We start from the raw sequence: 57,671 nt of genomic DNA on the forward strand, positions 1-57,671 counted from the left end.
GAGCATTCATGGAGGGTGCCATTAATAGTAAAAGGTCCTGGTATTAAGGCAAATCAGCGTGTTAAGGGTAATATATATCTGACAGATATTTTGCCTACCCTGTGCGATTTAGCCGAAATAGAAATACCGGAAACGGTACAAGGGAAAAGTTTTAAGCCTATTCTTATGGGAGAGCGAGAAAGCCTTAGAGATGTCATGTACGGCGTATATGCTGGCGGTTCAAAACCAGGTATGCGTACCGTAAAAAAAGGAGATTGGAAATTAATTAAATATGATGTTTTGGACGGTAAGGTTCGTGAGACACAATTGTTCAATCTTGCGGAAAATCCTAATGAATATATAGCAGAACATAGTACATCTATAGAAATGCAAAATGACTTGGCAGAAAACCCAAAATATGCAGCTAAGTTGGCAGAAATGGAAAAATTACTTTTAGAGGAAATGGAAAATTACGGAGATCCATTCAGGTTATGGGATCAAGAAACTAAATAACGATACATGATGATTTTAAAAAACGCACGTAATATTACAATTTTAACGCTACTATTTTTTAGCGTATTAATGAGTTGGGCGCAACAAGCTAAAACAACGGAACAGCCTAATATCATTATTTTTCTTTGTGATGACCTAGGGTATGGAGATCTATCATCTTATGGGCATCCTTTCATAAAAACTCCGAATATTGATAAGTTGGCGGCAACGGGCATTAGAATGACAAATTACTATGCTGCAGCACCGGTTTGTTCTCCTTCCCGTGTAGGGTTGTTAACGGGGCGTAGTCCCAATAGGGCAGGGGTGTACGATTTTATACCGGGTCCTAAGAAAAGTGAGGATTTAAGGGATAAGGTCCACTTGCAAGAAGGAGAGGAAACCATACCGGCAATGTTAAAAACCGTAGGTTATGAAACTGCTTTGGTTGGCAAATGGCACTGTAGTTCTTTATTTAATAATCCTGCACAACCACAACCAGATTATTTCGGGTTCGACCATTGGTACGCCACCCATAACAATGCATCGCCAAGTCATAAAAATCCAAAGAATTTTGTTAGAAACGGAGAGAAGGTTGGTCAGCAAGAAGGGTTCAGTTGTCAGTTGGTGGTAGATGAAGCTATGAGCTGGTTGGACAATAGAAAAGGAGATCATCCATTTTATTTACAGGTAACGTTTCATGAACCTCATGAACCGGTAGCTTCACCAGAAGATCTAGTGCAGGAATACTTGCCATATTCCAATGGTCTTGCTGAAGCCGAGTTTTTTGCAAATGTTGCCAATGTAGATAAGGCTGTGGGCAGGTTATTGGCATATTTGGAAGAAAAAGGAACAGAAAACACCTTGGTCATTTTTACTTCTGATAACGGACCGGAAACATTTACTCGTTACCCTGGCGCAAAAAGAACCTTTGGTCAAACTGGTGGTTTAAAAGGGAGAAAATTATGGACCACAGAGGCCGGTATTCGTGTTCCTGGTATTGTGAATTGGATAGGAAAACCTATGTATACTGGTACTACGGATGCTGTTGTATCCGCATTGGATTTTCTGCCTACATTATCCGAGCTTACCGGAGCCAAATTACCAAATAAAGAGTTGGATGGTGAATCCTTTTTATCCTTGATTAAAACAGGGAAATTTGAAAGAAAGAAACCATTGGTTTGGGGTTTTTACAATGCCTTAAACCAACATAAAATTGCTATGAGATATGGTGATTATAAAATATTGGCACGTTTAAAAAACAACGGTGAATATCTTCCACAGATAATGAATGTATACGATGGTAATGAAGCTTTGATCAAAGAAAGTGAACTAACCGATTATGAGTTATACAATTTAATTGAGGATAAAATGGAGTCCGCAAATCTGGTAGAAACAGAGCCCGAAAAATTTACGGAAATGAAAAAATTACTTCATGCGGAGTACGGTAAGTTGCTGGAAGGTAGTCATATATGGAGAAATGAAGTAGACTAAATAGTATTGGGTGTAATATTAATGTTTTATGTAAATGTGTTTTATGAAAAAGGTGATAGCTTTTGTTTTTATACTTTTTATGAGCTTACATCTCATGGCCCAACAAAAAAACGTGCTTGTTATCTGTATAGATGATTTAAGACCGGAATTAAAATCTTTTGGTGCAGCATATATACATTCCCCTAACATAGACAGCTTAGTAGATAAGGGTAGGGCGTTTACACGGCATTATGTAAATGCCCCAAGTTGCGGCCCATCGCGTTATGCGTTTTTAACAGGACGATATGGATTGCAGTATAGGGGTGATGCTAATCAATCTTTATTTAAAAGGGCAGAAGAACTATCTGAAGATTCCAATGCTATTTCTCCAAGTATGCCAGAATGGTTCCGCAAAAATGGGTATACCACGGTATCGGTAGGTAAAGTTTCTCATCATCCCGGTGGTAGAGGAGGTACACTTTGGAATGATGATCAAGTACCTGAAATATCTAATGCTTGGGATAAGCATATTATGCCCGTTGCGGAATGGGAAACACCTAAAGGAGCAATGCATGGCTTGGCGTATGGTAAAGTGCGTACACCCAATGATAGAGATATCATTGAAACGGTAAATGGTGATGATAAAAGTTATCCGGACGGTCATATTGCAGAAGAAGGTTTGCGGCAGCTTGATCTATTGTCTAAAAATGATAAACCTTTCTTTTTGGCAATAGGGCTTATAAAACCGCATCTTCCTTTTGGGGTTCCTGAGCACTATTTAAAGTATTATGATGATGTTGAAATTCCTGCTTCTCCACATACCTATAAACCAAAAGGGAAAACCACATGGCACGGCTCGGCAGAGTTCATGAATTATAATAGATGGGACAAGGATCCTAATATTGATAAGGAATTCGCTTTACGGCTTAAAAGGTATTACGCCGCATGCGTTAGTTATGCCGATAAGCATGTGGGTGATATCATTAAAAAGTTAAGGCAAACGGGTGCGGATAAAAATACGATAGTGGTATTATGGGGCGATCATGGTTGGCATTTGGGAGAACATGCAATCTGGGGCAAACATAGCTTATTTGAAGAATCTTTAAGATCACCGTTAATAATTTATGACCCTTCCATGACTGGGAAAGGTCAAAAAAGTGATGCCATTGTAGAATCGGTCGATGTCTTTCCAACATTATGCGAATTAACGGATTTGCCCGTTCCTAATTTTACCAAAGGAACATCTTTAATGCCCATTTTAAAAGATGCCAAGGCAAGTGGTCATGAAGCTGTGGCCATTAAGGCACATGCCACTACCATACGAACAGATCAATACAGATTGGTTCAGCATAAAAGCGGTGAAATAGAATTGTATGACCATAATACACCGGAGGGTGAAGTGCTCAATATCGCAGAGGATCATCCAGAGACCGTACGGCGTTTAAAAAAATTGATTACTGCCAAAATGGGAATAAAAGCTTTTGTTTTCGCTGATTGACTCATAGCCCATTGGTAAGTAAGTGTATAGCTAAAGGTTATCATCACTTTGCAATATAATTTATATACATGGAGCATAGATTTATAGCCTTATAAGTTCAAAGAATTGATATTAGTGGACAATTATCAATACAGAAAAAATGGTAGGTATTTTGTCTTTAATAGCTGTTGAACAAAAAATGGCATTATGCTGTAAAATGTTACGGCGAAATATATGGTTACCTATTATTTTGTTTGGTTTGGTTTTGGTAGCACAGGTTAAGGTGTATCCTGCACCAAATGGAATACAATTAGCTAAAACATATAAGGTAGCGGTTAATGGCTTGGATGTTCCTGTTTACTCTACTAAAATACCACCGTCTAAGCCCATACCAAGGTTGAACCCTTTACGGGGTGAATTCGGTAAAGCATCTATTGCTTCTTTTGATATGAAGGGGAGTGCATCAATTTCTATTGCCTATCATGAAAAAGTGGAATCGGTAAAGATTTTGCCTTTGTCGTATAACATAAAACCGAATTTTAAAGGAAATATCGTTGATTTTCAATTAGATGAACCCGATCATGTAACTATTGAAATTAACGGAGAGTGGCATGAGTCTTTACATATTCTAGCGAATCCTTTTGAAGAAAATATACCAGATCCCAATGACCCTAATGTCATTTATTTTGGACCGGGAATTCATAATGTATCACAAATAACAGTTACTGATGGGCAGACCTTGTATGTTGCAGGTGGAGCCTATATAAATTGTGTAGTTCCGGAAATAGAGGAAGAAATTGAAATTAGAGGGCAATTAAGAAAAAAACCAACATTTATTTTAGAAGGAAAAAATGTAAGTATAAGGGGTCGTGGCATAATTGATCAAAGTGGTATTCCAAAAAAAGAAAGACGATACACTATTTTGGCGCTTAAAGCAGAAAACGTAAAGATAGAAGGTGTAACAATCTTTGACCCCAGTCATTGGACCATTCCTATTCAAAGTAGTGATAATATTCATGTTGATAATATAAAAATCATAGGTTGGCGTGGTAATGCAGATGGTGTTGATATTACCAGTAGTAGAGATGTTTTGGTAGAGAATTGCTTTATGAGAACGTTTGATGATGCTGTAGTGATAAAGTCCTTTGGCGGATATGGAGAGGTAAAAAACGTTCACACAAGAAAGTGTGTGGTTTGGAATGAGCTAGCCCATGCTTTTAGCATTGGGGCAGAAGTTCATGAAAATATCAGTAACGTACTTTTTGAAGATAGTGATGTTATACATGACGTTGGTAGGGAGACAGCGTTAAGGGTATATCATTGTGATAATGCGGTAATAAGTGATGTCACTTTTGATAATATCAGAATTGAGGAAGCCCGAAGGTTGATTTCCTGTTGGATAGGCAAAACACGCTGGACGGAAACCATGGAACGCGGACATATTAAAAATGTAACCTTCAAAAATATTACGGCAACTTCCGCGCCAATAGATACCACGTTAACAGGGTTTCAAGATGGACCAGATTGGAAACCTTATAGCATTAAAGATCATGCAAGTATGGAATTGATCGGTTATGATAAAGATCACATTGTTGAAGGGGTAGTTTTTGACAATGTAATTATAGACGGTAAAAAAATTGAAGTTGAAAATGTAATCATCAATGACTTTGTTAAAGATGTTGAGGTCAAGAAATAAATAAGCAACAATCCAGATAAAGCTAACAATCATTCTTAGGAAAATAGAGCAATTTTAAGGTGTAAGAAAAAAGAATATATGAAACAGATAAAGCCATTTGGCAATCATTTATGCGTAATTGCGGTACTAATGATGTTCTTCTCGTGTGCTGAGAATAAAGAAGAAGCACCAAGAAAACGACCAAATATTTTGTTCATCATGTCAGATGATCACGCGTACCAAGCTATAAGTGCGTATGACAGTAAATTGATACAAACACCAAATATAGATCGGTTGGCAAAAGAAGGTATGTTGTTTACCAATGCCAGTGTTACCAATTCAATTTGTGCACCATCAAGGGCAACAATATTAACAGGAAAGCATACCCATATCAATGGTAAAATAGATAATTTAATGCCTTTTGATACTACACAGGTTACTTTTCCTCAGATTTTTCAAGAAAACGGGTATGAAACTGCCATGTTTGGAAAGTTACATTTTGGGAATAATCCAAAAGGTGTAGACGAGTCTATGATATTACCAGATCAGGGATTTTATCTGAATCCGGATTTTATAGATACCAAAGGGGATACTACGACCATTACTGGTTATGTTACGGATATCATTACCGATTTAACATTGGGTTGGTTGCAAGAAAAGCGTAACAAAGAAAAGCCGTTTATGATGATGTACATGCATAAGGCGCCACATAGACCTTGGTGGCCAAGTCCGGAAAAATTTGCGGAGTTTACGAATAAGGAATTTCCAGAACCTGAAACCCTTTTTGATGATTATAAGAATAGGGGCACCGCTGCAAAAACGGCGGAAATGAATCTATTGACCCATATGATGTATAGTCATGATAGTAAAATTAGACCAGAACTTCTTCATGAAATGGGTGATAAGGTATCACCAAAAGTTGAGGAATTCGAGAATGGTTTTTATGGTCCTTATGGCAGGGCAAATGCAGCTCAAAAAACGAAATACGATGTGGTTTTAGACAAAATAAATGCTGATTTTAAAGCAAATTGGCCAAACATGACCGAGCAGGAAAAAATGCGATGGAAGTATCAACGCTACATGCAAGATTATTTAGCTTGTATTTCATCTGTAGATGATAATGTTGGTCGTGTTTTGGATTATTTGGATGAAAGCGGATTGGCAGAAAATACAATAGTTATTTATACTTCTGACCAAGGGTTTTATTTAGGTGAGCATGGCTGGTTCGATAAAAGATTTATTTATGATGAGTCTTTTAAGACACCGTTATTGGTTCGTTGGCCCAATAAAATTACCCCTGGTAGTAAAGAAAATGAAATGGTACAAAACCTGGATTTTGCACCCACCTTACTTGAAGCCGCCAATATTCCTGTACCAACGGATATGCAAGGGGAGAACTTAATGCCCTTACTAACGGGAGAAAAGGAAAAATGGGATAGAGATGCGGTGTATTACCAGTATTATGAATACCCTAGTGTACATATGGTAAAACGTCACTATGGTATTGTGACCAAAGAATATAAGTTGATCCATTTTTATTATGATGTTGATGAATGGGAATTGTATGATAGATTAAAAGATTCTCAAGAGCTCAACAACGTTTTTAATGATCCTGCGTATGCAGCAGTAGTCAAAGAAATGAAAACAAAGTTAGATGAACTTCGGGTAAAATATGGAGATTCATCTGAATTGGATCAGAAGTATATAGAGATTTATAAAAACATGAAAACAGAAAAGGAAAATGATTTTTGGTAAAAAAATAAATAAAAGTATTGTAATAAAAACCTTAGTTGTTGTTCATTTTTTGATTTGTAGTACGTCTTTATCTGCGCAAACCGAAGTTGCTTCATTGGCAGCTTTGGTACCCTATTTAGCGCAAGATAGTGTCAATGTAGTTGTAAAGAAAGGTGTATATAATATCACGGTAAAAGATATAGAAAATGGCACATTTAAGTCTCACACAAATATAGATGATCATAATGCATTGGTGCTATTGTTGTTTAGTGGCAATAATAGTACTTATGATTTTACGGATGTGATTATAAATGTAGAAACAAAGGTTCTTACGGCATTTAAGAACTATCGTGAATTTTATGAACTTCAAATAACGGGTAATAACAATGTTATAAAGAACTTAACCCTGGCAGATGTAGGATCTGTGCATGACCATCCAACTAGAAGGGCTTGTAATGTGGTTATGGATGGAGCTAGCAACAGAATAGAAGGGCTACATTTAAGTACCAAAGGATCTTACCCGTATGGTTATGGAGAAACGTTTGGAAAAGGAGGCAAAAATGTAATCCCTCATTTTAAGCATTCTGCCTTTTTGGTTCGGGGTTATAAGAATCATGTGAAAAATTGTACAATAATTCACCGATCTTATGGACATGCCTTGTTTATGCAGGCGGCAGATGAACCGTTAATTGAAGGTTGTTATATAGAAGGTACCATGCGATCAACAGATGATATGCTTGCCGAAACCGGAACGGGTACAGATGGAGATAAAGCAGGGTTCATGACATATTTTGGGTATAAGTTGCCACCAGGTTATATGATGAGCCTGGGCGAAGGAGGTATAAGAGCATATAATGGAGGGGAAACTATAATTAATGGTGTGGAGTATAACCGTGGGACTTCTAACCCAACGATCATTAATTGCACGGTAAAGAATATGAGGGCAGGTGTAACGCTGACCCATGCAACAGGTAAAAAGTATGTGTCGGGAACTACAACTATTGGTTGTGAAAGAGGTTTTTGCATTGGCACGGGAGATATTGTAGATTGTTATGCAGATACCCAATATGGTCCAGCGCTTGGGGTAGATTATATTACAGACAGTGGTACAAATGCAGATATAACCTTGCTACCGTATGAAGGGGAGTCCTATAACGGTAGTGGTCATGCAGCCATCATTATAGGAAGCAATCATAAAATTACCCTTAGGAGTGCTATCCCTGATCCTGATCAGAATTTAAAAATTCAAATTGGTGGTGATAACAAAACGATAGGCCTACTAAAATCGGATGAAAATTATACCGCATCGCATATTTTACTTCATAATTTAACAGCGTATCCGGTTGTTCTCGATGAAGATAGCAATGGTATTAAGGGAGTGTCTGCGGGTAAGGTTATAGATGAAGGGCAAAATAATCACCTTTCTTATAAATCAATTTTTCAAGATTAGAATACAATTAACGCACAAGAATTATAATATATCTATGTTTTTAAAATCAAATCTATCGGTATTCAAGTTTCATAAAATATCCTTAGTCCTTTTTGGGGCTATGACCATACTATGCACATCTTGTGAAGAGGAGAAAGATTCGGTCTCCACCGTTGAAAAAAAGCCTAATGTAATATTGATATTGGTAGATGATCAAGGTTATGGTGATATCGCGGCTTTGGGTAACCCATATATAAAAACGCCTAATATAGATAAGCTGCACGCTACAAGTGCCAGATTTACGGATTATCATGTAAATCCTACATGTGCGCCAACAAGGGCAGCACTTTTAACAGGGCATAATGCAAATAGAACGGGAGTTTGGCATACCATTAACGGTAGGTCTTTATTATTGGAACGAGAAACGACCATGGCCGAAATATTTAAGGAGAACGGCTATTCCACTTCAATTTTTGGTAAATGGCATTTAGGGGATAACTATCCGTTTAGGCCAGAGGATAATGGTTTTGATGAGGTATTGTCTCACGGCGGTGGCGGTATGGAACAAACTATGGATTATTGGGATAACGATTATTTTGATGACATGTACATACATAATGGGGAATTAAAAAGATTTGAAGGGTACAGTACGGATATTTGGTTCAATGAGGCAATTAAGCATATTGAAAAAAATAAGGATAAACCTTTCTTTTGTTACCTACCTACCAATACTGCGCATTCACCATATTTTGTGGCTGATAAGTATATAGTACCATATAAGGATAATGACGCCATTCCGTTACCAGCTTTTTATGGTATGATTGCCAATATAGATGAAAATATAGGTAAGTTGGTTGACTATCTGGAAACCTCAGAATTGATGGATAATACCATACTTATCTTCACCACCGATAACGGTACCGCACAAGGAGCCAAAACAGATGGACACCGATTAGACGGCTTTATTAAGAAAGGTTTCAATGCAGGTATGCGTGGGGTGAAAGCAAGTAAATACGAGGGTGGTCACCGTGTGCCACTATTTATCCATTGGAAGAATGGAGGAATTACTGTTGGCAAGGATATTAACGAATTGACCGCTCATTTTGATGTATTGCCAACTTTGGTAGAAATGTGTGGTTTAGAGGTGGATGATGATATTTCTTTTGATGGAAAGAGTTTGCTGCCCTTGATCAAAGGGGAAAGCAATGATTTTAAAGAACGTATTGTAATTACCAATTCTCAGCGTACCGAGAATCCTGAGCCATGGCGTAGAACATCCTTAATGCAAGGTAAGTGGCGATTGGTAGATAGTACTGAGCTTTATAATTTAGAAACTGATCCAGAACAGCGAGAGAATATAGCCTCTATGCATCCTGAAAAAATGAAACAATTTAAGGATGCATATGATCAATGGTGGCAAGATTTGCTTCCAACGTATAATGATCTTCCAAGAATTTATGTTGGCAATGAAAAGGAAAATCCTACCAAATTGTATTGTCATGATTGGCATACAGAAGGAGATAGTCCTTGGCACCAAAGGCATATAAGAACGGGTTATAGGGATAATGGTTATTGGGCAATACATGTAGACCAGCCAGGTACATATTCGGTAAAACTGCGTAGATGGCCAGAAGAAACACAGTTGGCCTTAAATGCAGAGGCACCTATTAGACCAGCAAAAGAAGGGACCAGTGTTTCTGCAAGTAAACCCGGTAAATCTTTACCAATTACCAAAGCGAGGTTAAAAGTGCAGCATTTGGATAGTGAAATTAAAGTGGATCCTACTCAGGAATATGCAGAATTTAAGGTGGATTTAACAGAAGGGGAAACTGAACTGCAAACATGGTTTACATTGGATAACAATGAAACACTTGGTGCTTATTTTGTAAGCCTAGAAAAAATTGAATAGGTTAATTGATTGATTTTTAAGGGTTAACTATATTGTGATTCATAATTTATCGATAATGAATCATGAGTTATAAGTATATGGGGATTATTTTTTCATATTGCATAAGGTCATTAGGCAACTTAAACAGGTTATGAGTAAACACAATCAAAATTTTAATTTCGCAGCATTGGTGTTAATGACCTTTCTGTTTAATTATGGCTGTGCCCAAACGGCTAAAGTAATGGTCTTGAATGATTCTTTAGAAGTGCGATCTACACTTTTATATGAGGAAAATTTTAATGAAGACCTAAGTTCTTGGCAGGTAGAACAGATGCCTGGGGGAATAGCTAAAATCAAAGATGAAAAGCTTGAAATTGATGATGTCGCAGGTTGTACAATTTGGTTTAAAAAAGAACTATCCGGACCAATAATGATTGAATACGATGCCTATATCATATCTGACGGAGGTGAAAACGACCGGGTTTCTGATATGAACTGTTTTTGGATGGCGAAAGATGTAGAACATCCTGATAACTTATTTGAAAATTCAGCCAAAAGACACGGTAAGTTTACAAATTATGATAGTCTACGGCTGTATTATATGGGCGTAGGTGGTCATGACAATACCAAAACCAGATTTAGAAGATATGTAGGTAATGGAGAAAGACCGTTATTGGCGGCACATGATTTTTCTAAACAGGAGTTTTTGTTAGAGCCCAATACCACGTATCATATTAAAATCATTGCGTATGACAATGTTATTCAATATTACAGAAATGGAGTCAAAATGATCGATCTAAATGATGATGACCCTTATACCAGTGGATATTTTGGGTTCAGAACGGTGAACAATCATATGACAATTGATAACTTTAAAGTATACAGATTAAAACAATAATAAATATATAATTAAATGTCTACAACCTATAATACAAGATACGCTTCTAGCCCAGAGGCAGTTAAGAAATATGACACAACCGCTTTAAGGGCCGAGTTTTTGATCAATGACCTTATGAAAGAGGGCGAGATCAATTTAACCTACACCCATTACGATCGCTATATTGCTGGTTCTGCAGTGCCAAAATCTAATTTGAAACTAGAAACTATTGATCCTTTAAAGGCAGCGTTTTTCTTGGAGAGAAGAGAAATGGGTATCATCAATGTAGGTGATTCAGGAGCCGTTGAAGTAGACGGTGAAAATTATAGTCTTGGTCATAAAGACGCGCTCTATATTGGCATGGGTGCAAAAGATGTCATTTTTAAAAGTGATGACCCTGAAAAACCGGCTAAGTTTTATATCAATTCAGCACCGGCACATACCAATTTTCCAACTAAAAAAGTAAGCTTGGAAGAGGCGAATAAATTGGAGCTGGGGTCTTTGGAAACTGCAAACCATAGAACGGTTAGTCAAATGATCATTGGTGGAGTGGTAACTACATGTCAGTTGCAAATGGGTATGACCAAGTTAAAGACCGGTAGTGTTTGGAACACTATGCCGGCACACGTCCACGATCGTAGAATGGAGGTATATTTTTATCTAGATGTGCCAGAAGGTCAAGCAGTTTGTCATTTTATGGGCCAACCACAAGAAACAAGACATATATGGATGCATAACCATCAAGCGGTAATTTCACCACCATGGTCTATACATTGTGGGTCAGGAACTTCAAATTACACCTTTATCTGGGGTATGGCAGGTGAGAATTTAGATTACAGTGATATGGATGTTGCTGCAATAACAGAATTAAAGTAAAATTATGTCTACAGAATTATTTAGTTTAAAAGGAAAAGTGGCATTGGTAACCGGTAGCACCCATGGTCTAGGTATGGCAATGGCAAAAGGATTGGGACTTGCAGGTGCAAAGTTGATCGTTAACGGTAATTCATCGCAAACTAAGATTGATGATGCCATTGCATTTTATAAATCATTGGGTATAGATGCATACGGATTCAAGTTTAACGTAACCGATGAAAAAGCGGTTAAAAAAGCTATTAACGATATTCAAGCTTCAGTTGGCACCATTGATATTCTTGTGAATAATGCAGGGATCATTAAAAGAACACCTCTAGAAGAAATGGAAGTTGAGGACTTTAAAGAAGTTATCAATGTTGATTTAGTGAGTCCGTTTATAGTGTCCAAACATGTGGTGAAAACCATGATAGCCAGAAAGCAAGGTAAGATTATTAATATTTGCTCAATGATGAGTGAATTGGGTAGAAATACCGTAGGGGCTTACGCGGCCGCAAAAGGCGGATTAAAAATGTTGACCCAAAATATGGCTACAGAATGGGCTAAGCATAACATACAGGTCAATGGTATAGGACCAGGGTATTTTGCAACCAGTCAAACCGCGCCTATACGTGTAGATGGTCACCCTTTCAATGAATTTATTGTAAATAGGACACCGGCAGCAAAATGGGGAGACCCAGATGATTTGGCAGGTGCAGCGGTATTTTTATCGTCTAAGGCGAGCGATTTCGTAAACGGACATATTTTGTATGTAGATGGTGGTATTTTGGCAACCATTGGTAAACCAAGTAATGAAAACTAAAATTATGATTAACCAGATCCATTTAAAGTATTGTGCAGTAGTAGTTACCTTATTTTTAATAGGCTGTACAGGTGAAAAACCGTTAGAAATTGAAGTTGTAAATCATTTGAATATTGATCGTTCATTGGAAACCGTTGAAATTGATTTGGCACTTTTACAATCTGACGAATCTTTAAAATTGGTCACGGGAAAATCTTACAAGGTCAGTGAAGTAGATAGTGGAACTGAATTAGTTTCGCAACTAAGTGATGTTGATGGAGATGGCTCGGCAGATGTTCTTTTGATTCAACCGGAAATAGCGGCAAATTCAAGTAAAACTTTTAATATCACACTTAAGGAGGCTGTAGCAGGGTCAGAAGATGTTCCAACATGTTATTCAAGATTTGTTCCGGAGCGAACCGATGATTATGCTTGGGAAAATGATAGGGTAGCATTTAGAACCTATGGTCCTGTGGCGCAAAAAATGATAGAGGACAGTATACCCGGTGGAACATTATCCAGTGGTATGGATGCGTGGTTAAAAAGGGTGGATTATCCAATAATCAATAAATGGTACAAGAAAGAATTGGAAACTGAAGGCACTTACCATGAAGATGACGGTGAGGGTTTAGATAATTTTCATGTTGGCACCAGCAGAGGAGTAGGTGGTATTGCTGTCAAGGTGGACACCACATATCAATTTTCAAGAAATTTTACAGATTATAAAACTATTGAAACCGGACCGCTCAGAACTAGTTTTTGGATTACGTACGCACCATGGAAGGCAGGAGATAAAACCATAGCGGAAAAGAAGTTTATTTCTTTGGATCGTGGAAGTAACCTGTCTAAATACAGAGTTGAAGTCAACGGCTCGGAAACCATTTCCGTTGGTCTTACACTTCATGAAAAAGATGGGGAAATTGCTGCTGAGGTAGAACAAGGTTGGGTCAGTTATTGGGAACCATATTTTGGCTCTGAATTAGGAACAGGTGTTGTAGTTCCTGCCAACGCTATGCTGGGATATGATAAATATATGACCAATGCCAAAGATCTAAGTAATTTGTATGCACAAGTTAAAGTGATAAATGGCGAAGCGGTTTATTATACCGGATTTGGATGGAAAAAAAGCAAACAATTTAATACCAAAGAAGAGTGGAACGCTTATTTAAAGGAATTTGCACAAAAGGTGAATGCACCATTAGAAGTTAAAGTGAAGTAGTTGGTTACTTATACGGATGATTGTTTTGCACCATAGTTGAGTTATATGAACTCATAGCAAAACAATCATCCATTTTATATTAGTTGATTTTCTTGATCAAATGATTTGGAAAATCTTTTGTGTTTTCACAGCATACTTGCTCCATTACCTGTTGTAATTCGGTCTTTAATAATGAAATCGTATGATTTCCTCCTTCATTTCCCAATGCCGCTACACCGTACATAAAAGAACGACCTAAAAAGGTGAATTCAGCACCAGAAGCCATTGTTCTGGCAATATCCGGACCAGAGCGTAAGCCGCTATCCATCATAACATTTATTTGGTCGCTATATTTTTCTGCAATTCTAGTCAACGGTCTTATAGTAGATTCCCCTGCATCTAATTGTCTACCACCGTGGTTAGAAACAATAATACCATCAATACCCAGTCGTATGGCTTTTTCGGTATCCATTTCAGAAGCCACGCCTTTGAGTACCAATTTACCTTTCCAAATATCGCGGATAGGTTTAATTTTTTCCTCGTTTAATCTACCGGTAAAAGTTTGGTCCATGAATTTTCCTAGTTGTTTTAAATCTAGGTTTTTGGGCATATAAGGCTTAAGCGTTTCAAAGTTGGGCTGACCATGAATTAGGGTTTTCATTGCCCATTCTGGTTTTCCTAAAATTTGTAGAATGTTCTTTACGCTCATTTTTGGTGGCATAGCCAATCCATTTCTAATATCCCTTGGTCTAAATCCAAAAGTTGGTACATCTGATAAAATGACTAGAACCGGGCATTCTGCCTGTGCAGCTCGGTTGATCATATCATCACGTAATCTATTTTCGGTCGGATGATATAATTGAAACCATGCCTGACCTTCGGTAATTTCAGAAATTCTTTCAATACTACTTGTAGAAACCGTACTTAAAACAAAGGGTACATTGTGTTCAAAAGCCGCCTTAGCTAGAATTTCCGGAGCATTGGGCCACATGAGCCCCTGGAGACCAACTGGTGCTATACCAAAAGGAGCATCGTATGTATGCCCAAAAAGTTCGGTTTTCATATCTGATCCCGTATGCTTACTTAAATAGCTGGGCGATAATTCCACTTTTCTGATATCGCTCGTATTTTTAATGAGGTTCACATCTTCATTACAACCACCATCCAAATATTCAAAAGCAAATTTTGGAATTTTTTTCTTCGCCTTGTTTCTTAAATCGGTAACTGAAGGGTATTTGTTGTTAATGGCAATTTTTGCTTTACTCATAATTCAAATATTTTGTTCATTAGTCGCCATTTTTCTCCTGGTTTTGAGTTTGGTATAGCTTGTTGATACTTCCACATTAAAGTTTCCCATTCTTGCACTTTGACATTTCTTTCATCAGCTTGTTGCTTTTTGTCAAATGAGAATAAGGGGTTGGTTTCCATAATCATGAAAAGCCTGTTTTCTACTAGATAAATATCTAAATTTTCAATGTGAGAACCATTGATACTTTCAATAATTTCTGGCCACACATTTTTATGGTGCTCAATATATTCGTTGATCAACGTTTCATCGTTCTTCAAATCTAACGCAAAACAATGTTTTTGATTCTTCATGCTAATTCTGATAATATTTATGGGTCATTTGTCCGTAGAAAGCAATAACCACAAAACAGATTAATGGTAATATAAAAGAAAAGTTGACCTCGGATAACCCTAGTATTTCCGTGTCATTGACACCAAATCCGCCAACATCTATTATTTTACCCTGTAGACCAGGCATTAAGGCACCACCAACGATAGCCATAACAAGACCTGCAGCACCAATTTTAGATTCCTCTTCTTCTAAATTTTCTAAGGCAATACCATAAATTGTAGGGAACATTACGGACATGCATAATGATAGTGCTACCAAACAATAAAGCCCTATGGTACCTACTAAGAACATGGTTCCCAAAGATGCCATAATAGCAGCAATGGCATATAATAACAGTAATTTTCCAGAGGATATAAACCTTAGAAGATACGTGCCAATTACCCTGCCTACTAAAAAGAGGATAAAGGCGATAATTTGATAATTTGCGGCGGTTTCACTTTCCATACCAATAGCCTCTGCATATTGGTAAATATAGGTCCAACACATAATCTGTGCTCCAACATAGAATATTTGGGACACTACACCAAAGACATATTTTTTATTCTTTTTCAATGAATTAAATGTATGGGACAGGCTAGGTATGTTGCCATCACCTTTTGATTGTGGCATTTTACTAACGGCGATCAATACCAAAATTGCCAAAATAACCAAGCCTAAGACTACATAGGGATCTCTGATCACCATTAAATCTGAAGTTCTTATGAGAGATTTTTTTGCTTCGGATAAGGCACTATAATTTTCAACATCGTCAGATTGTAAATTTTTAAGTACAAATTGCTGGGCCACTAAAAGTCCCAATAACAGACCAATAGGGTTAAAGGCTTGTGCCAAGTTTAATCTTTGGGTCGCGGTTTTAGGGTCGCCCATTGCCAATATGTAAGGGTTGGCGGTTGTTTCTAAAAAGGCAAGACCAAATGTTAGAATATATAGACCTAAGCAGAAGAACCAAAACTGTTCTGTTATGGCCGCAGGATAAAAAAGTAATGCGCCTACGGCATATAAGGCCAAACCAATGATAACACCTACTTTATAGGAATAATTGCGAACAAATAACGCTGCCGGTAAGGCCATACAAAAATAACCACCATAAAAAGCCATTTGTACCCATGCAGCTTGAGAATTAGATAGTTCCAATACCTTTTTAAAGGCTTGTACCATAGGATCCGTAACGGCATTTGCAAAACCCCAAAGAGCGAATAAAGAAGTTATTAAAATAAAGGGTAACAAAGTTTTTCTTGATACAATAGGTGTTTTATCTGTCTTTGACATGGGTGGTGAGTTTTGTTGTTAAGTTGAAAGGTTAGAAAGCAAAGTCAGCGTTATAGGGCGCGGTCCAAATGGCTGTAGCCACCATCTACAAATATGAGTTGACCTGTTGTATGACTGGATTTTTCAGAAAGTAAGAAAGCGACCATATCTGCAATTTCTTCTGCTGTGGTCATTCTATTTTCTAAAGGAATTTTTTCGGTAATCTTACCAAGTCTTTCTTCTGGGTTTGGAAATGATTTTATCCAACGATCGTACAACGGTGTATAGCATTCGGCAACAATTACGGCATTTACACGAATGGAATAGGGTAGTAGCTCAACCGCCCATTCTCTTGTAAGTGCATTTCTGCCTCCGTTTGCTGCGGCATAACCAGAAGTGCCACCTTGACCGGTTACCGAGGTTTTAGAACCGATATTTACTATTGCTCCCTTGTTTCTTTTAAGTTCAGGAAGCGCATAGTGTGCCATCATGTAATAATGGGTAAGATTTCTAGAAATGGAACGCATAAAATCTTCATGATTACCATCTTCTAACCCTACCGAATCATTTACTCCGGCATTATTGACCAAGCCGTCAATTCTACCAAAACGTGCTATACAGCTATCTACGGCCTCTTTACATTTTTGAGGGTCCGTAAGCTCAGCAAAAGCATATCCTGCTTGTCCGCCTTCTTTTTCTATCTCAGAAATTACCGATACAATATTCGCTTTATTTCTACCTAGAATATATGGTATGGCACCTTCTTTTGCTAGGCAAATACTTATACCTCTACCAATTCCAGATGAACCTCCAGATACTATGATAACTTTATTTTTCAGATTTAAATCCATCGTTGGTAATTTTAATATGTTTAATTGATTATGCGTTTAAGTTGTAAAAATCCATAGCGTTCAATCCCATAATTTGTGCTTGCTCTGTAAGCGATAGTTGCTTAATGTAAGACGTGATAATGTCTTTGTTTTTGGAATAACTACCCGCCAATAGGCAAACAGGCCAATCTGACCCGAACATTAAACGGTCTGTGCCAAATGCCTCAAATACAACATCGATATACGGAGTGAAATCGGAAATGTTCCAACTGCTCCAATTTGCTTCAGTAGTTAGTCCCGATAGTTTACAATATACATTTGGGTTTTTGGCAAGTGCTGTAATAGCAGCTTTCCAATCATTTATTTCACCTGATTTTATAGGTGGTTTGGCAATATGGTCAAGAACAAATTTTTGATTTGAAAATTTTGACACCAATTGAGTGCTGTTCTTTAATTGATTAGGGAACACCAAAAGATCGTAGGTTAGATTTAAGGCCGCTAATTCACTAATGCCGTTCATAAAGGCTTGATTTAAAATGAAGTCTTCCTTTTCAGCTTGTAGAATATGGCGCACACCTTTAAAAAGTTTGTTTTGGGCAAAATATTCCAAACGCTTTTTCACGTTGTTATCGCATAAATCTACCCAGCCTACGACTCCCTTTATAAAATTATTATGGGTAGCTAAGTTTAATAAAAAGGTCGTCTCGGTTTCAGACTGATCTGCTTGTACGGCAATACAACCATCAACATTGTTTTCAGTAAGTATTGGTTTTAAATCACTAGGTAAAAAATCGCGCTGAATAATTTTCATTGCACCATTGATCCAACTATCTCTAACCGGGTCATACTTCCAAAAATGTTGATGGCTGTCTATGATCATTTTGTATATGCCTTGGCAACTTGTTTAGAACTACCTAGTTTTTCAATACCTAATTCAACCACATCACCTGGGTTTAAATATCTTGGAGGATTAAAACCTAAACCTACACCAAAAGGAGTACCTGTAGATATGATATCACCCGGTAATAGGGTCATGTATTGGCTAATATAACTAACCAATTCTGGAACATTGAAAACTAAATCTTCGGTATTACTGTTCTGTAATAGTTCTCCATTGACCTTTAACCACAAGTCTAAATTATGTGGATCGCTAACTTCTTCTTTGGTAGCTAAAAACGGACCTATAGGTGCAAAGGTGTCACAACTTTTACCTTTTACCCATTGCCCTTCTTTTTCTAATTGAAATTCCCTTTCACTATAATCATTATGCAATGTGTAACCCGCTACATAGTCCATGGCGTCGGCTTCTTCCACATAGCTTGCTTTTTTACCAATAACGACGGCAAGCTCTACCTCCCAGTCGGTCTTCTTACTATTCTTTGGGATGATAACATCATCATTGGGTCCTACGATAGCAGAGGTTGCCTTAAAGAACAATACAGGTTCGGTAGGTACTTTCATGCCACTTTCTGCTGCATGTTTGGCATAGTTCAACCCAACGCAAACAATTTTAGAAGGTTTTTTTAGGGGAGGTCCCAACCTAGTACTCTTATCTATTTTAGGTAAATCATTAGCTTTTTCATCTACCCAAGACTTAAGTCGTGCTAAACCGTCGTTCTCAAAAAACAGTTCATCATAGTCTTCACCAAAACCTGAAGTATCTATCCAATCGCCATTATCAAGAATTACTCCCGGTTTCTCATTTTCAGGTGTTCCAAATCGTATTAATTTCATTGTATATAATTTATCCGTTAAGTTTTATGAATCCCCCGTCAATAGGGAAATCCGTTCCAGTTATAAAAGAAGCTTCGTCTGAACAAAGGTAAAGGGCTAGGTCAGCAACTTCTTGAGGTTTGCCCATTCTGCCAATTGGCTGTGTGGCAGAAAGGTTTTTGAACATTTCTTCTTCCTGTCCCGGGTAATTTGCTTTTATAAATCCGTCAACAAAAGGAGTGTGTATTCTAGCCGGTGAAATACAATTGCAACGAATGCCCTCTTTAATATAATCTTTGGCTATGGAATAGGTCATGGTCAATATGGCTCCTTTGCTCATAGAATAGGCAAAACGGTCATTTAAACCTACGCTAGAAGCTATAGATGCCATATTAATGATGACTCCCCCATGTTTCTTCATAGTGGGAATAAGAGCATACATGCAGTTATACGGACCTTTAACATTGACATCATAAACGCGATCTAAATCTGTTTCGGCAGTTTTTTCAATATTACCTACATGGGCTATACCTGCATTATTAATTAAAATATGAATATCATGTTTTGAAGCAATTTCATTGATTACCTCAACTACCTGCTTTTGATCCACAACATTGCAGTTATATGCTGTAGCTGATCCACCTTGTTCTTTAATTAAGTTTACAGTGTTTTGGGCATGGTCTGCATTTAATTCCAAAATATGAACGTTGGCTCCTTGCGCAGCAAAAGTTGTAGAAATTGCTTGACCAATACCACTACCACCACCGGTTATTATAGCGTTTTTACCTTTTAGGTTAAACTTCATGTTTCTATCGTTTATTTGTTCTGTAATTCTTCTTTCCAAAATGCCCCATCAGGAAAAGTATAGGTGTCCAATGACTCTTCTTTCATGGTAATACTATAGCCTGGTAGTTTTGGGGGCATGTATGCTCCGTCCTTAATAACCACAGGGTCATAAAAATGTTCGTGCAAATGATCAACAAATTCTATAATTCTATTTTCCATACTACCGCTTATAGCTATAAAGTCTATCATGGATAGGTGTTGAACGTACTCACAAAGCCCTACACCACCTGCATGCGGGCAAACAGGGATGTTGAATTTAGCGGCCATTAACAATATGGCCAAAATTTCGTTTACGCCACCAACCCTACAGCTATCAATTTGGCAAATGCCAATGGCACCGGCCTGCATTAGTTGCTTAAAGATTACCCTATTTTGACAATGTTCACCTGTTGCAACTTCAATGGGTTTAACTGCTTTGGCAATTTTAGCATGACCTAAAATATCATCGGGACTAGTTGGTTCTTCAATCCACCACGGGTTGAATTTTTTAAGCGATTCCATGTTGGTGATCGCTTCGTCAACATCCCATTTTTGATTGGCATCCATCATGAGTTTTAAATCGTCTCCAATTTCTTCACGAATAATTGCGGCACGTCTCATATCATCCTTTAAGTCAGAACCAACTTTGATTTTCATATGCTTAAAGCCACTCTCTTTAGCTTCTTTGCAAAGACGTCTCATTTTATCATCGGAATACCCTAACCAACCTGCCGATGTAGTATATGCAGGGTAACCTTTATCCTTCAGATAAGCAATACGTTCTTGTTTGGTAGCTTCATTTTTATTTAAAAGTTCAAGAGCTTCTTTAGGAGTAATGGCATCTGTAATGTAAGTGAAATCTATACATGAGACCAATTCAGCGGGAGTCATATCTGCCAATAATTTCCAAAGCGGTTTCTGCTCTACCTTGGCATATAGATCCCAAACGGCATTTACAATAGCGCCAGTGGCTAAGTGAATAACCCCTTTTTCAGGACCCAACCATCTCAATTGGCTGTCACCGGTAATCATTTTCCAAAAAGCGCCCATATTCGAGGTAAAGCTTTCCAAAGATTTACCAATGACTAAATGAGAAAGAGATGTTATGGCCTGGGTGCAAAGTTCATTACCTCTACCTATAGTAAAGGTTAATCCGTGACCTTCATGGCCATCAGGTGCATTAGTCTTTAATATAACGTATGCAGCACTATAATCTGGATCAGGATTCATGGCATCTGATCCGTCTAAAGACTTACTTGTAGGAAAGCGAATGTCCCTAGAGATGACGTCAGTAATTATAATTGAATTTGACATTGATTTTGTTTTATTCAAAAATAGGAGAGTAGATGACCTAAAACCACCACATAAAATACCAAATCTGATACTTTTTTTGCATTCAGCTTAAAAATGTTTTCGATGTTGACTTAAAAATGAAGAAGGAGATTCGTCTTTTATGATTTTGAACTGACGATTAAAATTAGAAATGTTTCCAAATCCACACGCATATGCAATTGATGTAATGCTCTCTTTGTTTTCAAGTAGCATTTTGCAAGCAAAGCCAATTCTAATTTCATTCAAGAATCTGGTAAACGGTTTTCTGTGAATTGTCTTAAAAAATCTACTGAAGGATGATGCGTTCATATTAACCAGCAGAGCTACGTCTTTAGAGCTTATTTGGGTATGAAAATTTTGATATACATATTCATAAATAATATTCAACCTTTTATTTTCTGATTTATGAAATGTATTTATAAAACCATTACTTGATAATAGCGTATAGTTTTGTTGTTGCTCTAATTTGCATAATAATTCAATTATTCTCGTAATTTTAAGTGCAGGTTCAAGACTATGTAGATTTATTAATTCATTTTTTATGTTATCCTTAATATGGTTGAATTTTATTCCCTGTGTCGCTTTCTTCAATAATTGAGCAACAGGTTGCATTTCTGGCAGGGATAAAAATTCTTGACCAACGAAGTTATCTTTAAAATGAACGGAAACTGCTTGTGCGGTAAGTGTGGAGTTTTTTTCAAAATATACCTCGTCATTTAACCACATATGCGGAACGTTCTTACCTATTAAAACAACCTCACCGGCTTCAAATTTTTCTATGCTATCTCCAACAAATCTAGTACCGGTACTTTTAATAATATAAACCAATTCTAGCTCTTCATGAAAATGCCACACCTTCAAAAAGTTCTTGTAATTATTTTGAGATACGGTAATGGAGGTATTGGCAACACTAGAACGATCTAGCAGATGAAGTTTCATATCATGTAATTTATTACAAAATACGAACTATTTTAAGATGTATAAAAAATATATGTTTTGTAGTGGTTATATTATATAGTGGAATAGGCTTTTATTGAATTTTGAAGAGGAAAAAGACAAATAAAACCATATCTTCTACATATGAAATCATTTCGTTCATGGTATTATACTAAACTTTATCACTTTTATTGTTCATGAATATTCTCCCGAAAATAGCTTTTTATAAACATACATTTATGCTTAAGGTCTGTAGAAAAATATGTTTGAAACAAGTAAGAATAACAAAGCCACTTTTGGTGATTTTTGGGTTGTTCTTTTCTTTTACAGTAGAGGCACAGGAAAACTTCTATTTTGATCATATTGGTACAGATGATGGTCTTTCGCAAAGTGATGTGAATTGTATATATCAAGATTCCTATGGCTTCATGTGGTTTGGTACGCACGATGGATTAAATAGATATGATGGATATTCTTTCTCCGTTTTTAAACCTGATCAAAAAAGCACGAACATAAATAGTAACCTTATTTACGCCATGACTGGTGATGATAATGGAAATCTGTGGATTGGTAGTACCGGTGATGGTCTATTTTATTATGATAAAAAGAAAGAAACTTTTAGGCAGTTTAAATATAATAAAGAAGACGACCATAGTATTTCTAATAATTACATAACACGTTTATATATTGATAGCAAAAATAGACTGTGGATAGCCACTAAGGAAGATGTCAACATGGTTGACCTCTCGGTATCTATGGATAGTATAAAGTTTGAAAAGTTCAAGTTTGTTATCAAAGATACCGATGAGCGACAAGATGGTAGTGTAATCAATTCTGTATATGAAAATTCTGATGGCGAATTACTTTTAGGCGGTCATTTAGGTATATATCAGCTAAAACTTGATGCTGGCGGTAAATCTTATTTTAAACTAATTAGTGATGACATCGGTTTTGGTACTGAATCGGTCGGTGTAATAGCACAAGACAGATATAACAAATATATTGTTGGTACAGGGCAGGGGTTGTTTGTACAAAATAATGATAAGGACCAAAAATTTATAAAAATCAGAGAAGGAAACTTTACGTCTTTGGCTTTTGATGATATGAACCACATTTGGGCCGGAACTGATAATGGGCTGTTATACTTTGATAATTCTTCTAGCTTAAAGCAACCCCGGTTAATAAAAACCTTCAGCTATAAACCAGAAGATAAAAATAGCATTAGTAAAAATATTATTACTTCTTTGTTCATAGATAGAACAGGTATTTTATGGGTAGGTACCAATGGTGGCGGAGTAAACAAGTTTGATCCTAACAGAAAAAAGTTTAAACATGTAAAACGCAATTTAAAAGAGAACAGCCTAAGCTATGACAAAATAAGATCGATCTTTGAAGATAGTAATGGTACATTTTGGGTAGGTACAGAGGGTGGTGGTTTAAATAAAGGTAATTCGGGTAAAGAGAAATACGCCGCCTTTACTTCAACTAATGAATTAAGAAAAGTTTTTGCCCTTGAAGAGATTTCCATAAAAAATAGAAAATTTCTTTTGGAGGGCGGTCAAAATCATCCGTACCTATTTAAAATAGATATTACTAATCCTAGAGATAAAACTCCTAAAATTACAAGACTAGAAGGTATTCACAGAAGTGTATTCAGTCTTTTGAACGATTCGCAAGATAATTTATGGATAGGTACCTATTCAGGCGGTTTGTACCGATGGATTAAAGACGTGGATGGAAATTTTTCAAAGCAGAATTTTAAGGAAAATACCAATGATGTTAACTCCTTGGCCAACAATATTGTAAGAAATATTTATGAAGATAGTAAGGGGAATATATGGATCGCAACGGGCGATGGACTTAGTCAGCTAACAATTACCGAAAAATATAAAGAGGATCCAAAATTCAAGAATTACAAAAAGGATGAAGATGATCCAAACTCATTAAGCCACAATTATATTTTATCACTTTTTGAAAATAGAAAAGGAGAGCTTTGGATAGGTACTTTTGGTGGTGGATTGAATAAACTTATACCAGGGGAAAATGGTAAAGAAGCGACGTTCAAAAACTATAGTATTGCCCAAGGTCTGCCTAATAATGTAATTAAGGCAATTTTAGAAGATGAACAAGGTCATTTATGGGTTTCTACCAATAAAGGACTGTCCATGTTTGATACTGATCAAGAAATCTTTAAGAATTTTGATGTCTCGGACGGCTTGCAGGATAGTGAGTTTCAAGAATTAGCCTCTTTAAAAAGAAAGGATGGTGAATTGGTTTTTGGCGGGATCAACGGTTTTAACGCATTTTATCCAAGGGAAATAAATGATAATAAAACAGCACCGGAAACGGTAGTTACCAAACTATCTATTTTCAACGAAGAAATTGCAGTAGGCGAAGAAATAAACGGTAGGGTTTTATTAGAAGAAAATATATCCGAGGTAAAGGATATTACTTTAGATTATAGCGAGAATAGCTTTTCATTTGAATTTTCTTCCTTACATTTTTCTGCACCAAAAAAGAACCAATACGCATATAAGTTAGAAGGTTTTGATAATGATTGGGTATATGCAAGTTCGGACAAAAGGTTTGCTACTTATACTAACATTGAACCTGGTAATTATACCTTAAAGGTAAAATCATCCAATAACGATGGTCTTTGGGATAATACACCGTACACCTTACAATTAACTGTTAGACCGCCTATTTACAGAACTACGGTGGCATATATTATTTATGGCCTTTTACTATTGCTTCTTTTGGCCGGTTTATGGAGGTTTACCATAATTAGTAATACCAAAAAACATCAACTGGAACTGGAACACTTGGAGAAAGAGAAAAACGATGAACTGCAAACTTTAAAGCTTGATTTTTTCACCAATATTTCGCACGAGTTCAAGACCCCGCTTACTTTGATCAAAGCTCCTTTGGAGTATTTGTTAAGCAGTAAGGAAGAAATTGGGGCGTCTAATCTGAAAGAGCAATATCAATTAATGCATAAGAACACCAATTACCTTTTAAGGTTGGTGAACCAATTGTTAGATTTTAGAAAGATCAACCAAGGTAAAATGTCACTTGTTGTTAGGCATACGGATATTGTATTTTTTATAAAGGAAGTAGCGGAGCCCTTTCAGTTATTGGCATTTAAAAAATCGGTCAAGTTCAACATTGTCTCAAGTCAAGAACATTTTAAAACTTGGTTCGATCATAATGCATTGGAAAAGGTGATAAACAATCTTCTGTCCAACGCCTTCAAATTTACTCCTGAGGGTGGTGAGATTATAGTAGAAATCGATGTTGACAAAAATGGACCTACAGAAAAAGAAAATGTTATCATTAAAGTAAAGGATAACGGATTGGGTATTTCAGATGTTAAGAAGAATATCATTTTTGAGAAGTATTATACGGAGAAAGAGAACGAAAAAGTAAACTCCAAAGGTGTAGGTATAGGCCTTGCGTTTACCAAAAGTTTGGTAGAGTTGCACTTAGGCAGTATTTCCGTTGAAAATAATGAAGGTGGAGGGTCTTGTTTTACAGTGACCCTACCAACGGATAAACAAGCATACGAAAATGCGGAAGATATCAGCTGTAAAGAAATAACCGATAATGATTATTTGGTAAGATCTTCTGAGGCCGAGTCCTTGGCAATAGATTTGAATGATGAACTAGAAGATTATAATTTATCTAAGGTTAGATCTAAAAACCCCGTATTGCTTATTGTAGATGATAATCCAGATATCATACAGTTCATAAAACAGGTTATGGGTAAAACCTACACCGTCTTTGAAGCCAATAATGGTGAACGTGGTATGGAGATAGCTAAAAAAGTGTTGCCCAATATTATAATCACGGATGTAGTTATGCCGGTTATGGGCGGTATTGAATTCTGTGAAATGATAAAAACAACCAATATCACCAGTCATATTCCGGTAATAATGTTGACTGCCAAGACTTCGCAAGAGAGTGAGATAGAAGGTTTGTCACACGGAGCAGATGCTTATTTAAAGAAGCCGTTTAATGTACAGGTATTAGAGCTTAAAGTAGCCAATATTCTTAAAGATAGGGAAGAGTTGCGTAAAAGATTCAAGAAAGAAATTACGTTACAGCCTAAAGAAGTTACCGTAACCTCATTAGATGAAAAGTTTTTGCAGCAAGCGGTTGAAACGGTAGAGAAACATATGATGAATACTGATTTTAATGTAGAGATGTTGGTAAAGGAAATGGGGCATAGTAGAAGTAATCTATACCTAAAGTTCAAGGAGCTTACCGGTTTGTCTTCAAGTGAGTTCATAAGGAATATTCGATTAAAACGAGCCATTCAACTTCTGGACAATAGTGATTTTTCCGTAAAGGAAATTATGTTCAGAACGGGGTTCAATACAGCCTCCTATTTTTCTAAATGTTTTAAAAAAGAATTTGGTGTAGTACCTAGTGAATACATTAAGAAAACAAAAGTGGAACAAGATTAATTCGCCTTTAACCAAATATGAAACTCGGTAACAACCTATTTTTTAAGTTTTTTGTTCTGGTATTGATATTCAGTTCCTGTAAGGATAGGAATACCATTGAGAAGAAAAAAGCGAACGATTTTGAACGACCCAATGTTATTTTTATAATTACTGATGATCAAGGCTATGGTGACGTAGGTTTTCATGGTAATACTATTATAAAAACGCCCAATATTGATGCTTTAGCGGCGAAGTCTACTGAGTTGACCAACTTTCATGTAGGTACTACCTGTGCGCCCTCTAGGGCGGGATTAATGACAGGTAGAAATAGTAATAGAAACAATGCTTGGCATACCATTGGAGGCTGCTCTATTTTAAATGAAGAGGAGCAAACCATGTCAGAGGTTTTTCAAGAAAATGGGTATGCAACGGCAATGTTCGGCAAATGGCATTTAGGGGATAATTACCCGTTTAGACCGCATGATCGAGGTTTTGATAACGCATTATATCACGGCGGCGGTGGTGTAGGGCAAACGCCGGATTATTGGAATAATGATTATTTTGATGATACTTATTTTAGAAACGGTATTCCAGAAAAGTTTGAAGGCTATTGTACAGATGTTTGGTTCAATGAAACTATAAAATATATTGAAGATCAAGCGGATAAGCCTTTTTTTGCATATTTAGCTTTAAATGCGCCTCATGGTCCATTTAACGTACCGCCAGAGTATTTAGATATGTATGCAGATGCAAATCTTACCGATACCCAAAAACGGTTTTATGGTATGATCAGTAATGTGGATGATAACATAGGTAAGCTTTTAAAATATCTAGAAACATCTGGAAAGCTGGAAAATACAATTTTAGTATTTACGACGGATAATGGCACTGCTGCCGGCATTGGTAAAAAAAATGGATTGACTACGGGGTATAATGCAAACCTCAGAGGAACCAAAAGTAGCCCGTATGAGGGTGGGCATAGGGTACCTTTTTTAATACATTGGCCAAAGGGAAATATAACTTCAAAGAACCAAAAGAATAGTAATGATTTGGTGGCACATGTAGATATCTTGCCCACTTTTGCCGCGTTATGCAAATTAGCATATACACCTAAGTACTATTTAGATGGAATGGATGTCTCCCAAGTATTCCAATCAAATACAAAATTGGAAGATCGTATGTTGGTGGTAGATACCCAACGATTGCAATGGCCTAAAAAAGATAGAAATAGTTGTGTCATGCAAGGGGAGTGGCGCTTGGTAAATGGAGATGAGCTCTATAATATAGAAACTGATATAAGTCAAACAGAGAACCTTAGTGATAAGTTTCCTAAGCGGGTGAATAATATGCAGGCATTTTATGATGAATGGTGGAAAAGTACGGAGGCGGATATGCATTATGCAAGCATTCCTTTAAACACGCCAAACAACGAAAACGTGTTGCTTACCATTCATGATTTACATTCAGAGGATCCAATACCGTGGAATCAAGATTTGATAAGAAAAGGGGAGTTGTCACCTAAGGGGTATTATTTAATAAAAATTACAGAACCGGGAAACTATCAATTCGATTTGTACCGATATCCACCAGAATCTAACTTCGCTATAAACAATACTGTAAAAGAAATAGCCTCTAAACCCAATTGGAATGGACTAGCAAAAGGTATAGGGATAAAGGTAGTTGGTGGTCAAATTAAATTAAATGACCTTGTTTTTAAGCAAAACGGAAATGCATCGGAAAGTCATGTCTCCGTTACCGGTAGGTTAGAGAACGGAACGTATAGGTTGGCTGCCAGTTTTATTACTCCAGATACATCAGAATTCCCAGCATTTTATGTAAAAATCACCAAAATATGAAAAAGCGTTTTCTTATATTATTAGGGGTCATAAGTTGTTTTATTGCATGTAAAGAACAAGAGAAAACACAGAAGAAAGAAAAACCGAATTTCATATTCTTATTTGCTGATGATTACACGTATGACGCTATACACGCTTTGGGCAATGCAGAAATAAAAACGCCTAATTTGAATCGTTTGGTCACAACGGGAACCACGTTTACACATGCTTACAATATGGGCGCGTGGAATGGTGCTGTATGTGTAGCTTCAAGATCAATGATAATATCTGGCTTAAGTGTTTGGGATGCACAAAAGAAGTATGAAGCCTGGAAGAAAGACCAAGACTTGGAACATACTTGGGGGCAATATATGAAAGCTGCGGGTTACGAAACCTATATGGGAGGCAAGTGGCATGTTACCGCCAAGACTCAGAAAGTATTTGATCATGTAAAAAATGAAAGACCAGGTATGCCCAGGGATCGTTGGGACCATGCTGCTATGGTAAAAACTTTTGCAGAGTTACCTAAAGATATCAATCCGGCAACGGTAATGCCTTTGGGTTACAATAGACCAAAGGATGAAAAGGATACCTTGTGGAATCCTGCAGACCCAAAACATGGTGGTTATTGGGAGGGCGGTATACATTGGAGCGAGGTTGTTAAAAACGATGCAGTTGCGTTTTTAGATGAGATCAAAGACCGAGAGAAGCCTGTTTTTATGTATTTGGCTTTTAATGCGCCACACGACCCTAGGCAAGCACCTCAAGAATTTTTGGACATGTATCCTTTAGAGCACATTTCCCTTCCAAAAAATTGGCAAGAAGTCTACCCAGATAGAATAGGTATAGATAATGATTATCAATTGAGAGATGAGGCTTTGGCCCCATTTCCAAGAACAGCCTATGCCACCAAAAAACACATTCAAGAATATTATGCATTAATTACGCATTTAGACCAACAACTTGGGGGAATTTGGAATAAAGTAGAAGAAACTTTAGATCCGAAGAATACCTATATAGTTTTTACTGCCGATCACGGTTTGGCCATAGGCGATCATGGACTAATAGGCAAGCAAAGTTTGTTCGATCATAGTATACGTGCACCTTTTATTATTTACGGACCTGATATTCCTAAAAACAAAAAAGTAAATACCGACATCTATATTCAAGATGCTATGGCCACTGCGCTAGATTTAGCAGGGGCGCCAGCAAAAGAAAAGGTGTTCTTTAATAGCATATTACCACTAGTTAAGGGCACACAGAAAAGTAGTAATTACCCGTCAATTTATGGGTCATATGTTAATTCGCAGCGAATGATCAGAAAAGATGGTTTTAAATTATTGGTTTACCCAAAGTTGAATAAACTATTACTTTTTAGCATGGAAGAAGACCCAAATGAAATGAAGGATTTAGCGACCAAAGCAGAATATAAAGCAAAGGTGGAAGAGCTTTTTGGAGAATTGCAACAGTTACAAATGAAGATGGGAGATTCGTTAGATTTATCAGCCACTTACGCCACGTTTAAATCAAAAATATAACGCTAGATGTTGAAGTTTAATTGGAGATATGGATGCATAGTTCTACTGGCAGTATTATTATTGGCTTGTAAAGAAAAGGTAGAGGAGAAACGATTTACGTTGATATCTGAAAAGCAATCTAATATAGATTTCAATAATAAGATTTGGGAGACAGAAGAAATGCATTATTTCTCATTTCCTTATTTATACATTGGTGCAGGTGTTGGGGTAGGAGATTTTAATAATGATGGCTTGGAAGATATTTTTTTTTCGGGTAACCTAGTACCCTCCAAGCTCTATTTGAATAAAGGGGGCTTTATTTTTGAAGATATTACAGAAGTGGCCGGGATTACTGGTGATTCGTGGGACAATGGAGTTTCTATTGTTGACATTAATCAAGATGGATGGTTAGATATTTATGTTTCCGTTGGTGGATTCACCACTGAAAACAAAAGAAAAAACAAGCTGTATGTTAACAATGGGGATGCTACCTTTACTGAGCAAGCAACTGATTATGGCATTGCCGACAGTGGTTTTTCTACGCAAGCGGCCTTTTTAGATTATGATAAGGATGGTGACTTGGATCTGTACTTGTTAACACATGCCAAGGAGAATACAGATCAAGTAGAAAAGCTTTATACCTTAAAAGATGGGTCGGGTCCCAGTACTGATAAATTATATAGAAATAACGGTATTGGTCCAGACGGTCATCCCGTTTTTAAAAATGTATCGGCAAGTGCAGGTATTCTAACAGAAGGATATGGTCTTGGAGTAGCCGTTGCCGACATCAATAAAGATGGATGGCCCGATATTTATGTAGCCAACGATTTTTTAGCTAGTGATCTATTGTACATCAACAATCAAGATGGTACGTTTTCAGATCAATTGTCATCTTATTTTAGTCATACCGCCCGTAATAGTATGGGAATAGAAATGGCTGATTTTACGAATAATGGACTGCTTGATATTTTTGTATTAGATATGCTTCCCGAGTCAAATGAGCGCCAAAAGACCATGACGGCAAACATGAATCCACAACACTTTAAAGAAACTATAAAAAAAGGATTTCAGCCACAGTTTATTCGTAATGTGTTGCAATTGAACAGAGGTGAAGGTATTGATGGTAAGCCAATATATAGTGAAGTTGGCCGTTTGGCAGATTTGCATGAAACCGATTGGAGTTGGGCTCCTTTAGCGGCGGATTTTGATAATGATGGATCTAAAGATTTATATATTACGAATGGTTTCAGAAGAAATATAACCGACCATGATTTTCAAGATTATTCTAGTCAGCAACATATTTTTCAAAAGGGAACGGGTAAAATGCGCGAAGCGAAGGTTGTGAAGCGAATTTTAGACTTAGATAGTATATACTTGCCCAACTACATGTTTAAAAATGAGGGCGAATTAAAATTTGAAAATAAAGTGAAAGATTGGGGCTTTGACAAGGCTTCTTTAAGTAACGGTGCAGCCTATGCCGATTTTGACAATGATGGTGATTTGGATTTGGTGGTTAATAACATCAATGCCCCTGCATTTTTATATCGTAACAATTTAAATAATAACCATTACCTACAATTAGACGTAATAGGTAAAGAAAATAATAAGAATGCATATGGTGCACAGGTAGGATTGCATTTTAAAGATGGTACAGTGGCGTATCAAGAAAAAAATCCGGTTAAGGGATACATGTCTAGTTCTCAGCAAAAATTACATTTTGGCTTGTCAAAGAATAAAGAGTTGCAAAAAGTATCTATTACATGGCCAGATGGAATTTCAGGTGAATTTTCTCCGGAACGTTTAGATACTATTTATCGCATTGATTCATCAACAATAGAATTGGTTAACGCAAAAGAAAAAAATATGGGTTCTACCTTATTGACATCTTTCATGTTAAACCACACCCACGTAGAAAACAGGGGAAACGATTTTATCCATGAGCCCCTACTTTTACATCAGTTCGATTATAATGGCCCTTCAACTGCCGTTGCGGATTGTAACGGAGACGGTTTAGACGATATTTTTATTGGTGGTAGCCGGGATAATTCAGGACAATTATTGTTTCAACAAAATGATGGTACTTTCATCGCTAAGCCTTTAGCCGAACAGCCTATTTATGAAGATGGAGGAGCATTGTTCTTTGATGCCGATACAGATGGCGACATGGATCTTTATATAGTAAGTGGAGGCAGTGCGGTAAAATACTTTGATAAAGGTCATTATCAAGACAGATTATACTTAAATGATGGAAAGGGCAATTTTAAATATAACCCCGATGCATTACCACCAATCTTGGCAAGTGGTTCTTGTGCAGTGGCCACTGATTTTGATAGGGATGGTGATTTGGATTTGTTTGTAGGTGGTAGGGTTACTCCAGGGAGTTTTCCAATTGCCCCAAAAAGTTATTTACTACGTAATGATGCGGGTACATTTACAGATGTAACCTTACAATGGGCGCCAGAACTATCGGAAATCGGTATGGTTACCTCAGCAATTTTTACTGATGTAGATAATGATGCTGAAATGGATTTGTTAGTGGTAGGTGAGTTTATGTCTATTACATTTTTTAAAAAGAAAGATGGAAAATTAATAAAAACTCCAATTTCACCTTCCATTGATTCAGCAAAAGGTTGGTGGAATAGTATCGTTGGGGGCGATTTCGATAATGATGGCGATACCGACTATGTCGTAGGTAATCTGGGCGGCAACCATGCTTACAAAGTCACCAAGGAAAAACCGCTACGTATTTATGCGAATGATTTTGATAGTAATGGCAGTGTTGATGCCATAGCTACAAGATTTATCCGTGATAAGGAAGTAAGTATAGCTCCTAGAAATTTATTGGCTACCCAATTAAATAGTGTAAAAGGAATGTTTAGAAGTTATAAGGAATTTGCAGAATCTAGTACTCAAGATTTATTGCGGGTGCTAGACACTACTTCTATGCAAATTTTGGAAGCCAATGAATTTGCTTCATTGTATCTGGAAAATACAGGAAATGGAAAGTTAGAACCAATTCTACTGCCGTTGGTTGCTCAATTTTCTGTAGTACAGGGTATGCAAGTTGCCGATGTTAATTTTGATGGAAATTTAGATTTGTTAGCGGTAGGTAATCTATATCATACAGAGGTGATTTCTGGGTATATAGATGGTGGTAATGGATTGGTTCTGTTAGGTGATGGCAAAGGAGGTTTTAGGGAATTAGCTTATAGGGAAAGTGGTTTTTACGCGCCCGGTGACACCAAAAGTTTAGTTCAGTATCAAAATAGTGATCAGCAACCCCAATTTGTGGTTACGGTAAATAATGGAGGAACTAAAGGATTTAAATATCAGAAAGCTAAGATAGATTCAATAATTTCTTGGCCAAAAGGCACTACTAAGGCTGTCTTAGAGTTGCAGAATGGAAAAATTAGAAAAGTAGAAAGATATTGGGGTAGTGGCTACCTGTCCCAACCAGCACAGTATATTTTAAAATCAGATGCAATTCACACTGTTGAATTTAAATAATAGTGAATACACCATAAGTAAAGTAAACAGCTACTCAATATTTAGAAATGTCTAATAACCTGTTTTTAGAGTGTATGGTTGACATGCTTTCAGACTCACATTGAAAGATATTCAGAAAACGATTGGTCTTGCAAAGAAGACGTATTTAATGATGAATGGTAATATTGTTATATAATGATTTATTAGAGAATTAAGTGCTACAAAACAATTTGAAAAGTAAGTATTAGATAGTGGTCAATTAAAATACAATTGCCCTACCTTTTTTTAATTGGTCCCGTTGAATTATCATTTTTATAACCTCAAATAGATCGTAATTCCACTTAACGTAAGAAAGGTTTCAAAAGGTTACTGTATATCAGTCTTAAAACGAGTTGTTTAATCATTTGTTTCATTGATAAAAACAATTGTTGCATTATCCTTAAAGACTTGGGAATACATTTGATGATATAAAATAATAAAGAATACAAAATTATGGGATTAACAAAAGCAATGAAATTATTCGACAGCTGGGTGCCATTGATCTTAGTGGTCATTGGTTTTTTAATGTCGAGTAATCAATATGTCCTGGCTCAAGATGGAACAGTTTCAGGAACAGTAATCGATGGTTCGGGTATGCCACTTGCTGGAGCATCGGTTTTGGAAAAGGGTACTACAAATGGTACACAAACCGACTTTGATGGTAACTATTCCATTGGGAATGTAAATGATGGAATTTTAGTATTTAGTTACATTGGTTTTAAATCTAAGGAAGTCGCTATTTCTGGGCAATCCATTATTGATGTAGTGCTGGAGGAGGATGCAAGTCAATTGGATGAGGTGGTTGTAATTGGATACGGAACACAAAAGAAAAGTGACCTTACAGGAGCTGTTTCACAAGTGGCATCCAAAGATATTGATAAATACACCTATAGCGATGCCTCTCAGGCATTACAGGGTCGTATGGCGGGGGTCAGTGTTCAAACCCAAGGTGGTTCCCCTGGGGCAAGTGCAGTTATAGCCATTAGAGGTACGGGTACGATGTCAGATGCAGGACCGTTATATGTAATCGACGGTATGTTGACCGGAGGGATGGAGTCGCTTAACCCATCGGATATTGAATCGATATCGGTTCTTAAAGATGCTTCTGCAAGTGCCATTTACGGTTCAAGGGCCGCTAACGGTGTTGTAATCATCACAACTAAAAAAGGTAAACGAGGCGGACTTTCCGTAGATTTTGATACAAGTTATGGATTTCAAAGTGTAATCAATACTCTTGATTGGGCCGATGCAAGTCAATATGCCGAAATATCAAATAGGTCAGACGACAATGACGGTTCAGCAAGAAAGCCTGCTAACGATACTGAATTTGACCCCTCATATTCAAGTGACCTGTATAAGGAATCGCTGAGGTCCGCAGCCGTTCAAAATACCAATATAAGATTGGCAGGCGGTGGGGAGAATACGCTGTTCAGCTTTTCGATGAACTATTTTGACCAAGATGGTATTGTTAAATATTCCGATTTTAAAAGATATACGGCAAGGGCTAATGGAAGTTTTACCAAAAACAAGTTTAAATTAGAAACAACCTTAGGACTAACACGAACCGTAAACAATCCTAACCCTTATTTTAACAAAGAGCGAAATATTTTGCCCACTATAAGATTGAAGGATTCGAATGGTGACTGGAGCTCATCGGATCTGGAGGAAAGAGGAATTGATGCTTCTCCTGGTTCGTTCTATGGCCAATCGTCAATCTATAATGAGTTGGGGATGGCCGCTTTGGAAGATCGTACGGTTACCAGAAATACTTTTTTAGGAAACCTGTCTCCTTCTTATGAGATTATCGATGGCCTTACTTACAAGTTGAATTTAGGTCTGGAATACTACAACAACAATAATTACACCTTTACCCCAAACCATCCCGTTTTTTTAGCAACAGGGGTGTCAAGTGGTATGGCTGAATTGAATGAAACCAACGTAACGTACCAATCATGGTTATTGGAAAATACCTTGAACTACCAAAAAGTATTTGGAAATCATTCTATCAATCTACTTGGTGGGTACACCGAGCAGGAGACCAATTCAAGGTCTTTAGGGGTAATTGCTAGAGGCTTTCCTTCCAATGATATTAGGGTGGCGTCCGCTGCTTTGGAAATCCAGAATGTACCTTCTGAGGATATCACTTCCACCATTCAATCATATTTTGCTAGGTTAAACTATGTGTTCGATGACCGTTACCTTCTTACGGCCACGGTTCGTAGAGATGGGTCCTCTTTGTTTACTGATGATTTGCGATGGGGAACTTTTCCTTCTATGGCCTTGGGCTGGAACGTAAGCAACGAGAAATTTATGGAAGACAATTCCTTGATCTCCGATTTAAAGTTACGGGTCAGTTATGGAGAAATAGGTTCAAACAATGTTTCTGCCTACGCGATCGATCCATCATTGAACTTATTTAGCGAGTACATTTTGGGTGAAGCGCAGACCAGGGTTACGGGTTATTCCATCACGCAAGGGGTAAATCAAAACATTACCTGGGAAACCACAAAGACCACTGATATTGGTGCCGAACTTGGTATTTTGGACAATAGGTTGAGGTTTACAATGGACTATTTTATTAAAAAATCTGAAGATGTATTGGTGGGCCTTAGACTACCCTTATACACCGGGTTTGGTAATGAGGTTCCCTTTAATACAGCCAGTGTAGAGAATAAGGGTTTTGAATTTTTAGCCGACTATAAAGAGCAGTTGTCCGACGATTTTGTATTAGGGGTTTCTGCCAATTTTTCATTGCTTGATAATGAGGTTACCGCGTTGGGCGATGCTTCCCCGATCATTCAAGGGTCGTTTACATCAAATACAATTAACAGTACCAGAACCGACGTTGGTCAACCTATATCTTCTTTTTATGGCTATATCGTGGACGGAATCTACCAAACGGATGCCGAGGCTACCGCTGCCAACGATCAAGTTGGTAATCCCAGCGCCGGAGATTTTAAGTTTAAAGATTTGGATGGCGATGGTGATATAGACGATGATGATCGTACCTATATAGGAAACCCTACGCCAGACCTTGAATATGGATTTAACCTAACGGCGGAATACAAAAAGTTTGACCTTAACCTCTTTTTCAACGGTGTTGCGGGCAATGAAATTCTAAACGGAACAAAGTATAGAGGCTATTTTGACTTGGAAGGTAACTATTTTGCAGACGCCTTAAATGCTTGGTCACCAACTAATACTTCTACTAATATCCCTAAAAATACCAGAGCAGATTTAGGGTTTAATAGAAGGATGTCTACTTTTTACCTAGAGCCTGGTGATTACTTCAGGCTTCGTAATGCCCAGTTGGGTTATTCGTTCAGCGATGCGTTACTTGAAAAAATGAAAATCAAAAAAATGAGATTGTATGTATCGGCAACTAATCTGTTTACCATTACCAATTATACTGGTTATTATCCAGAGGTGGGAAGAAACAGTAGGGGTGCTACAGGAAACAACAGTATTTTCAATTCTGGGGTAGATGAAGGTACATATCCAACACCGAGGGAGTTTAGATTAGGGTTACAAGTATCATTTTAAACAAAAAAAAGTTAAGCTATGTACACAATAAAAATATCAAAAAGGGTATTGATCGTCTTTATCGGGATGTTGTTCTACACGATTAGCTGTAGTGATGACATTCTTGATCAGACCAACCCGAATGTAATTACCCCAAATTCATTTTGGAATACCGAGGAGGATGCAGAAAAGGGAATCATCGGTGCATATAGTCCATTTACCAATATTTGGTACTATACTAGATTTGAGATTTTCACATCAGATTATAGAGATGATGTCGTAAACGGGTTCAATACTTCAGAACGTACCGCTGTAGGTTATTTCAGTGGTACATCAGAAAGTAATGCCACATTTTGGGTGTGGAGTGCTATGTATCAATGCGTTACTAGGGCAAACGAGGTGTTGTTCAATGTTCCGAACATAGAAATGGATGCCGATTACAAAGACAATATTTTAGGTGAAGCCTATTTTATTAGGGCATTCAACTATTTCAATTTGGTCAATAACTGGTTAAATGTTCCATTGATTACAACGCCAATTTCTGAAATTGAGCAACCTAATCTTATAGAGCAGGCAGACCCTGCAGAAGTTTGGGCCTTAATTGAATCTGATTTGAAGAATGCGCAAGCGTTATTGCCAGATTCTTGGTCAGCTGACGATGTTGGAAGGGTAACGAGTGGTGCGGCAACAGGAATGTTGGGAAAAGTTTTCTTGTATCAAGAGAAATACGCCGAGGCAAAGGCAGAATTTGAAAAGGTTATGGATGGACGCTACCAATTGGCAGAGGATTATACGCATAACTTTACCGAGGCTTATGAGAATAATGTTGAATCCTTATTCGAAATTCAGTTGATTTCTGATGGAAATTCCGGGTGGGGCGCTGATGCTCCGGGAGTTGGGAAAGGAGCTGCTTTCCAACCCGATTTGGCTCCTAAAGGTTTTACCAATCAAGATGGAATGCGAATCAACGAATGGGTTTTAGATTTGTACAATGATGAAACTACGGTCAACGGAGAAATGGATCCTAGGGCTTTCGCGACCTTGTTTTTTAACTCAAATGATTCAACAGAATATAGAGGTAGGTATTTAAAATCAAGAACTTATGGTAATAAAACCTACGCCGAAGCCTTATCTGAAGATGGTACCGATATTTTTGCCAATAAATATTTGGATTGGGAATATAACGGTTTTACAGAATCTCAACAGCTAGGCTGGTACGGATCGGGAAACAATGTTAGAATTCTAAGATATGCAGATATTCTACTCATGTTCGCAGAGGCAGAGTTTATGCTCAACGGTTCTTCTCAAGCCGCGTTAGATGCCATAAACCAAGTTAGGGAAAGGGCTGATATGCCCCCGCATGCAAGTATTACCATGCAAGATATTGAAGATGAAAGGGTAAAAGAATTGTCTCTTGAACGTACTCGATATTTTGACCTTTTACGCTGGGACAGAGTTGTTGAACGAATCGTAAATAATCCTGAGTTAAAATCGGAAAGTGCTGGTACTAGTGCCTATAAAGCAGGTAGAGAGTATATTGCAATCCCACAAAATGAGATTGACGGTAACCCAAATTTTAAACAAAATCCGGGGTATTAAAGAGAGTTTAGAAATGGCGGCCAAGGGTCGCCATTTCTATTATTAACCTTAAAGTTCCCGTTTATTATATATTTATCATTAAAAAATAAAAGCTCAATACATATCAGAATGAAAAAAGTCTTTAAAATTTTAATGTTTGCATTGGTGCTTTCATCTTTGGCTTGTAACGAAAAATCGACAGATGCTATAGAAGAAAAAAAACAGCCAAATATCATTTTTATTATGGCAGATGACCATACTACCCAAGGTTTGGGCGTTTATGGTAGTAGGTTGGCATCATTGAACCCAACGCCAACATTGGATAAATTGGCAAATGAGGGCATGTTGATGGAAAATGTGTTTGTAAACAATTCTATTTGCGTACCAAGTAGGGCGGCCATTATATCAGGACAAAGAGCACAGACCAACGGTGTGCTAGATTTGGAAGGTGCCTTGCCACCAGCGAAGCAATACCTGCCAAAAGAGATGAAAAAATTAGGTTACCAAACGGCAATTATAGGTAAGTGGCATTTGCATGATGAACCTGCGGAATTTGACTATTACAAGGTACTTCCGGTACAAGGCAAATATTTTAATCCTGATTTTAGAGTTCGTGGAGAGCAAGAATGGCCAAACAATGTAGTACAGACAGAAGGGCATTCTACAGACGTTATTACGGACAATACTATTGAATGGTTAGATAAAGGAAGAGATAAAACTAAACCTTTCTTTTTAATGCATCATTACAAAGCACCACATGACGATTTTGAAAATGCCCCACGTTATAATGATTATCTGGCAGATACCTTTATTCCGGAACCAGAGAGTTTATATGATAATAAGAACAATGGTTCGGTAGCTACTAGGGGATCGAACGATTCCCTATCGCGCATTATTGGTTCATCGGTCTCTAGACGTAATTTAATTCGTAATCAGGCAATGAATATTTATACAGATAGCTCTATTTATAAACAATATAGAGATCAAAATACTATTGGGATAGATGAGCATAAAAAATGGCAGTTGACACCAGAGGAAAAAGAAATCACCTCAAAGGTGTATCAAGATTACTTAAAGCGCTATTTGCGTTGCGTAAAGGGTGTAGATGATAATGTAAAAAGACTGATTCATTATTTGGAGGAAAATAATCTGTTAGAGAATACAATTATTGTGTACACCGGTGATCAAGGTTTTATGTTGGGCGAACATGATTATATAGACAAAAGATGGATGTACGATGAATCTATGCGTATGCCTTTCTTTATTCGTTATCCTGAAAAAATTAAAGCTGGTTCGCGCTCAAATGCTATGGTAAATAATACTGATTTTGCTCCTACTCTTATTGAAATGGCAGGTGGGTCTGCGCCAGATTACATGCAAGGGAGAAGTTTTAAATCAATATTGGAAACAGGGGAAGAACCGGCAGATTGGCCGCAATCTACTTATTATCGTTATTGGATGCATTTGGCACACAGACACCAGAATCCGGCACATTTTGGGCTTAGGACTAAAGATTATAAGTTGATATTTTTTTACGGAAGGTATTGGGTAGATACGGACGACCCCAACGCTGAATATAATAAAGCTAGCTGGGGTAATGATTTTAGCAATAAAACACCGGTAGCGTGGGAGTTCTATGATTTAAAGAACGACCCAAAGGAAATGAACAATGCTTATAATGACCAAAACTATACAGAGGTTATTGCTGAATTAAAAGAAGAGTTGATAAAGGTTAGGGAAGAATTAAATGAAACCGATAAAAATTACCCACATATACAAAAGGTAATTGATGCCCATTGGAATGATTGATGACCATAGTTTTATAAATAGAAAAAGCCAACTTGTTAAAGTTGGCTTTTTTATTAAAGCTATGACAGACTACCAATTAGTTGATTGATAGGTTTTAATATGGTTTTAGATAGCGTGTATTACTTTTCTAATTGAAATATTTGTTCTAAGGCTATCCACTTTTCACCTTTCTTTGCCCATGGAAGTTCTTGTTGAAATCCCCACATCAGTTCTTCCCATTCTTGAACCTTTGGGTTTTCCGCATCCATTTTAGACTTCTTATCGGGATCAAAAGAAGCATCGACTTCCATAATCATGAACATTCTATTACCTGTAAGGTAGATTTGCATATCTATGATACCGGCATCTTTAATGCTCTTTGTAATTTCTGGCCATGCATTGCCTTCTGCATGGTACTTTTTGTACTCCACAATTAATTCTGGGTTATCTTTTAAATCGCAAGCAAAACAAAGACGTTTATTGAAACTCATAAAATGGATTAATTAGTTGGTATGATATTTTTTATAAACAGTTCTTCCGTAAAAGGCAACTACACCAAGACAAATAAGTGATAGTACAAATGAAAATCTCATTTCTGTAACTCCAAAAATAGTAATGTCCTCATATCCAACACCACCTAAATCTAGCATATAACCCTGTAAAAAGGGGAGTAGTGCTCCCCCAACAATAGCCATGACCAAAAATGCAGCTCCAAATTTGGCATCTTCACCTTGGCCTTCTAAAGCAATACCGTAAATGGTGGGGAACATAATGGACATGAACAATGAGGTTGCCACTAATGAATATATACCTAACATACCGGGTAAAAATATTGCGCCCAGCAGGTTTAGCATTCCACCTAATCCAAAAAGCATTAATAATTTTCCAGAGTCTATTTTGGCCATGAGGGCAGTACCTATGGTTCTACCTACTAGAAAAACAATGTAGCCGGCTAAACCGTACCAAACAGCAGATTTTGAGTCAATGGCAAGTGTTTCGGCGTATTGGTACACATAGGTCCAACACATAATCTGGGCACCTACATAAAATGCCTGCGTAACCACCCCAAAAGCAAATTTTGGTTGTTTCCATAATCGTTTTACGGAGTCTTTAAAAACCACCTTTGCCTCTTGATGTTTGTTTTGTGGCATCTTAACCACGCTGATCAATACAAAAAATATCAAAACTACAAGTCCTAAGAGTACATATGGATTTCTAATAATTTCCAGGTCAGATGTTCTAATGACGGCTTTGGCACTTTCGTTCAATGTGTCAAAAATAGGAACACCATCTACTGTTGTGTCATCGGATTGTAATGCGCCCAATACAAAGTTTTGAGCAACCAATAGTCCTAAAATAGAACCCATTGGATTGAACATTTGGGCAAAATTCAAACGTCTGGTGGCCGTTTCTTCTGCACCCATAGAAAGAATGTACGGGTTAGATGTAGTTTCTAAAAACGCCAACCCAAAAGTTAATACATACAATGCCGATAAAAAGAAAGGGTAGCTTTCATAGGCAGCTGCCGGATAAAATAGCAATGCGCCTATGGCATATAATGCCAAGCCTAATAAAACCCCTTTTTTATAAGAGTATTTATTTACGAATAAAGCAGCGGGAATAGCCATGGTAAAATAACCACCATAAAATGCTAACTGTACCAAAGATGCTTGCTTGTTGGATAATTCCAGTACTTTTTGAAAACCGCGTACCATGGGGTTGGTCATATCATTTGCCAAGCCCCATAAAGCAAACAGAGAAGTAATCAATATAAATGGCACCAATACTGATTTGGCAACAACAGGTATTTTTTCAGATGTGTTCATAAGGATTGGTAGGTTTTGTAGAATTATTTTTCGGATAATAAAGATCGGTCTAGATGCACATAGCCACCATCAACAGTTATAAATTGGCCAGTGGTGTGTGATGATCTTTCGGATATAGCGAATAATACGGCATCGGAAATTTCTAAGGGAGAGGTCATTCTGTTTTCAAACGGAATGTTCTTTACAATAGATTGTAATTTTTTATCGCCATTATCTAAACTGTTGATCCAGTTTTCATAGGCTGGTGTCCAACTTTCAGCAATGATCAAAGCATTACTACGAATGCCGAACGGAATTAAATCTACCGCCCATTCACGGGTTAAGCCAAGAACACCACCTTTGGATGCCGCATAGCCAGAAGTACCGCCCTGTCCCGTAAGTGCAACTTTGGAACCTACGTTTAAAATATTGCCTTTCGCCTTTTTTAAGTAGGGTAGACAAAACTTGGTCATGGCAAAAAAACTGACCAGATTAAGCTGTAAAGAGCGCATAAATTTCTCTATGCTATCTTCCAGACCAACCGTGTCGTTAACGCCAACATTATTGATTAAGGCATCTATTTTTCCATATTTATCACCAATGGTCTTCGCCGCTTGTTCTATTTGTACAACATCGGTTAAATCTGTCTTTACAAATATGCTGTCTATACCTTTATCACGTAGCTCTTTTTCATATTCCAATCCGCGATCATTTCTACAAACAATAACAGGAATAGCGCCTTCCTTAGCTAATTCTTCTACAATGGTTTGCCCAATGCTTCCTCGTAGACCGGCTGCACCCGTTATTACTACTACTTTATCTTTTAGTCTTAAATCCATACTTATAAATTGTAAAATTCAACTGCATTGTTTCCCATAATGTTATGTTGTTCGTTATCGCTTAGACCAGAAATGAAATCTGTGACTAAGTTTTTAACCTGGCTATAATTTCCCGCTACCAAGCAAACAGGCCAGTCAGAACCAAAAAGGCATCTTTTTGAACCAAAAGAGGTCAGGACAAGGTCTAGATATTTTGAGAGATCATCAGGCTTCCATTTTTTGTAGTCGGCCTCTGTAATCATACCCGATAGTTTACAGTAAACATTTTCCAGTAATGCTATTTCTCTCATCATGGTAGCCCAACCGTCATAAAAACCATCTTTTATGTAGGGTTTAGCTATATGATCAATCACAAATTTTTGATTTGGAAATTGCTTGACAAACTCTAAAGTTGCCCCAAGCTGATGCGGAAAAATTAGAATGTCATAAGTATATCCAAACGGTTCAAGTTCTTTTATACCGTTCAAAAATGGCTTTCTTAATAGAAAATTATGATCAGGTTCTCCCTGTACCACATGTCTAAATCCCTTTAATATAGTATGGTTGCTTAACTTTTCTAAATCGCTTTTAATGGTAGAAGCACGTAAATCTACCCAGCCCACAACACCTTTTATGAAATTGTTTTCTGCGGCTAGATCAATTAAAAATTCAGTTTCCGTTAATGTTTGATCAGCTTGTACCGCAACACAGCCGTCAATGGCATTGGCTTTTAATTCACCAATGAGGTCATTAGGCATGAAATCTCTTCTAATTACCCTCATATCATCATCGATCCATGAATGCTTTACGGGCTCATACTGCCAAAAATGTTGATGTGCGTCTATGTTCATAGTAAATTGATCAATAGTTACATTAATTTATCATTGTAACAGCTTCTTCAAATCCGTATTTTTCAATATTGCTGAGGTTGTTATAAACCATGTTCGTTAAACCGGTTATTTGGTTCAGGTCCTCTTGCCATATATCAGAATTGCCCAATAATCTGGTAGTCAATGTATTTAAGTCATTGTCGTTTTCTCTAAATTGTTCCCAGGTGTTAGAGAAATATTCAAGTACCGAAGAAGTATCATTTAAATCAATTTTGTCATTGTTGAAACTTCCTTCATAAAAGCGAATTAGAGCACTCAATGCAAATGTGATATTTGCGGGAAGACTTCCTTTTATTTTCAAATAATCTTTTAAGCTAGGTAATAAACGAGTTACAAATTTTGAGGTACTGTTCAATGCAATACTGATCAGCTGATGTTCAAGAGCCGGGTTTTTAAATCTGTTAACGACGTCATTAGCAAATTGCTCTTTATAATCATTTGGAAAATCTAGAGTCTCCAACACTTCGCTCATCAATACTTGATGAATAAAATTAGCGACTTGGGTATTCTTCATGGCGTCTTTAACCAAGCGTTCACCTAATAGGTATGCAACTGGAACCATTGATGTATGGGCACCGTTTAAAATGCGCACTTTTAAATTTCTATAGGATTCCAAGTCTGAAACCAATTCAATATTTAAATCGGTTTTATTGAAAGGAAATTCATTTAAAATGTCATCAGGTCCTTCTAATAACCAACTTTGGTACAGTTCACCGGCAACTGCAAGTTGGTCTTTAAAGCCAAGTTTGGCTTCTATCTCTTCAATTTTATCTTTAGGATAACCAGATACAATACGGTCTACCAAGGTATTGTAAAATATGCATGCTTCAGAAATCCAGTTTTTAAATGCATCGCTCAAAGACCAGTGATTTGCGTATTGTAAAATACATTGTTTTAATGCTTCCCCATTTTTATGAATAAGTTCAACAGGTAAAAGAATGCATCCTTTATCCAAAGCGCCATCAAAGTGTGTAAACCTATGAAATAGCCAAACGGTAAGTTTTGCCGGAAACTCTTTGGGTGGTGTATGGTCAAAGGCATCATCAGAATTAAAAACGATACCCGCTTCCGTAGTGTTCGATATAATAAACCGCAGTTCAGGAGTCTTTGAAAGGTCAATATACTTTTGCCATTCAGAATAAGGATTGATAACTTTTTGAATGCAATCAACAACGGTTAAATCTTGTACAAAAATATTGTTCTCATATCCTTCTAATTGCACGGAGAACAAACCATCTTGTGATTTTAGGACTTGATAGTCACCACGTGCAGTGGGTTTAATTACGGCAACACCGGCATTGAAGGTCGTAGCGTTGTTTATTTTTTGAATACTAATATCTACAAATGCCCTTAGAAAATTACCACCTCCAAATTGCATTACTTTTATGGGTAATGATTTACGATCGGTTATGGCATTACTGTTTAAAATTTCCATATGTATTGTTATAGTGATATTCCTCTTTTCCATGGAATAAAATCGTCTTGTCCCAAACGTACTGCGTTAGGTATTTTTTCTCCGCTTGCCACGGCAATGATGTATTCTAGAAGCTCTTCTCCTTTACTTTCAATAGTTGCCGTAGCCTCTATAATATCACCAGTGTTAAAGTCAATGATATCTGCCATACGCTCGCTGAGTTGCGTATTGCTTGCTATTTTAATGGTAGGGGCAATAGGGTTGCCGGTAGGGGTTCCTAACCCTGTAGTAAAGCAAATAATAGTGCAGCCAGAACCTGCAAGTCCCGTCGTACTTTCTACATCGTTACCAGGAGTACAAAGTAAATTCAAGCCTTTTTTCGTTACCGGTTCGGTATAATCAAGCACATCGGTAATTGTGGAAGTACCACCTTTTTTTGCCGCTCCGGCGGACTTCATTGCGTCTGTAATGAGTCCGTCTTTTATATTACCGGGTGAAGGGTTGTTTTCAAAACCTGATCCCACCTCCTCGGCACGTTTGGCATAGGTTTGCATTAGTCCCGCAAATTTTTTTGCGTTTTCTTTAGACTCACATCTATTCAGAAGTTCCTGTTCAACACCATTTAGCTCAGGAAATTCAGCAAGAACCGTAGATGCGCCAAGTGCCACCAACATATCTGAAACATGACCTAGTGCGGGGTTGGCGGAGATACCTGAAAACCCGTCAGATCCACCACACTCCAGCCCTAGGGTCAGTTTGTTCAGTGGTGCCGGAGCACGTTGGGTTTTATTGGCCTCTATTAAACCTAAAAAGGTTTGTTTAACTGCATCTTCAATAAAATGTTGTTCACTTTTACTTTGTTGTTGTTCTAGTATGATAAGTGGTTTAGAAAACTGAGTATCTCTTTTATTTATGGCATCTTCTAGTATAGGAATCTGAGCGTTTTGGCAACCAAGACTTAATACGGTAGCACCTGCTACATTGGGGTTGGTAATATAGCCGGCCAGTAAATTACAAAGCGTATTGCTATCTTGTCTAATGCCGCCGCAACCGCCATCATGTGTTAAAAATTTAATACCGTCTACATTGGGGAAAACCTGCTCGTCCGTATTCGGAATTTCAGGTTTTAGAATATTGCTTTTTAATAATTCTTCACTAGTAGCTTGATTCTTATACTGCTTTATGAGCGTCTCTGTAGAGATGATGTCTGCTGCTGATGTTTTATATCCTAACGGTTTTAAAAGCGCTGTCTTCAATACTTCAACATTTCTATTCTCACAGAATACTAAAGGGATAACTAGCCAGTAATTAGCGGTACCTACGCTACCATCTTTTCTGTGATAGCCCATGAAAGTTCTGTCCTTAAAAGTATCAATATTTGGAGGGGTAAAGTTCCATTGTTGGTTTTCTATTTGATAGGTAGATGCTGCATGTACTAAATTCTCAGTAGTAATAGTTTCTCCTTTTTTAATAGGCACAACCGCTTTGCCTACAATAGAACCGTACATATATACTAAGGCATCTTTTTTAATAGGCGATAGGGCAAACTTGTGTTTTGCCTTTACTTTTTTAGGAATACGAATGGTAATATTATCATGATGAATATCCGTGCCTTCAGGTATATCTTGTAAGGCAACGAGTATATTATCTTTTGGGTGAATATGTAAAAATCTGTTATCCATAAATTCGTTTACAAGCGTTTGTGAAATAGAACCCATTAGTTGCCTTCTATTTCATATCAGGTTTAGAAAGTGACCATGGCTTTAATTACCCCGGTTTCAGGTTTTAACCAAGCATCAAAATTGGCAATCATTTCTGTGTAAGGTACGGTATGTGTAACAAAAGAAGTTATGGGGAATTGATCAATAACATGGATTATATATTCAAAATCTGCCAAGGTTGCGTTTCTGCTACACATAATGGTAGACTCCTTTGCATGTATTGCAGGGTGATTAAAAGTTAACTCTCCCTTCGATAATCCTACTAATATATATCGCCCACCATGTGCCATATAATTAGGACCGGTTTCTAAGGCATATTTATTTCCTGTGGCATCAAAAACTGCTGTAGCCAAATCATTATTGGTAATTTCATTGACCTTTGCTATTGCATCATCATCTGCTTTTACAATATAGTCTACTCCAATTTTTTCTTTGGCATAGTTTAACCTTTGTTGATTAACATCAATGGCAATTACTTTGGCGCCTTGCAATTGTGCCAATTTCATAATTCCTATGCCTATTGGGCCACAACCTATAACCGCAACGGTTTCTCCTTTTTTTATCTGTGCCCTACGTAAAGCGTGCGCACCAATGGCCAATGGCTCTACAATTGCCATTTGCTCTAAACTTAGATTGCTCGCAGGAAGCAGTAGGGCAATAGGCACGTTTATAATTTCTTGCATACCACCATCGGTATGAACGCCTAAAACCTTAATGTTGGTACAGCAGTTTGTTTTTCCAGCCTTGCAAGCCACACAAGCATTACAACTTATATAAGGCATGACTACTACCTTATCACCTTGTTTGAGCCCTTTTGAATTAGGTTCTATAGCAATAATTTCAGCAGCAAGTTCATGACCTAAAATACGTGGATAGCTAAAAAAAGCTTGATTGCCCGCATAGGCATGCAGATCTGTACCACATATACCAACTCTTTTAATTTTTAGAGTAGCTTCATTAGGTTTAGCTACAGGTGCTTCTTTATCTTTTAGGGTAAACGTGCCGGGTTCTTCGCAAGTTATATATTTCATTATCGTAAATGTTCAAATGCAAGTGGTCGTTTAAAAACGCACCCCGTTAGGGGTGCATCATTTAATTAAAACTAACACAAACAATTATTTTTAAAACTAAATTTTATCGCCTAGGGTAATTTCTAGGCAGAAGGCGTGGTCACCTTTCTTTTCTCCAAGGTTTGCTATTTCAAGACCGTTATTGGTTTGCTTATATGCAATTTCATTATCTGATCCCAATAACGTAATAGATTTAATATCTAGACCCTCTGCGTTGGTGTTTCCTAAAGCCAAGGATTCAATGGTTACCGAATTGTTTTCTGGCCAGGCCAATAGAATGGCATAAAGCTTATTGTCTTTTTTAGTGAATCTAATATCTTGAGCCGTAAACCCTTTGTTTTCACCTTCAGAATGATGTCCTTTTTTAACCTCGGTAGGTCCTTCACCAAAAACGGTCCAATATTCGGTGTTGTAAATGGCATCACCATTTACTTTTAACCAATCGCCAATTTCAAAAAGTATTTTTTGTTGATCTGCTGGAATAGTGCCATCTGCTTTAGGACCTATGTTTAAAAGTAGATTTCCATTTTTAGAAACGATATCTACTAAATCGTCAACTAGTTCATTGGTGTTTTTAGATTCCCAATTGGTAACATAGCCCCATGAGTTTTTACCTATGGAAGTATCGGTCTGCCAAGGCAATTTTCTAATACCTGGCAATTTTCCTCTTTCTAGATCGTAGATAACAGTTCCTTCAGGAAAAGCCTCATGATCAAAATTCTTATCGTTTATGACTACTTCCTTGCCCCATTCTATACCCTTATTGTAGTAGTAAGCAGCAAGCTTAGGTCTGTATTCCTTAAAATCTGGTATGTCTAAATAGAAATCGAACCATAGAATATCTGGTTGGTAATTGTCAATTAAATCAACCGTTCTATTCCACCATAATTTCTTGAACTCTTCAGAAACAGGTTCGGTCAGATCTTTACCTTTTGCAGAATATAAATCCGCAAATTCAGGATCTGTAGTGTCAAAGTGGTCCTTTTTATTATAGAAAGACCAATTAAACGCATAATGGGAAGAAGCGCCCATAATAAGACCTTCTTTTCGGCCTTCTTTAAATAATTCGCCCAGAATATCCTTTTTAGGTCCCATGTCTACTGAATTCCATCTCGTGGTATTGGACTTGTACATGGCAAAACCATCATGGTGGTCTGCAACGGGTATGACATATTTAGCGCCAGATTTTTTAAAAATATCTATCCATTCTGCAGCGTTGAACTTTTCACCTTTAAACTGGGGTATAAAATCTTTGTACCCAAATTCCTTTTGATCGCCATACTTCTTTTTATGATATAGGTACACTTCATTTGGACCAAGTTGTTGGTGGTTCAATTGCGCTGAAAATGTAGCAGTATCCATATACATTCTTCTAGGGTACCACTCAGAACTATATGCCGGTACGGCGTATGCGCCCCAATGAATGAAGATTCCGAATTTTTGGTCATTAAACCATTCTGGGTCTTTATAATTTTTCTTTATGGATTCCCAATTAGGCTCAAAATGTTTTTTGGTTTCAACGGTTTCATTGTTCTTTTTTCCCGATTCAGATTTGCATCCCGTCAGTATCAATAGACCGATCAATGGTAATACAAAGTACTTGTTCATATTCATATGGTAACGATTTATAAAAGGTATGTCTAAGTAAGAGTTGCTAAATTCCGTTTTTTGTTCAATCAAGTTCGTAACAGATGTTTTAATGATTACAACAAATGGTTATCCTTGTTTTTTATTAGGTTTTATATGTATTTCTTTGAGATATATATAATTAATGTTAGTAATGTTTAAATAAAAAGTAAAATTCATATGCAGTTGAAAATACGATGTTTGTGTGTGCTTTTATGTGCTGTTCAGTTTTTGATGAGTCAGGATAACAGCAAAAATTTGCCTAATATAATTTGGATTATGGCAGAAGATATTAGTTTAGATTTGGCGTGTTATGGTGTCAAAGCGGTTAAGACGCCCAACTTGGACCAAATGGCGGCAGATGGCATTCGCTTTAATAATTGTTTTGTGACCAACCCTATTTGTTCACCAAGTAGATCTGCCATGATTTTGGGTACACATCAACAAAAAAGTAATACCCACAATCACCGCAGTAATAGGGATGTAGTATTGCCAAAACCGTTTGTTCCCTTTACGCAATTATTAAGGGATGCGGGTTACACCACTATTTTGGGACATAAAGATGTACGTGGTAAAGGAAGAAAGATCGATGTGAATTTTAAACATACAGCTATTGGTACTTGGGACGGTGAATCAAATTTTGGTATTTATGATAAGTACGATGAGTTTCTGCCAAAAGATGCACCATTTTTTTCGCAGATAACATTGAACGTAACTCACAGGGGCGATTGGTGGGATGAAATCCGTGCAAAATCCAAACATCCTGTAAACCCCAATGATGTGGAACTGCCACCATATTTGGCGGATGATCCCGTAATTAGGTTAGATTGGGCCAAGTATTTAGATCAGATGGAATATATGGATGCTGAAATTGGAATGCTTTTTAAAGAACTGGAACAAAAAGGACTTGCCGAGAATACAGTGGTAATTTTCATAGGTGATAATGGTAGATGTAATATTAGAGGAAAGGGATATTTACACGATTCTGGATTAAGAATTCCGTTATTGGTGAAATGGCCCAAAGGGATAGACAAGGGCCAGATAGATGACCGAATAGTAAGTTCAACAGATATAACGGCAACCATTTTAGATTTGGCACAGGTTAAAATTCCTGATTTTATGACCGGAAAATCATTTTTGGATGAAGATTTTGACCGAACCGAGGTATTTGCATCTCGCGATTTGTGGGATGAAATTCCGGAAAAAAGCAAAGCCATAACCACCAACAAGTTCAAGTACATCAGAAATTTTAAACCAGAGATACCTTGGGATGCCCATCAAGCATATTTAGAATTTTATAGGCCTGCCGTACACGTAATGCGAAGCTTAAAAGAACAGGGTAAATTGAATAAAAATGAATTACTTTTCTTCGGATTAAAACCGGCAGAAGAGCTGTATGATTTAGAAAAAGATCCATTTGAACTGAATAATTTGGTTTTGGATGTTGAATATGCTGCCGTAGTACAAAAAATGAGACAGCAAACCTTAGATTACAATGAAGCCTTTAAACCGATCGGTGAGACTTATGATCCTGTACACGCCGAGTCTGTAGATGTTTTAGAATGGGTTAAGAAAGAGAGACCAAAAGATTACCAAAGAATGTTGGCTGGTGAAGAAATTGGGTTTCACAAAATGTCAAACGAATACAAGGAAACTATCAAATAATAGTAGTATGAAAAATGGTTTTTTAAAACAAATAGGGTGTATAATAGCCATCTTTATTGCAACAAGCTGTGGTGAGCAGAAAGAAAAAAAAGAAGAACAACCATCAAAAAACGAACAACCGAATATTGTCATCATTTATTTGGATGATTTGGGCTATGGTGATGTTGGGGCTTATGGCGCAACCGAATTAAAAACACCGAATATGGACAGGTTGGTTAATGAGGGGGTAAAGTTTACTTCCGGTTATGCCAGTTCTGCAACTTGTACGCCTAGTAGGTATGCATTGCTTACGGGCGAATATCCATGGCGAGTAAACGCGGCGATATTGCCAGGGACGGCACCATTGATAATAGATACCGATCAACCCACAATTCCTAAAATGCTAAAGAAGAAGGGATACCAAACAGGTATCGTAGGTAAATGGCATTTAGGACTGGGTAACGGTAATGTAGACTGGAACCAAGAAATTACTCCCGGTCCCAATCAATTAGGTTTTGATTATTCGTACATATTAGCTGCCACGCAAGACAGGGTGCCAACAGTTTATATAGATAATGGCAAGGTTGATAATTTAGATCCTAACGACCCTATAGAAGTTAGTTATGAGGAAAACTTTGAAGGTGAACCAACTGGTAAGGATAATCCTGAGTTGACCACCATGAAATGGCACCATGGCCATAACCAAAGTATAGTAAACGGTGTACCTAGAATTGGTTATATGAAAGGTGGAGAAGCAGCCAAGTGGACCGATATTGATATGGCAGACCATTTTTTGGAAAAAGCTAAGGCATACGTAGCTAGTCATAAAGACGCTCCTTTTTTTCTGTATTATGCCTTACAACAACCGCATGTGCCAAGAACGCCACATCCTAGATTTGTAGGTGCATCGGGTATGGGACCAAGGGGCGATGTAATCGTTGAGGCAGATTGGGTAATCGGCGAATTTTTAAAAGAACTGGAAACACAAGGTATCTTGGAGAACACTTTAATTGTGTTTACGAGTGATAACGGACCTGTGCTAAATGATGGTTATTATGATGATGCCGTAGAAAAGTTGGGAGAACATACTCCGGCAGGGGGATTGAGAGGAGGAAAATATAGCCTTTTTGAAGCAGGTGCCAGAGTGCCATTTTCGGTCTATTGGAAAGGAAAGATAGCACCCAAAACATCTAATGCACTTGTTTGCCAAATAGATTTATATGCATCTCTTGCCGAACTAGCAGGAGCCGATTCTAAGTTACCCGATAGCCAAAATTTACTCAGCACATTTCTGGGAAAATCTGAAAAAGGCAGAGATCAGCTGATTATTGAGGCCGGTGGTAGAACCGCTCTTAGAAAAGGCGATTGGGCATTTATTCCGCCATACTCGGGCTCAGTAATAAATACTCAAGTGAATATAGAATTGGGTAATGATGAATCTTACCAATTATATAATCTTAAAAATGATCTAGGTCAACAAATAAATGTAGCGGCAGAGAATCCTGAAAAATTAAAAGAACTAAAATCAGTATATGAACGTATTGGAGGGAACGATAATGCATCGGTACCTGAGTTGGAATTACATTAATGGTAATTGTTAGTTTTATTTGTTAGAAGCACCCGATAGGGTGCTTTTTCGTTTAAGCAGAAGTCGTTTCAGTTGTAAGTTTCTATTGCAATAACAAATGTTCTAAACCATGCAACACATGTTTTAAAAGTTTTAGTCATAAGAAGTTAACCCTTAGTTTTATTGGTGTAGAGCTTTAGAACGCAATTATGACAAAACCTTTTCAATTATGCATTTTACTATTTCTTGGCTGTTTGAGTATTACCTGTAATGCCCAAAATTTAAAGAATAGTAATAAGCCGAATATAATTGTAATCTTAACCGATGACCAAGGTTGGTTAGATGTGGGGTTTAATGGTAGCACCGATATTCCCACGCCAAATTTGGATACTTTGGCAAAAGAAGGTGTCATATTCAAAAATGGCTACGTATCTCATCCGTATTGCAGTCCATCCAGAGCCGGGCTCTTGACCGGTAGATATCAAGCACGTTTTGGGCATGATTGTAATATGCCATATGATGGTGAAAATGATGCATCTGTAGGTGCGCCACTATCTGAAAAGATGATATCGGAGGCTTTAAAAGAGCAAGGTTATGCTACTAGCGCAATAGGTAAGTGGCATGTAGGCGATCATGCTGATCTACACCCTCCTCGGCAAGGTTTTGACCATTGGTTCGGTTTTGCAGGCGGTGCAATGAATTATTGGGGAGAATCCAATGGACCATTGCGCACCATATTCAGAAATGAAAATAAAGTACCGGAAAGCGAATTGTCTTATTTAACGGATGATTTCACCAATGAAGCCATCTCATTTATAGAAAATAACAAGCAAGATCCATTTTTTATTTATTTGGCGTACAATGCGCCACATGCTCCAGACCACGCTACCAAACAATACTTAGAAAAGACCAAGCATATAGAATATGGCGGTAGAAGTGTTTATGCGGCCATGGTAAACGGGGTAGATACAGGTGTTGGTAAAATTGATGCATATTTAAAGGAAAAAGGGTTAAAAGAGAATACCATTTTGGTATTCTTGAGCGACAATGGCGGGCGTACCATGCATGCCAATAATGGTCCAAATAGAGGACATAAGGGAATGTTGTTTGAAGGCGGCATAAAAGTACCGTTCTTCATGGTTTGGCAAAATCATATTAAACCCAACGAAGCTTATGATGAGGTTGTAAGTTCCTTAGATTTATTTCCTACGCTACTCAATGCGGCAGGGGGTAATGTTAAAGGTGAAAAACAGCTAGATGGCGTAGACCTTTTACCATTTTTAGATCAAAAGAATGAAAAGCCGCATGAGACTTTATACTGGCGCAGCGTTGGCGGATTTGAGTATGCTGTAAGACACCAAGAATACAAATTATACAAGAGCGCTTACAAAGGCAGAACTATGCTTTTCAATTTAGAAAAAGATCCCTTGGAACGTCATGATATTGCTGAAAACCACCCTGAGATTATTACAAAATTAAAAGCCTTATACACAGCGTGGGATAGCAAAAATGTGGCGCCAGGTTGGGTAGACCCGCATCCGGAAAATGTCATTAAAGAGGAGAAGAATTTTAGAATGATCAGAGAAAAATCACTTAGACCAAAAAATTAAGTATATGAATGTAAACACCCATTTTGCCAGATCACTAACTGTTTTGATTATTACGCTGATCTTTAGAGTGGTACAGGCACAAGAACAGCCTAATTTTATTTTCATTTTAACCGATGACCAATCTTATGGTATGATGGGCTGTACCGGTAATGAAGTAGTACAGACTCCCAATATTGATAAGTTGGCAAAAGACGGTGTACTTTTTACGAACGCACATATTACCAGTGCCATATGTACGCCAAGTAGGGCAAGTATTTTAACGAGCCAGTTTGAACGTAAACACGGCGTAAATTTTAATTCGGGTACGAGTATGTCAGAGGAAGGGTGGAATAATACCTACCCTATGGTGCTTCGTGAAAACGGATATTATTCTGGATGGATAGGTAAAAACCATTTGCCTGTTGGTGATGGTGGTTATACCAGTGGTTTAATGGATAAGAGCTTTGATTATTGGTATGCCGGGCACGGTCATTTGACCTTTTACCCCAAAGACAGACATAAGATATTCAAGCATGCAAAAGATGATACTCAGGTAGAGATTATAAGCGAAGGAATTTCAGATTTCCTGTCTAACGAGCAAAAATTACAAGGTGCACAAAAGTTTTTAGATCAGCGACCAAAAGATAAACCATTCGTGCTTTCGGTCAACTTTAATTTACCACATGGTGCAAGCGTATCTACCATGGCACAGCGAGAAACCGATGATGAAATCTATAAAACTTTGTATGATGATGTAGACTTAAAATTGCCTAAGAATTACATTGCTAAAAAAGATATTGTACATCCTAAATTACCACCGGAAATTCACAAAACAAATGATAGACAAGAGGGGTATGATTATGTAGATTATCCAGATAGCCTTCTGACAAGGTATCAGTTACAATTACAGGCAATGACAGGCATTGACCGTATGGTGGGCGAACTTAGAAAAACGCTAAAAGCCCAAAAATTGGATAAGAATACCATTATCGTTTTTACATCTGATCATGGTTTATTTATGGGGCAATTTGGTATTGGAGGTAAAGCCCTTTGTTATGAAATAACTACGCATGTACCATTAATTATTTATGATCCGAACGAAAAAAAAGCGAATAGGGGTAGAAAGTCCAACGCTCTGGTACAAAGCATAGATATTGCCCCAACTTTACTTAAAAAAGCAGGTATTCCGGTACCGGATACGTATCAAGGTAGCGATTTATCACCACTATTGTCACAAGAGGTAAATGATGTAAGAGAGTATCTGTACACAGAAAATTTATGGTCTACCCAGTTTGGGAATCCAAGATGTGAAGCTGTTAAAGACACGCGCTGGAAATATATTAGATACTATAAGAACGAAAATTTTTCGGCACAAAAAAAGATTGAGACAGCAAAGCAAATGGGCATTAAGATGACGGCGATGTTATATAAAGTCCATGATCCGGATATCGCCCTGTATCGCTCATTCGTAGAGGGACCATTACAAGGCGAAAAAGCAGTTTATGAAGAACTGTTCGATCTGGAAAATGACCCAGATGAAACTACCAATCTAGCAGGGGTGGCGGAACATGCTTCAGTGTTGGAAAAATTGAGAACCGTGTGGAAAGAGAAAATAACCTTTGCCAGAGGAAATGAGGCACCAAAAGTGTTGCGGTATACCTCTGATAGTGAAGCGGAACGTGGTGTAATCATAGAACCAAAATAACAGATAATTTACCAGTAATGACCGAACAAAATATCAACAAAATCATAAATAGTCTTTTATTCATACTATTATTAACGGCACAGGCTTTCTCTCAAGAACTACCTTTTGGCTATCCAGATACTGAGCGTACCAAAATAAGTATCAATCAAGGTTGGAAATTTCACTTAGGAAATCCTGATGCAGCGTACTTTGAAAAAAATACGGATGATACCACGTGGGAAACTGTGAACGTACCACATACCTTGGCATTGACCTCTTTGGCTTTAGATGGTTTGCAAGATGAAAAAACTCAGCTTAAATTTCATAGAAATGTAGGATGGTACAGAAGGAATATAATGGTACCAGAGAACAACAATAAAGTTTTTTTAGAATTTGAGGGGGTACATCAAGTAACCGATGTTTGGGTTAATGGTAAACATATTGGTAAGCATGGTACAGGTGGTTATACACCATTTCATTTTGATATTACGCGGTTTGTGGATAAAGGAAAAGAAAACCAAGTAACCATTTTGGCGGATAATAGAAGAAGCATGATAGTTCCTCCAGATCCAGGTCCTTTTGATTATGTAAAATTTAGTGGTCTGTATAGAGATGTGTATTTGGTAGAAAAGCATCCGGTGCATATTGGTTTTAATTGGGAAGCTAGGCATGCCGGGGTAACCATAACTACGCCAACGGTAGATGTGGTGAACAAAAATGCGACCATAGATATTAAATCCGTCGTAAAAAATACCAACGGCAAAGCTGAAAATGTGACAGTGATCACAAGAGTTATAGATGCTGAAGGTCTTGTGGTGCTAAAGTTGATCGATGATGCAAAAATTGCTCAAAATAGCAACTATGAGTTTGACCAAATAGGAAGTTTAGAAGATAATGTTCAATTATGGGATGTTGAGAATCCTTATTTGTATCGCGTAAATATAGAGGTTTTGGTAAATGGCAAATCTGTAGATGTCGTGGAGAACAATTTAGGCATTAGAAAGTTTGAATTGAATCCCGATCGTGGATTTATGCTAAACGACAAACCAATAGAACTTATGGGTTTCAATAGGCATCAGCACTTTCCATATATAGGCGATGCGGTACCAGATGCCCTGCATTATAAAGATATGTTGCAATTTAAAGAGTTCGGTTTTAACATTATGAGAACCGCTCATTACCCGCAAGATAATGCCATTTTAGATGCCTGTGATAAGCTGGGTATTTTGGTATATGA

The 57,671-nt window shown here is 37.4% G+C and carries 40 protein-coding genes (2 of these 40 cut by a window edge); 23 read left to right on the forward strand and 17 right to left on the reverse strand.

Features of this window, described 5'->3' with window-relative positions; genetic code table 11:
- The 11 genes from VBZ51_RS16600 to VBZ51_RS16650 form a co-directional block, all read left to right on the forward strand.
- On the forward strand, window positions 1–492 hold the end of the coding sequence (locus tag VBZ51_RS16600) for a sulfatase-like hydrolase/transferase (RefSeq protein WP_416577636.1). Its footprint begins 996 nt before the window's first position; 492 of the gene's 1,488 nt are visible here — the last part of the coding sequence; its start codon lies beyond the left edge, outside the window; its stop codon occupies window positions 490–492.
- 6 nt (window positions 493–498) lie between these two features.
- The gene (locus VBZ51_RS16605; protein ID WP_416577637.1) at window positions 499–1,962 is read left to right on the forward strand and encodes a sulfatase-like hydrolase/transferase; all 1,464 of its coding nucleotides are present in this window, start codon (window positions 499–501) and stop codon (window positions 1,960–1,962) included.
- 43 nt (window positions 1,963–2,005) lie between these two features.
- Window positions 2,006–3,439 carry a sulfatase gene (locus VBZ51_RS16610; RefSeq protein WP_416577638.1) on the forward strand — a complete coding sequence of 478 codons (1,434 nt, stop codon included), beginning with the start codon at window positions 2,006–2,008 and terminating at the stop codon, window positions 3,437–3,439.
- Between the two features lie 139 nt (window positions 3,440–3,578).
- Entirely contained in the window at window positions 3,579–5,114 is a 1,536-nt protein-coding gene (locus VBZ51_RS16615; RefSeq protein ID WP_416577639.1) for a glycosyl hydrolase family 28 protein, read from the forward strand.
- A gap of 78 nt (window positions 5,115–5,192) precedes the next feature.
- Window positions 5,193–6,848, forward strand: coding sequence for a sulfatase (locus VBZ51_RS16620; RefSeq protein WP_416577640.1), 1,656 nt, complete (start codon window positions 5,193–5,195; stop codon window positions 6,846–6,848).
- Window positions 6,835–8,277, forward strand: coding sequence for a hypothetical protein (locus tag VBZ51_RS16625; protein WP_416577641.1), 1,443 nt, complete (start codon window positions 6,835–6,837; stop codon window positions 8,275–8,277). Before VBZ51_RS16620 ends, VBZ51_RS16625 begins: the two co-directional genes overlap by 14 nt.
- A gap of 34 nt (window positions 8,278–8,311) precedes the next feature.
- The gene (locus VBZ51_RS16630; protein WP_416577642.1) at window positions 8,312–10,165 is read left to right on the forward strand and encodes an arylsulfatase; all 1,854 of its coding nucleotides are present in this window, start codon (window positions 8,312–8,314) and stop codon (window positions 10,163–10,165) included.
- 130 nt (window positions 10,166–10,295) lie between these two features.
- Window positions 10,296–11,042 carry a DUF6250 domain-containing protein gene (locus VBZ51_RS16635; RefSeq protein ID WP_210707839.1) on the forward strand — a complete coding sequence of 249 codons (747 nt, stop codon included), beginning with the start codon at window positions 10,296–10,298 and terminating at the stop codon, window positions 11,040–11,042.
- A gap of 15 nt (window positions 11,043–11,057) precedes the next feature.
- A complete protein-coding gene (gene kduI / locus VBZ51_RS16640) occupies window positions 11,058–11,897 on the forward strand; it encodes a 5-dehydro-4-deoxy-D-glucuronate isomerase (protein ID WP_416577643.1) in 840 nt (279 codons plus the stop codon).
- A 4-nt stretch (window positions 11,898–11,901) separates the two neighbouring features.
- A complete protein-coding gene (locus tag VBZ51_RS16645) occupies window positions 11,902–12,696 on the forward strand; it encodes a gluconate 5-dehydrogenase (protein ID WP_416577644.1) in 795 nt (264 codons plus the stop codon).
- Window positions 12,686–13,894, forward strand: a complete 1,209-nt coding sequence (locus VBZ51_RS16650) for a DUF4861 domain-containing protein (protein ID WP_416577645.1) — start codon at window positions 12,686–12,688, stop codon at window positions 13,892–13,894. The genes VBZ51_RS16645 and VBZ51_RS16650 overlap by 11 nt, the downstream gene beginning before the upstream one ends.
- 79 nt (window positions 13,895–13,973) lie before the next feature.
- Here VBZ51_RS16650 and VBZ51_RS16655 read toward each other — a convergent pair whose 3' ends face one another.
- The 9 genes from VBZ51_RS16655 to VBZ51_RS16695 all read right to left on the reverse strand — a co-directional run bounded on the left by VBZ51_RS16655 (window position 13,974) and on the right by VBZ51_RS16695 (window position 22,399).
- Window positions 13,974–15,140, reverse strand: a complete 1,167-nt coding sequence (locus tag VBZ51_RS16655; protein ID WP_416577646.1) for an alpha-hydroxy acid oxidase — start codon at window positions 15,138–15,140, stop codon at window positions 13,974–13,976.
- Window positions 15,137–15,472 carry an L-rhamnose mutarotase gene (locus VBZ51_RS16660; protein WP_416577647.1) on the reverse strand — a complete coding sequence of 112 codons (336 nt, stop codon included), beginning with the start codon at window positions 15,470–15,472 and terminating at the stop codon, window positions 15,137–15,139. The genes VBZ51_RS16655 and VBZ51_RS16660 overlap by 4 nt, the downstream gene beginning before the upstream one ends.
- A 1-nt stretch (window position 15,473) precedes the next feature.
- On the reverse strand, window positions 15,474–16,781 hold the full coding sequence (fucP, locus tag VBZ51_RS16665; RefSeq protein WP_416577648.1) for an L-fucose:H+ symporter permease: 1,308 nt from the start codon (window positions 16,779–16,781) through the stop codon (window positions 15,474–15,476).
- Window positions 16,782–16,831: 50 nt separating this feature from the next.
- Window positions 16,832–17,611, reverse strand: a complete 780-nt coding sequence (locus VBZ51_RS16670) for an SDR family oxidoreductase (protein WP_058105413.1) — start codon at window positions 17,609–17,611, stop codon at window positions 16,832–16,834.
- 28 nt (window positions 17,612–17,639) lie between these two features.
- On the reverse strand, window positions 17,640–18,470 hold the full coding sequence (locus VBZ51_RS16675; RefSeq protein WP_416577649.1) for an amidohydrolase family protein: 831 nt from the start codon (window positions 18,468–18,470) through the stop codon (window positions 17,640–17,642).
- Window positions 18,467–19,324, reverse strand: coding sequence for a fumarylacetoacetate hydrolase family protein (locus VBZ51_RS16680; RefSeq protein ID WP_215997836.1), 858 nt, complete (start codon window positions 19,322–19,324; stop codon window positions 18,467–18,469). Before VBZ51_RS16680 ends, VBZ51_RS16675 begins: the two co-directional genes overlap by 4 nt.
- A 10-nt stretch (window positions 19,325–19,334) precedes the next feature.
- Window positions 19,335–20,108 carry an SDR family NAD(P)-dependent oxidoreductase gene (locus tag VBZ51_RS16685; protein ID WP_305521383.1) on the reverse strand — a complete coding sequence of 258 codons (774 nt, stop codon included), beginning with the start codon at window positions 20,106–20,108 and terminating at the stop codon, window positions 19,335–19,337.
- Between the two features lie 11 nt (window positions 20,109–20,119).
- A complete protein-coding gene (locus VBZ51_RS16690) occupies window positions 20,120–21,442 on the reverse strand; it encodes an L-fuconate dehydratase (RefSeq protein WP_416577650.1) in 1,323 nt (440 codons plus the stop codon).
- An 87-nt stretch (window positions 21,443–21,529) separates the two neighbouring features.
- Window positions 21,530–22,399, reverse strand: a complete 870-nt coding sequence (locus VBZ51_RS16695) for an AraC family transcriptional regulator (RefSeq protein ID WP_210707850.1) — start codon at window positions 22,397–22,399, stop codon at window positions 21,530–21,532.
- Window positions 22,400–22,662: 263 nt separating this feature from the next.
- Here VBZ51_RS16695 and VBZ51_RS16700 point away from each other — a divergent pair, with 263 nt between their 5' ends.
- From VBZ51_RS16700 to VBZ51_RS16730, 7 genes are all read left to right on the forward strand, one after another.
- Window positions 22,663–26,862 carry a two-component regulator propeller domain-containing protein gene (locus tag VBZ51_RS16700; RefSeq protein ID WP_416577651.1) on the forward strand — a complete coding sequence of 1,400 codons (4,200 nt, stop codon included), beginning with the start codon at window positions 22,663–22,665 and terminating at the stop codon, window positions 26,860–26,862.
- Window positions 26,863–26,879: 17 nt separating this feature from the next.
- Window positions 26,880–28,697, forward strand: a complete 1,818-nt coding sequence (locus tag VBZ51_RS16705; RefSeq protein ID WP_416577652.1) for an arylsulfatase — start codon at window positions 26,880–26,882, stop codon at window positions 28,695–28,697.
- Entirely contained in the window at window positions 28,694–30,214 is a 1,521-nt protein-coding gene (locus tag VBZ51_RS16710; protein ID WP_416577653.1) for a sulfatase-like hydrolase/transferase, read from the forward strand. The genes VBZ51_RS16705 and VBZ51_RS16710 overlap by 4 nt, the downstream gene beginning before the upstream one ends.
- Before the next feature lie 6 nt (window positions 30,215–30,220).
- Window positions 30,221–33,700 (forward strand): VCBS repeat-containing protein, encoded by a 3,480-nt coding sequence (locus VBZ51_RS16715; RefSeq protein ID WP_416577654.1) that lies wholly within the window; start codon window positions 30,221–30,223, stop codon window positions 33,698–33,700.
- A 471-nt stretch (window positions 33,701–34,171) separates the two neighbouring features.
- Window positions 34,172–37,261, forward strand: coding sequence for a SusC/RagA family TonB-linked outer membrane protein (locus VBZ51_RS16720; RefSeq protein WP_416577655.1), 3,090 nt, complete (start codon window positions 34,172–34,174; stop codon window positions 37,259–37,261).
- Between the two features lie 18 nt (window positions 37,262–37,279).
- On the forward strand, window positions 37,280–38,839 hold the full coding sequence (locus tag VBZ51_RS16725; RefSeq protein WP_159301630.1) for a RagB/SusD family nutrient uptake outer membrane protein: 1,560 nt from the start codon (window positions 37,280–37,282) through the stop codon (window positions 38,837–38,839).
- Window positions 38,840–38,947: 108 nt separating this feature from the next.
- Complete coding sequence (locus VBZ51_RS16730) at window positions 38,948–40,627, forward strand: sulfatase (RefSeq protein WP_416577656.1); 1,680 nt, start codon at window positions 38,948–38,950, stop codon at window positions 40,625–40,627.
- 119 nt (window positions 40,628–40,746) lie between these two features.
- Here the strand turns inward: VBZ51_RS16730 and VBZ51_RS16735 are convergent, their stop codons facing one another.
- From VBZ51_RS16735 to VBZ51_RS16770, 8 genes are all read right to left on the reverse strand, one after another.
- Complete coding sequence (locus tag VBZ51_RS16735) at window positions 40,747–41,097, reverse strand: L-rhamnose mutarotase (protein WP_074674453.1); 351 nt, start codon at window positions 41,095–41,097, stop codon at window positions 40,747–40,749.
- Between the two features lie 12 nt (window positions 41,098–41,109).
- Window positions 41,110–42,432 (reverse strand): L-fucose:H+ symporter permease, encoded by a 1,323-nt coding sequence (fucP, locus tag VBZ51_RS16740; protein ID WP_416577657.1) that lies wholly within the window; start codon window positions 42,430–42,432, stop codon window positions 41,110–41,112.
- Between the two features lie 23 nt (window positions 42,433–42,455).
- A complete protein-coding gene (locus tag VBZ51_RS16745) occupies window positions 42,456–43,250 on the reverse strand; it encodes an SDR family oxidoreductase (protein WP_416577658.1) in 795 nt (264 codons plus the stop codon).
- A gap of 2 nt (window positions 43,251–43,252) precedes the next feature.
- Window positions 43,253–44,080, reverse strand: a complete 828-nt coding sequence (locus VBZ51_RS16750) for an amidohydrolase family protein (RefSeq protein ID WP_416577659.1) — start codon at window positions 44,078–44,080, stop codon at window positions 43,253–43,255.
- 22 nt (window positions 44,081–44,102) lie between these two features.
- Window positions 44,103–45,554 (reverse strand): tagaturonate reductase, encoded by a 1,452-nt coding sequence (locus VBZ51_RS16755; RefSeq protein WP_416577660.1) that lies wholly within the window; start codon window positions 45,552–45,554, stop codon window positions 44,103–44,105.
- 8 nt (window positions 45,555–45,562) lie between these two features.
- The gene (locus VBZ51_RS16760) at window positions 45,563–47,215 is read right to left on the reverse strand and encodes a UxaA family hydrolase (RefSeq protein WP_416577661.1); all 1,653 of its coding nucleotides are present in this window, start codon (window positions 47,213–47,215) and stop codon (window positions 45,563–45,565) included.
- A gap of 62 nt (window positions 47,216–47,277) precedes the next feature.
- Window positions 47,278–48,285, reverse strand: a complete 1,008-nt coding sequence (locus tag VBZ51_RS16765) for a zinc-binding alcohol dehydrogenase family protein (protein WP_416577662.1) — start codon at window positions 48,283–48,285, stop codon at window positions 47,278–47,280.
- Between the two features lie 96 nt (window positions 48,286–48,381).
- Window positions 48,382–49,932 carry an alpha-L-fucosidase gene (locus VBZ51_RS16770; protein WP_416577663.1) on the reverse strand — a complete coding sequence of 517 codons (1,551 nt, stop codon included), beginning with the start codon at window positions 49,930–49,932 and terminating at the stop codon, window positions 48,382–48,384.
- 252 nt (window positions 49,933–50,184) lie between these two features.
- Here VBZ51_RS16770 and VBZ51_RS16775 point away from each other — a divergent pair, with 252 nt between their 5' ends.
- The 5 genes from VBZ51_RS16775 to VBZ51_RS16795 all read left to right on the forward strand — a co-directional run.
- Complete coding sequence (locus VBZ51_RS16775; RefSeq protein ID WP_416577664.1) at window positions 50,185–51,615, forward strand: sulfatase-like hydrolase/transferase; 1,431 nt, start codon at window positions 50,185–50,187, stop codon at window positions 51,613–51,615.
- Window positions 51,616–51,622: 7 nt separating this feature from the next.
- Window positions 51,623–53,182: a sulfatase family protein gene (locus VBZ51_RS16780; protein WP_416577665.1), complete on the forward strand. Its 1,560-nt coding sequence runs from the start codon at window positions 51,623–51,625 to the stop codon at window positions 53,180–53,182.
- 188 nt (window positions 53,183–53,370) lie between these two features.
- Window positions 53,371–54,771 (forward strand): sulfatase, encoded by a 1,401-nt coding sequence (locus tag VBZ51_RS16785; RefSeq protein WP_416577666.1) that lies wholly within the window; start codon window positions 53,371–53,373, stop codon window positions 54,769–54,771.
- Window positions 54,772–54,775: 4 nt separating this feature from the next.
- Entirely contained in the window at window positions 54,776–56,455 is a 1,680-nt protein-coding gene (locus VBZ51_RS16790) for a sulfatase-like hydrolase/transferase (protein WP_416577667.1), read from the forward strand.
- A 17-nt stretch (window positions 56,456–56,472) separates the two neighbouring features.
- Window positions 56,473–57,671 carry the 5' end (the start) of a glycoside hydrolase family 2 protein gene (locus tag VBZ51_RS16795; RefSeq protein ID WP_416577668.1) on the forward strand. It continues 1,723 nt past the right edge of the window, so 1,199 of the gene's 2,922 nt are visible here — the first part of the coding sequence; the start codon lies at window positions 56,473–56,475; the stop codon falls past the right edge of the window.

Source organism: Maribacter sp. HS (assembly GCF_048059195.1).
Classification (GTDB): Bacteria; Bacteroidota; Bacteroidia; order Flavobacteriales; family Flavobacteriaceae; genus Maribacter; species Maribacter dokdonensis.

What these genes read in the sequence shown, in the direction of transcription:
- VBZ51_RS16660 (WP_416577647.1), bottom strand. Translation starts at nt 15,472, where the DNA reads ATGAAGAATCAAAAACATTGTTTTGCGTTAGATTTGAAGAACGATGAA.
- VBZ51_RS16745 (WP_416577658.1), bottom strand. Translation starts at nt 43,250, where the DNA reads ATGGATTTAAGACTAAAAGATAAAGTAGTAGTAATAACGGGTGCAGCC.
- VBZ51_RS16675 (WP_416577649.1), bottom strand. Translation starts at nt 18,470, where the DNA reads ATGATCATAGACAGCCATCAACATTTTTGGAAGTATGACCCGGTTAGA.
- VBZ51_RS16720 (WP_416577655.1), top strand. Translation starts at nt 34,172, where the DNA reads ATGGGATTAACAAAAGCAATGAAATTATTCGACAGCTGGGTGCCATTG.
- VBZ51_RS16790 (WP_416577667.1), top strand. Translation starts at nt 54,776, where the DNA reads ATGAATGTAAACACCCATTTTGCCAGATCACTAACTGTTTTGATTATT.
- VBZ51_RS16615 (WP_416577639.1), top strand. Translation starts at nt 3,579, where the DNA reads ATGGTAGGTATTTTGTCTTTAATAGCTGTTGAACAAAAAATGGCATTA.
- VBZ51_RS16625 (WP_416577641.1), top strand. Translation starts at nt 6,835, where the DNA reads ATGATTTTTGGTAAAAAAATAAATAAAAGTATTGTAATAAAAACCTTA.
- VBZ51_RS16760 (WP_416577661.1), bottom strand. Translation starts at nt 47,215, where the DNA reads ATGGATAACAGATTTTTACATATTCACCCAAAAGATAATATACTCGTT.
- VBZ51_RS16645 (WP_416577644.1), top strand. Translation starts at nt 11,902, where the DNA reads ATGTCTACAGAATTATTTAGTTTAAAAGGAAAAGTGGCATTGGTAACC.
- VBZ51_RS16620 (WP_416577640.1), top strand. Translation starts at nt 5,193, where the DNA reads ATGAAACAGATAAAGCCATTTGGCAATCATTTATGCGTAATTGCGGTA.
- VBZ51_RS16650 (WP_416577645.1), top strand. Translation starts at nt 12,686, where the DNA reads ATGAAAACTAAAATTATGATTAACCAGATCCATTTAAAGTATTGTGCA.
- VBZ51_RS16670 (WP_058105413.1), bottom strand. Translation starts at nt 17,611, where the DNA reads ATGGATTTAAATCTGAAAAATAAAGTTATCATAGTATCTGGAGGTTCA.
- VBZ51_RS16605 (WP_416577637.1), top strand. Translation starts at nt 499, where the DNA reads ATGATGATTTTAAAAAACGCACGTAATATTACAATTTTAACGCTACTA.
- VBZ51_RS16725 (WP_159301630.1), top strand. Translation starts at nt 37,280, where the DNA reads ATGTACACAATAAAAATATCAAAAAGGGTATTGATCGTCTTTATCGGG.
- fucP (WP_416577648.1), bottom strand. Translation starts at nt 16,781, where the DNA reads ATGTCAAAGACAGATAAAACACCTATTGTATCAAGAAAAACTTTGTTA.
- VBZ51_RS16705 (WP_416577652.1), top strand. Translation starts at nt 26,880, where the DNA reads ATGAAACTCGGTAACAACCTATTTTTTAAGTTTTTTGTTCTGGTATTG.
- VBZ51_RS16655 (WP_416577646.1), bottom strand. Translation starts at nt 15,140, where the DNA reads ATGAGTAAAGCAAAAATTGCCATTAACAACAAATACCCTTCAGTTACC.
- VBZ51_RS16735 (WP_074674453.1), bottom strand. Translation starts at nt 41,097, where the DNA reads ATGAGTTTCAATAAACGTCTTTGTTTTGCTTGCGATTTAAAAGATAAC.
- VBZ51_RS16780 (WP_416577665.1), top strand. Translation starts at nt 51,623, where the DNA reads ATGAAAAATGGTTTTTTAAAACAAATAGGGTGTATAATAGCCATCTTT.
- fucP (WP_416577657.1), bottom strand. Translation starts at nt 42,432, where the DNA reads ATGAACACATCTGAAAAAATACCTGTTGTTGCCAAATCAGTATTGGTG.
- kduI (WP_416577643.1), top strand. Translation starts at nt 11,058, where the DNA reads ATGTCTACAACCTATAATACAAGATACGCTTCTAGCCCAGAGGCAGTT.
- VBZ51_RS16755 (WP_416577660.1), bottom strand. Translation starts at nt 45,554, where the DNA reads ATGGAAATTTTAAACAGTAATGCCATAACCGATCGTAAATCATTACCC.
- VBZ51_RS16630 (WP_416577642.1), top strand. Translation starts at nt 8,312, where the DNA reads ATGTTTTTAAAATCAAATCTATCGGTATTCAAGTTTCATAAAATATCC.
- VBZ51_RS16715 (WP_416577654.1), top strand. Translation starts at nt 30,221, where the DNA reads ATGTTGAAGTTTAATTGGAGATATGGATGCATAGTTCTACTGGCAGTA.
- VBZ51_RS16635 (WP_210707839.1), top strand. Translation starts at nt 10,296, where the DNA reads ATGAGTAAACACAATCAAAATTTTAATTTCGCAGCATTGGTGTTAATG.
- VBZ51_RS16685 (WP_305521383.1), bottom strand. Translation starts at nt 20,108, where the DNA reads ATGAAGTTTAACCTAAAAGGTAAAAACGCTATAATAACCGGTGGTGGT.
- VBZ51_RS16785 (WP_416577666.1), top strand. Translation starts at nt 53,371, where the DNA reads ATGACAAAACCTTTTCAATTATGCATTTTACTATTTCTTGGCTGTTTG.
- VBZ51_RS16775 (WP_416577664.1), top strand. Translation starts at nt 50,185, where the DNA reads ATGAGTCAGGATAACAGCAAAAATTTGCCTAATATAATTTGGATTATG.
- VBZ51_RS16750 (WP_416577659.1), bottom strand. Translation starts at nt 44,080, where the DNA reads ATGAACATAGACGCACATCAACATTTTTGGCAGTATGAGCCCGTAAAG.
- VBZ51_RS16690 (WP_416577650.1), bottom strand. Translation starts at nt 21,442, where the DNA reads ATGTCAAATTCAATTATAATTACTGACGTCATCTCTAGGGACATTCGC.
- VBZ51_RS16770 (WP_416577663.1), bottom strand. Translation starts at nt 49,932, where the DNA reads ATGAACAAGTACTTTGTATTACCATTGATCGGTCTATTGATACTGACG.
- VBZ51_RS16765 (WP_416577662.1), bottom strand. Translation starts at nt 48,285, where the DNA reads ATGAAATATATAACTTGCGAAGAACCCGGCACGTTTACCCTAAAAGAT.
- VBZ51_RS16730 (WP_416577656.1), top strand. Translation starts at nt 38,948, where the DNA reads ATGAAAAAAGTCTTTAAAATTTTAATGTTTGCATTGGTGCTTTCATCT.
- VBZ51_RS16695 (WP_210707850.1), bottom strand. Translation starts at nt 22,399, where the DNA reads ATGAAACTTCATCTGCTAGATCGTTCTAGTGTTGCCAATACCTCCATT.
- VBZ51_RS16710 (WP_416577653.1), top strand. Translation starts at nt 28,694, where the DNA reads ATGAAAAAGCGTTTTCTTATATTATTAGGGGTCATAAGTTGTTTTATT.
- VBZ51_RS16680 (WP_215997836.1), bottom strand. Translation starts at nt 19,324, where the DNA reads ATGAAATTAATACGATTTGGAACACCTGAAAATGAGAAACCGGGAGTA.
- VBZ51_RS16610 (WP_416577638.1), top strand. Translation starts at nt 2,006, where the DNA reads ATGAAAAAGGTGATAGCTTTTGTTTTTATACTTTTTATGAGCTTACAT.